53 protein-coding genes (2 of these 53 cut by a window edge) are annotated in these 57,004 nt (G+C 60.7%); 25 read left to right on the top strand and 28 right to left on the bottom strand.

Features of this window, described 5'->3' with window-relative positions; translation table 11 throughout:
* The 11 genes from AC6CR5_RS19515 to AC6CR5_RS19465 all read left to right on the top strand — a co-directional run.
* Nucleotides 1-1,778, top strand: the 3' portion of a protein-coding gene (locus AC6CR5_RS19515; RefSeq protein ID WP_006389683.1) for a StlD/DarB family beta-ketosynthase. The gene continues 154 nt to the left of window position 1, outside the view; the window shows 1,778 of its 1,932 coding nt (coding positions 155-1,932); the start codon falls outside the window, past its left edge; it ends in the stop codon at nt 1,776-1,778.
* Nucleotides 1,775-2,671: a DUF6999 family protein gene (locus tag AC6CR5_RS19510; protein ID WP_020925856.1), complete on the top strand. Its 897-nt coding sequence runs from the start codon at nt 1,775-1,777 to the stop codon at nt 2,669-2,671. Before AC6CR5_RS19515 ends, AC6CR5_RS19510 begins: the two co-directional genes overlap by 4 nt.
* Before the next feature lie 127 nt (nt 2,672-2,798).
* Entirely contained in the window at nt 2,799-4,082 is a 1,284-nt protein-coding gene (locus tag AC6CR5_RS19505; protein ID WP_006389685.1) for a putative Na+/H+ antiporter, read from the top strand.
* Nucleotides 4,083-4,329: 247 nt separating this feature from the next.
* The gene (locus tag AC6CR5_RS19500; protein ID WP_173000127.1) at nt 4,330-4,650 is read left to right on the top strand and encodes an FmdB family zinc ribbon protein; all 321 of its coding nucleotides are present in this window, start codon (nt 4,330-4,332) and stop codon (nt 4,648-4,650) included.
* Between the two features lie 17 nt (nt 4,651-4,667).
* Nucleotides 4,668-5,330, top strand: a complete 663-nt coding sequence (locus AC6CR5_RS19495; protein ID WP_020925858.1) for a DUF502 domain-containing protein — start codon at nt 4,668-4,670, stop codon at nt 5,328-5,330.
* 40 nt (nt 5,331-5,370) lie between these two features.
* Nucleotides 5,371-7,158 (top strand): aspartate--tRNA ligase, encoded by a 1,788-nt coding sequence (gene aspS, locus AC6CR5_RS19490; protein ID WP_054485548.1) that lies wholly within the window; start codon nt 5,371-5,373, stop codon nt 7,156-7,158.
* Between the two features lie 356 nt (nt 7,159-7,514).
* Nucleotides 7,515-8,381 carry an endonuclease/exonuclease/phosphatase family protein gene (locus AC6CR5_RS19485; RefSeq protein ID WP_006389688.1) on the top strand — a complete coding sequence of 289 codons (867 nt, stop codon included), beginning with the start codon at nt 7,515-7,517 and terminating at the stop codon, nt 8,379-8,381.
* Entirely contained in the window at nt 8,378-9,589 is a 1,212-nt protein-coding gene (gene clsB, locus AC6CR5_RS19480; RefSeq protein WP_053496950.1) for a cardiolipin synthase ClsB, read from the top strand. The genes AC6CR5_RS19485 and clsB overlap by 4 nt, the downstream gene beginning before the upstream one ends.
* Before the next feature lie 95 nt (nt 9,590-9,684).
* On the top strand, nt 9,685-10,404 hold the full coding sequence (locus tag AC6CR5_RS19475) for a WbqC family protein (protein WP_498084851.1): 720 nt from the start codon (nt 9,685-9,687) through the stop codon (nt 10,402-10,404).
* A 47-nt stretch (nt 10,405-10,451) separates the two neighbouring features.
* Nucleotides 10,452-11,072 (top strand): methyltransferase, encoded by a 621-nt coding sequence (locus AC6CR5_RS19470; protein ID WP_498084850.1) that lies wholly within the window; start codon nt 10,452-10,454, stop codon nt 11,070-11,072.
* 1 nt (nt 11,073) lies between these two features.
* Complete coding sequence (locus tag AC6CR5_RS19465) at nt 11,074-11,736, top strand: acetyltransferase (protein ID WP_498084849.1); 663 nt, start codon at nt 11,074-11,076, stop codon at nt 11,734-11,736.
* A gap of 10 nt (nt 11,737-11,746) precedes the next feature.
* Here the strand turns inward: AC6CR5_RS19465 and AC6CR5_RS19460 are convergent, their stop codons facing one another.
* The 8 genes from AC6CR5_RS19460 to rfbA form a co-directional block, all read right to left on the bottom strand.
* Nucleotides 11,747-12,529: a class I SAM-dependent methyltransferase gene (locus tag AC6CR5_RS19460; protein WP_498084848.1), complete on the bottom strand. Its 783-nt coding sequence runs from the start codon at nt 12,527-12,529 to the stop codon at nt 11,747-11,749.
* 136 nt (nt 12,530-12,665) lie between these two features.
* The gene (locus tag AC6CR5_RS19455) at nt 12,666-13,610 is read right to left on the bottom strand and encodes a glycoside hydrolase family protein (protein WP_498084847.1); all 945 of its coding nucleotides are present in this window, start codon (nt 13,608-13,610) and stop codon (nt 12,666-12,668) included.
* A gap of 23 nt (nt 13,611-13,633) precedes the next feature.
* Nucleotides 13,634-14,602: a class I SAM-dependent methyltransferase gene (locus AC6CR5_RS19450; RefSeq protein ID WP_498084846.1), complete on the bottom strand. Its 969-nt coding sequence runs from the start codon at nt 14,600-14,602 to the stop codon at nt 13,634-13,636.
* Nucleotides 14,603-14,616: 14 nt separating this feature from the next.
* Complete coding sequence (locus AC6CR5_RS19445) at nt 14,617-15,438, bottom strand: phytanoyl-CoA dioxygenase family protein (protein ID WP_498084845.1); 822 nt, start codon at nt 15,436-15,438, stop codon at nt 14,617-14,619.
* Nucleotides 15,439-15,471: 33 nt separating this feature from the next.
* Complete coding sequence (locus tag AC6CR5_RS19440) at nt 15,472-16,458, bottom strand: glycosyltransferase family 2 protein (RefSeq protein ID WP_498084844.1); 987 nt, start codon at nt 16,456-16,458, stop codon at nt 15,472-15,474.
* A 74-nt stretch (nt 16,459-16,532) separates the two neighbouring features.
* A complete protein-coding gene (gene rffA / locus AC6CR5_RS19435) occupies nt 16,533-17,663 on the bottom strand; it encodes a dTDP-4-amino-4,6-dideoxygalactose transaminase (RefSeq protein WP_498084843.1) in 1,131 nt (376 codons plus the stop codon).
* A gap of 1 nt (nt 17,664) precedes the next feature.
* The gene (locus AC6CR5_RS19430) at nt 17,665-18,042 is read right to left on the bottom strand and encodes an EamA family transporter (RefSeq protein ID WP_498084842.1); all 378 of its coding nucleotides are present in this window, start codon (nt 18,040-18,042) and stop codon (nt 17,665-17,667) included.
* Nucleotides 18,039-18,914, bottom strand: coding sequence for a glucose-1-phosphate thymidylyltransferase RfbA (gene rfbA / locus AC6CR5_RS19425; RefSeq protein ID WP_498084841.1), 876 nt, complete (start codon nt 18,912-18,914; stop codon nt 18,039-18,041). The genes AC6CR5_RS19430 and rfbA overlap by 4 nt, the downstream gene beginning before the upstream one ends.
* A 240-nt stretch (nt 18,915-19,154) precedes the next feature.
* Here rfbA and rfbB point away from each other — a divergent pair, with 240 nt between their 5' ends.
* From rfbB to AC6CR5_RS19410, 3 genes are all read left to right on the top strand, one after another.
* Nucleotides 19,155-20,219, top strand: coding sequence for a dTDP-glucose 4,6-dehydratase (gene rfbB, locus AC6CR5_RS19420; RefSeq protein ID WP_498084840.1), 1,065 nt, complete (start codon nt 19,155-19,157; stop codon nt 20,217-20,219).
* Nucleotides 20,220-20,272: 53 nt separating this feature from the next.
* Complete coding sequence (gene rfbC / locus AC6CR5_RS19415) at nt 20,273-20,818, top strand: dTDP-4-dehydrorhamnose 3,5-epimerase (protein ID WP_498084839.1); 546 nt, start codon at nt 20,273-20,275, stop codon at nt 20,816-20,818.
* A 126-nt stretch (nt 20,819-20,944) separates the two neighbouring features.
* The gene (locus AC6CR5_RS19410; protein WP_498084838.1) at nt 20,945-22,663 is read left to right on the top strand and encodes a hypothetical protein; all 1,719 of its coding nucleotides are present in this window, start codon (nt 20,945-20,947) and stop codon (nt 22,661-22,663) included.
* A 19-nt stretch (nt 22,664-22,682) separates the two neighbouring features.
* On the opposite strand, the gene AC6CR5_RS19405 is transcribed toward AC6CR5_RS19410, so the two are convergent.
* From AC6CR5_RS19405 to AC6CR5_RS19395, 3 genes are all read right to left on the bottom strand, one after another.
* Nucleotides 22,683-23,567 carry a DMT family transporter gene (locus tag AC6CR5_RS19405; protein ID WP_498084837.1) on the bottom strand — a complete coding sequence of 295 codons (885 nt, stop codon included), beginning with the start codon at nt 23,565-23,567 and terminating at the stop codon, nt 22,683-22,685.
* Nucleotides 23,568-23,580: 13 nt separating this feature from the next.
* On the bottom strand, nt 23,581-24,939 hold the full coding sequence (locus AC6CR5_RS19400) for an MFS transporter (RefSeq protein ID WP_498085751.1): 1,359 nt from the start codon (nt 24,937-24,939) through the stop codon (nt 23,581-23,583).
* A 96-nt stretch (nt 24,940-25,035) separates the two neighbouring features.
* On the bottom strand, nt 25,036-25,605 hold the full coding sequence (locus AC6CR5_RS19395; protein ID WP_498084836.1) for an SRPBCC family protein: 570 nt from the start codon (nt 25,603-25,605) through the stop codon (nt 25,036-25,038).
* Nucleotides 25,606-26,249: 644 nt separating this feature from the next.
* Here AC6CR5_RS19395 and AC6CR5_RS19390 point away from each other — a divergent pair.
* Genes AC6CR5_RS19390 through asnB (AC6CR5_RS19360) form a run of 7 tightly spaced genes read left to right on the top strand, consistent with a single transcriptional unit; the run spans nt 26,250 to nt 33,958 of the window.
* Entirely contained in the window at nt 26,250-27,029 is a 780-nt protein-coding gene (locus AC6CR5_RS19390; protein WP_498084835.1) for an ABC transporter permease, read from the top strand.
* 1 nt (nt 27,030) lies between these two features.
* Entirely contained in the window at nt 27,031-27,783 is a 753-nt protein-coding gene (locus AC6CR5_RS19385) for an ABC transporter ATP-binding protein (protein ID WP_498084834.1), read from the top strand.
* A 5-nt stretch (nt 27,784-27,788) separates the two neighbouring features.
* Nucleotides 27,789-28,859: a non-hydrolyzing UDP-N-acetylglucosamine 2-epimerase gene (wecB, locus tag AC6CR5_RS19380; protein WP_498084833.1), complete on the top strand. Its 1,071-nt coding sequence runs from the start codon at nt 27,789-27,791 to the stop codon at nt 28,857-28,859.
* Between the two features lie 20 nt (nt 28,860-28,879).
* Nucleotides 28,880-29,671 (top strand): N-acetyltransferase, encoded by a 792-nt coding sequence (locus AC6CR5_RS19375; protein ID WP_498084832.1) that lies wholly within the window; start codon nt 28,880-28,882, stop codon nt 29,669-29,671.
* 9 nt (nt 29,672-29,680) lie between these two features.
* Nucleotides 29,681-31,264 carry a glycosyltransferase family 4 protein gene (locus tag AC6CR5_RS19370; protein WP_498084831.1) on the top strand — a complete coding sequence of 528 codons (1,584 nt, stop codon included), beginning with the start codon at nt 29,681-29,683 and terminating at the stop codon, nt 31,262-31,264.
* Entirely contained in the window at nt 31,264-32,043 is a 780-nt protein-coding gene (locus AC6CR5_RS19365; RefSeq protein ID WP_498084830.1) for a polysaccharide deacetylase WbmS family protein, read from the top strand. The genes AC6CR5_RS19370 and AC6CR5_RS19365 overlap by 1 nt, the downstream gene beginning before the upstream one ends.
* Before the next feature lies 1 nt (nt 32,044).
* Entirely contained in the window at nt 32,045-33,958 is a 1,914-nt protein-coding gene (gene asnB / locus AC6CR5_RS19360) for an asparagine synthase (glutamine-hydrolyzing) (protein ID WP_498084829.1), read from the top strand.
* 80 nt (nt 33,959-34,038) lie between these two features.
* Here the strand turns inward: asnB (AC6CR5_RS19360) and AC6CR5_RS19355 are convergent, their stop codons facing one another.
* The 14 genes from AC6CR5_RS19355 to AC6CR5_RS19290 form a co-directional block, all read right to left on the bottom strand.
* Entirely contained in the window at nt 34,039-35,199 is a 1,161-nt protein-coding gene (locus tag AC6CR5_RS19355; protein WP_498084828.1) for a glycosyltransferase family 4 protein, read from the bottom strand.
* A gap of 14 nt (nt 35,200-35,213) precedes the next feature.
* The gene (gene asnB / locus AC6CR5_RS19350) at nt 35,214-37,109 is read right to left on the bottom strand and encodes an asparagine synthase (glutamine-hydrolyzing) (RefSeq protein ID WP_498084827.1); all 1,896 of its coding nucleotides are present in this window, start codon (nt 37,107-37,109) and stop codon (nt 35,214-35,216) included.
* Nucleotides 37,110-37,114: 5 nt separating this feature from the next.
* A complete protein-coding gene (wecB, locus tag AC6CR5_RS19345) occupies nt 37,115-38,200 on the bottom strand; it encodes a non-hydrolyzing UDP-N-acetylglucosamine 2-epimerase (protein WP_498084826.1) in 1,086 nt (361 codons plus the stop codon).
* Between the two features lie 162 nt (nt 38,201-38,362).
* Nucleotides 38,363-39,412 (bottom strand): glycosyltransferase, encoded by a 1,050-nt coding sequence (locus AC6CR5_RS19340; RefSeq protein ID WP_498084825.1) that lies wholly within the window; start codon nt 39,410-39,412, stop codon nt 38,363-38,365.
* Nucleotides 39,413-39,489: 77 nt separating this feature from the next.
* Entirely contained in the window at nt 39,490-41,394 is a 1,905-nt protein-coding gene (locus tag AC6CR5_RS19335) for a polysaccharide biosynthesis protein (RefSeq protein ID WP_498084824.1), read from the bottom strand.
* 116 nt (nt 41,395-41,510) lie between these two features.
* A complete protein-coding gene (locus AC6CR5_RS19330; protein ID WP_498084823.1) occupies nt 41,511-42,857 on the bottom strand; it encodes a hypothetical protein in 1,347 nt (448 codons plus the stop codon).
* Between the two features lie 31 nt (nt 42,858-42,888).
* On the bottom strand, nt 42,889-43,590 hold the full coding sequence (locus tag AC6CR5_RS19325) for a lipid II flippase family protein (protein WP_498084822.1): 702 nt from the start codon (nt 43,588-43,590) through the stop codon (nt 42,889-42,891).
* Nucleotides 43,587-44,762 (bottom strand): glycosyltransferase family 4 protein, encoded by a 1,176-nt coding sequence (locus tag AC6CR5_RS19320; RefSeq protein ID WP_498084821.1) that lies wholly within the window; start codon nt 44,760-44,762, stop codon nt 43,587-43,589. Before AC6CR5_RS19320 ends, AC6CR5_RS19325 begins: the two co-directional genes overlap by 4 nt.
* Before the next feature lie 147 nt (nt 44,763-44,909).
* Nucleotides 44,910-45,503 (bottom strand): sugar transferase, encoded by a 594-nt coding sequence (locus AC6CR5_RS19315; RefSeq protein ID WP_006389725.1) that lies wholly within the window; start codon nt 45,501-45,503, stop codon nt 44,910-44,912.
* Nucleotides 45,500-46,678 (bottom strand): DegT/DnrJ/EryC1/StrS family aminotransferase, encoded by a 1,179-nt coding sequence (locus AC6CR5_RS19310; RefSeq protein ID WP_150101109.1) that lies wholly within the window; start codon nt 46,676-46,678, stop codon nt 45,500-45,502. The genes AC6CR5_RS19315 and AC6CR5_RS19310 overlap by 4 nt, the downstream gene beginning before the upstream one ends.
* Before the next feature lie 16 nt (nt 46,679-46,694).
* A complete protein-coding gene (locus AC6CR5_RS19305) occupies nt 46,695-47,954 on the bottom strand; it encodes a glycosyltransferase family 4 protein (protein WP_150101110.1) in 1,260 nt (419 codons plus the stop codon).
* Nucleotides 47,955-48,036: 82 nt separating this feature from the next.
* Nucleotides 48,037-49,137: a DegT/DnrJ/EryC1/StrS family aminotransferase gene (locus AC6CR5_RS19300; RefSeq protein WP_006389728.1), complete on the bottom strand. Its 1,101-nt coding sequence runs from the start codon at nt 49,135-49,137 to the stop codon at nt 48,037-48,039.
* Nucleotides 49,138-49,143: 6 nt separating this feature from the next.
* The gene (locus AC6CR5_RS19295; RefSeq protein WP_006389729.1) at nt 49,144-49,713 is read right to left on the bottom strand and encodes an acyltransferase; all 570 of its coding nucleotides are present in this window, start codon (nt 49,711-49,713) and stop codon (nt 49,144-49,146) included.
* A gap of 5 nt (nt 49,714-49,718) precedes the next feature.
* Nucleotides 49,719-50,771, bottom strand: coding sequence for a Gfo/Idh/MocA family protein (locus tag AC6CR5_RS19290; RefSeq protein ID WP_054497993.1), 1,053 nt, complete (start codon nt 50,769-50,771; stop codon nt 49,719-49,721).
* Nucleotides 50,772-50,894: 123 nt separating this feature from the next.
* Here AC6CR5_RS19290 and waaC point away from each other — a divergent pair, with 123 nt between their 5' ends.
* Both waaC and AC6CR5_RS19280 read left to right on the top strand, forming a co-directional pair.
* Entirely contained in the window at nt 50,895-51,941 is a 1,047-nt protein-coding gene (gene waaC, locus AC6CR5_RS19285) for a lipopolysaccharide heptosyltransferase I (RefSeq protein ID WP_035184361.1), read from the top strand.
* Nucleotides 51,941-53,209 carry a 3-deoxy-D-manno-octulosonic acid transferase gene (locus AC6CR5_RS19280; RefSeq protein WP_150101111.1) on the top strand — a complete coding sequence of 423 codons (1,269 nt, stop codon included), beginning with the start codon at nt 51,941-51,943 and terminating at the stop codon, nt 53,207-53,209. The genes waaC and AC6CR5_RS19280 overlap by 1 nt, the downstream gene beginning before the upstream one ends.
* Before the next feature lie 11 nt (nt 53,210-53,220).
* Here AC6CR5_RS19280 and AC6CR5_RS19275 read toward each other — a convergent pair whose 3' ends face one another.
* The 3 genes from AC6CR5_RS19275 to AC6CR5_RS19265 are packed head-to-tail and all read right to left on the bottom strand — an operon-like array spanning nt 53,221 to nt 55,058.
* The gene (locus tag AC6CR5_RS19275) at nt 53,221-53,385 is read right to left on the bottom strand and encodes a hypothetical protein (protein ID WP_006389733.1); all 165 of its coding nucleotides are present in this window, start codon (nt 53,383-53,385) and stop codon (nt 53,221-53,223) included.
* 15 nt (nt 53,386-53,400) lie between these two features.
* Nucleotides 53,401-54,207: a type III pantothenate kinase gene (locus tag AC6CR5_RS19270; RefSeq protein WP_006389734.1), complete on the bottom strand. Its 807-nt coding sequence runs from the start codon at nt 54,205-54,207 to the stop codon at nt 53,401-53,403.
* Entirely contained in the window at nt 54,204-55,058 is an 855-nt protein-coding gene (locus AC6CR5_RS19265; RefSeq protein ID WP_395500558.1) for a biotin--[acetyl-CoA-carboxylase] ligase, read from the bottom strand. Before AC6CR5_RS19265 ends, AC6CR5_RS19270 begins: the two co-directional genes overlap by 4 nt.
* A gap of 94 nt (nt 55,059-55,152) precedes the next feature.
* Between AC6CR5_RS19265 and AC6CR5_RS19260 the strand changes: the two genes are divergently transcribed.
* Both AC6CR5_RS19260 and AC6CR5_RS19255 read left to right on the top strand, forming a co-directional pair.
* Nucleotides 55,153-56,286 (top strand): MlaE family ABC transporter permease, encoded by a 1,134-nt coding sequence (locus AC6CR5_RS19260; RefSeq protein WP_026382053.1) that lies wholly within the window; start codon nt 55,153-55,155, stop codon nt 56,284-56,286.
* A protein-coding gene (locus AC6CR5_RS19255) for an ABC transporter ATP-binding protein (RefSeq protein WP_020925885.1) crosses the window boundary here: on the top strand, nt 56,286-57,004 show its 5' portion. 121 nt of this gene lie beyond the right edge of the window; the window shows 719 of its 840 coding nt (coding positions 1-719); its start codon is at nt 56,286-56,288; its stop codon lies beyond the right edge, outside the window. The genes AC6CR5_RS19260 and AC6CR5_RS19255 overlap by 1 nt, the downstream gene beginning before the upstream one ends.

Below are 57,004 nucleotides of genomic sequence, written 5' to 3'. Positions count from 1 at the left end.
AGCAGCGCTACTACGCGATCGATGCCGAGGGCGCCACCGTCTTCACCAACGCGCAGCTGGCCGCCAACGCCATCCGCGATTGCCTGCGACGCAATGATGGCGACCTGGCGGACGTGTCGCTGCTGACCAGCGGGTCGTCCGGGGGCGACGCGCTGATGCCGGGCTTTGCCAACATGATCCAGGGCGAGCTGGCCGCGCATCCGATGGAGACGCTGTCGGTGCACGGCATCTGCGCCGCGGGCGTGTCGGCGATCCAGGTGGCGGCGCAGGGTGTCGAGATGGGCGGCCATGCCAGCGCGCTGGCGGTCGCGGCCGAGCTGCCGTCGCGCCTGTTCAAGCGTTCGCGCTTTGCCGCGCGCGGCTACGACGCCGACTTCGACGCGCATTTCCTGCGCTGGATGCTGTCCGATGGCGCCGGCGCGTTGCTGCTGGGACGCGGCGGCCGGCCGCTGCCCGGCGCGTCCAAGGGCGTGCGGCTGCGCCTGAAGTGGGTGCACCAGCGTTCGTTCTCGGGCGACTATCCGGTGTGCATGCAGCTGGGCCTGTCGGCCGACCGGCAGAAGGGCCACTTGGACTATCCGTCTTGGAACGAGGCCGAGGCCGACGGCGCGCTGTCGCTGCGCCAGGACATCCGCCTGCTGCCGCACCTGTTCGACATCGGCATCCACGAGTACGCCAAGCTGGTGCGCGACGGCTGGCTGGATCCGGACCAGGTCGATCATTTCCTGTGCCATTACTCCTCCGAGAAATTCATTCCGGTGGTCGAGGACCTGATGGAGAAGGCCGGCCTGGTGATTCCGCGCGAGCGCTGGTTCAGCAACCTGGCCTGGCGCGGCAACACCGGCGCGGCGTCGATCCTGATCATGCTGGCCGAGTTCCTCGAAACCCGTGAGATCAAGCCGGGCGAGCAGATCTTCTGCTACATCCCCGAGTCGGGCCGGTTCATGGCGGCCTACATGCTGCTGGAGGCCGAGGCCGCGCATGACGCCGCGCCCTCGGTGGCCGTGGGCGCCACGCCGGCCGCGGCCGGGCGCGAGGACGCCCACAGCGCCGATGCCGACGCCATCGCGCCGCCGCACGATCCGGACATGGCGCCGCAGGGGCTGGGCCAGTTGCTGACCGAACTGGCGGCGATCTGGCACGACTACCGCTCGCGCGTCTGGCGCACGCCGGTGGTGCGGCGCCTGCGCAACCGCCGCTTCCAGACCGCCGACTACCTGAACTGGATGGAGAACTGGATTCCGCAGGTGCGCGAGGGCAGCAAGTGGATGCGCGAAGGCGCGGCTTCGCTGACCGAGCAATACCAGCCGCTGGCCGCGCTGATCGACATGCACGCCGGCGAGGAGCAGAACGACTTCCAGATCCTGTTCCAGGACTACCGCACGGCCGGCGGCAGCATCGACAACATCGATGCGCTGCGCCGCAATCCCGGCGGCGAGGCGCTCAACGCCTATCTGCACAGCCTGGCCGCCACGCGCGATCCGATCGGCCTCCTGGGCGCCATCTACATCATCGAGGGCACGGGCCAGCGCATCGTGCCGGCCCTGCTGCCGCTGCTCAAGGCCAGCCTGAAGCTGCCACCGGACGCCTTCCGCTTCCTGGAATACCATGGCCACAACGACGAGAACCACCTGGCGCGCTGGCTGACCGCGGTGGAACTGGCGCTGGACTGCGACGAAGACGGCCGCGCCGAGCGGCGCATCGTCGACACCGCGCGCCGCACCGCCGCGCTGTACCTGATGCAGTTTCATCATGTGATGGAGGACGAGGCCGCATGAACAGGGAACCCGAATTCCTTGCCAAGGGGCACGATCCCGCCGATCCGAGCCCGTGGCTGGCGCTGTACCTGGATCGCAGCACGCCCCTGCCGGACAAGGTCAAGAAGGCCTGGCTGACCGATTCGAGCTGCGGCTCGCGCCAGTACCTGCTGCCGTTCCTGCGGCCGCTGGCGCGCGCCTGCATCATCCTGATCCAGGTCATCAAGACCTTCCTGCCGCGCCGCTGGTCGCATTCGCGGCTGCTGCATCGCATCCTGGCGTGGGGCCTGAAGCGCTTCGTGTCGCCCGAGGCCAACTGGCTGATCCTGCGGCATTTCCATCTGGGCGCGCAGATCCTGGCGTTCATCGCCGCCAATTCGCCCGTGCGCGTGGCCACCACGCCGCTCGAGCCGATGGAGATCGACGATCTCAAGGACGAGCTGTTCGTCAAGCACGACCTGAACCTGTTCAACTTCGTGATCCGGCTGAACCAGGCGTTGCGCGACGCGGGCGTCGAGATGCATGCGCCCGAGCGCGTCGACTTCTCGATGATCCGCGATCCTGATCTGAAGCTTGAGGATATGCCGCAGGGCAAACTGAATTTCCTCGACCTGCAAAGCGCCATCGAGCTATTCACGCCGCTGTATCAATTGATGCTGACCGACAACGACTTCTGGCGCGCAGCCAATTCGCTGCAGCTGGACGAGACCATCGGCATCTACGCGGCCAAGCTGCTGGGCGCGCCGCAGCACCTGATCCTGGTCAACAACAGCCATCCGCTGGTGCCGATGTCGACCCTGCGCGCCGGCTATCGCCTGGTGCTGCACGGCCTGTCGACCGAGATGCTGCACAGCCTGCTGATGGAGATGCGCGACGCGCAGCAGGGCGGCGAGCCGCCCGCGCCGATCGCCTGAAAAGTGGGCGAATCCTAGCGTTGTCCCTGTAGGGCGGGGCGGGTTCGCTACGCTATAGTGCGACCCTTGTCCGCCGATTCCGGGTCGCGTGCGCGCGGCCCGGGCCTTCATACCGGAAGCGCTTCAGATGCCTCAGCCCATAGAACTCATCGCCACCGTCCTGTTCGGCGTGGCGGTGCTGCATACCTTCTCCGTTCCCATGTTCGCCCGCCTGGCCCATCGCGGCGGGCCCCATGCCGGTTTCTGGCACCTGCTGGCCGAGGTCGAGGCGGTGTTCGGCGTGTGGGCGTTTGCCCTGATCGTGGCGATGGCGGCGCTGACCGGGCCGTCATCGGCCATCGGCTACATGGACACGCGCAATTTCACCGAGCCGCTGTTCGTCTTCACCATCATGGTGGTGGCGGCCAGCCGGCCGATCCTGGAACTGGTGGGACTGCTGGTGCGCGCCACGGCGCGCGTGTTGCCGCTGCCGCGTGAACTGGCCACGTTCTTCGTGGTGATGTCGCTGGTGCCGCTCGGCGGTTCGTTCATCACCGAGCCGGCGGCCATGACGCTGGCGGCGATCCTGCTGCGCGATGCCTATTTCCGCAGCAGCGGCCGCGCCGGCTTCAAGTACCTGACGCTGGGCGTGCTGTTCGTCAACGTGTCGATCGGCGGCGTGTTGACCTCCTACGCGGCGCCGCCGGTATTGATGGTGGCGTCCACCTTCGGCTGGGATTCGACTTTCATGGCGCAGCATTTCGGCTGGCGCGCGGCGGTGGCGGTGTGCCTGAACGCGGGCCTCTTGACCTTCATCTGCCGCAAGGCGCTGCTGGAACGTTCGGTGGGCACGGGCGGCGGCGTCGATGCGCCGGAAGGCAAGGACAACCGCCCGCCGGTGCCGGCGCTGGTGATGCTGATCCACCTGGTGTTCCTGGTGGCGGTGGTGCTGAGCGCGCACCACCCGGCGATCTTCCTGGGCCTGTTGATGATGTTCATCGGCTTTGCCGAGGCCTACAAGCGCCACCAGAACCGCCTGCTGATCAAGGAGGGGCTGATGGTGGGCTTCTTCCTGGCGGGCCTGGTGGTGCTGGGCGGGCTGCAGAAGTGGTGGCTGCAGGACCTGCTGGGCGGGCTGGAGCCGTTCGTGCTGTTCTGGGGCGCCACCGCGCTGACGGCCATCACCGACAACGCCGCGCTGACCTACCTCGGTTCGCTGGTGGAAGGCACCAGCGAAGCCTGGCGCTACATGCTGGTGGCGGGCGCCGTGACCGGAGGCGGCCTGACCGTGATCGCCAACGCGCCGAACCCGGCCGGTTTCGCCATCCTGAAGAACCATTTCCCCGATGGCAGCATTTCGTCCGGGCGGCTGTTTTTGTCTGCCCTGGGGCCGACGGCGGTGGCTGCCCTGATGTTCCTGCTGCCTGTCTGACGGAGCAGGGCGCGCACCTCTGACGGAGCCCCCGGGCGCCCCGCCGTGAGGGTGCCGCCGGCCTTTCACGAAAAACCGCTAAAATTCAAGACTTTCCCGTATTTTTCCGGCCGTGCCCGGCCGTTGTCCGGTCCAGCGCCAGCTCCGGCCCCGGGGCCTCCTCTTGGAGGACTCCTCGCGCCCCTGGTTTTGCGCCACGTCCGGCCGACGGTCACTGATACACCGGGCCCGCGCCTGGGAGCCCTCGATGCCCATCTACGCCTACAAGTGCAGCGCCTGTGGCCATGCCAAAGACGTTCTGCAGAAGATTTCCGACGCGCCGCTTTCGGTTTGCCCCGAATGCGGCCAGAGCACGTTTTCCAAGCAAGTGACCGCGGCTGGCTTCCAGCTCAAGGGCTCGGGCTGGTACGTCACCGATTTCCGCGGCAACGGCAACGGCAGCGGCGGCCAGCAGGCCACCGGCGCCAGCGCCCCGTCGGCGCCCGCTGACAGCGCCGCGCCGGCCGCCAGCGCACCGGCTCCGGCCGCTGCCCCCGCGCCCGCCGCGGGACCGGCCAGCGCCTCCTGAGTACCCGCGCGATGCGTATGCGCGTCATCAAGAAGTACTTCATCACCGGCCTGCTGATCTGGGTTCCCCTGGTCATCACGGTGTGGGTGCTGGGTCTGCTGGTCGCCACCCTCGAAGGGTTCGTGCCTGGCTTCCTGTCGTCCGAATCGCTGTTCGGCGTCGACATCCCCGGCTTCCGCTTCGTCCTGGTCATCGTGGTGGTGCTGCTGACGGGCATTTTCGCGGCCAACCTGATCGGCCGTACCATGGTGGACCAGTGGGAAAACCTGCTGGGCCGCATTCCCCTGGTGCGCTCGATCTACAACTCGGTCAAGCAGGTCAGCGATACCGTGCTGGCGCCCAACGGCCAGGCGTTTCGCCGCGCCGTGCTGGTGCAGTATCCGCGCGCCGGCAGCTGGACCATCGCGTTCGTCACCGGCACGCCCAGCGGCGAAGTGGCCGAACGGCTGCCCGGCGACCACATCAGCGTGTACGTGCCGACCACGCCGAATCCCACGTCCGGCTTCTTCCTGATGGTGCCCCGTGCCGACACGGTGGACCTGCAGATGAGCGTGGACGCGGCCTTGAAGTACATCGTTTCCATGGGCGTCGTCGCCCCGGGTCCGGCCGCGCCGGGCGCCCGGCCGGCGCCGTCCTCCCCGACGCCGGACGCGCAGCGCGCGCCGGGCGTCGACCTGTAACCCTTTACGCTACTACCAAGCACACAACGGAGTTATCCCGATGCGTACCTGCTACACCGGCCAGGTTTGCCGCGACCATCTCGGCCAGACCGTCACCCTGTATGGCTGGGTGAACCGCCGCCGCGACCACGGCGGGGTCATCTTCATCGACTTGCGCGACCGCGCGGGCCTGGCGCAGATCGTGTTCGATCCGGATAACGCCGCCTTCGCCACCGCCGAGCGCCTGCGCAACGAGTTCTGCGTCCGCGTAACCGGCCTGGTCCGCGAGCGTCCGGCGGGCACCGCCAATGCCGAGCTGGCCTCGGGCGAAATCGAAGTGCTGTGCAAGGAAGTCGAGATCCTGAACGCGTCGGTCACGCCGCCGTTCCAGCTGGACGACGACAACCTGTCGGAAACCACCCGCCTGACGCACCGCGTGCTGGACCTGCGCCGCCCGCAGATGCAGCGCAACCTGATGCTGCGCTACCGCGTCTCGATCGAAACCCGCAAGTTCCTGGACCAGCTGGGCTTCATCGACATCGAAACCCCGATGCTGGCCAAGAGCACGCCCGAAGGCGCACGCGACTACCTGGTGCCCTCGCGCGTCAACGCCGGCCACTTCTTCGCGCTGCCGCAGTCGCCGCAGCTGTTCAAGCAGATGCTGATGGTGTCGGGCTTTGACCGCTACTACCAGATCACCAAGTGCTTCCGCGACGAAGACCTGCGCGCCGACCGCCAGCCTGAATTCACCCAGATCGACTGCGAAACCTCGTTCCTGAACGAGCTCGAGATCCGCGAGATCTTCGAGAACATGATCCGCCACGTGTTCAAGGTGGTGCAGGGGGTCGACCTGGCCGAGCCGTTCCCCATCATGACCTGGACCGAAGCGATGCGTCGCTACGGTTCGGACAAGCCCGACCTGCGCGTGCAGCTCGAATTCACCGACATGACCGACGTCATGCGCGACGTGGACTTCAAGGTGTTCGCCGCCGCCGCCACGGCGCCCGGCAGCCGCGTGGTCGCCCTGCGCGTGCCCGGCGGCGCCGAGATGTCGCGCAGCGAGATCGACGCCTACACCCAGTTCGTCGGCATCTACGGCGCCAAGGGCCTGGCCTACATCAAGGTCAACGAAGTGGCCAAGGGCCGCGACGGCCTGCAATCGCCGATCGTCAAGAACCTGCATGACGCCGCCCTGGCCGAACTGGTCAAGCGCACCGGCGCGCAGGACGGCGACATCATCTTCTTCGGCGCCGACCGCGAGAAGGTCGTCAACGACGCCATCGGCGCGCTGCGCGTGAAGATCGGCCACAGCGAATTCGGCAAGAAGACCGGCCTGTTCACCGCGGGCTGGATGCCCCTGTGGGTGGTCGACTTCCCGATGTTCGAATACGACGAGGAAGATGGCCGCTACACCGCCGCGCATCACCCCTTCACCAGCCCCAAGGACGGCCACGAGGACTTCCTCGAGACCGATCCCAGCAAGGCGTTCGCCAAGGCCTACGACATGGTCCTGAACGGCTGGGAAATCGGCGGCGGCTCGGTCCGTATCCACCGCGAGGAAGTGCAGAGCAAGGTGTTCCGCGCGCTCAAGATCGGCGCCGAGGAAGCCCGCGAGAAGTTCGGCTACCTGCTGGACGCGCTGCAGTACGGCGCGCCTCCGCACGGCGGCATCGCCTTCGGCCTGGACCGCATCGTCACGATGATGACCGGCGCCGAATCGATTCGCGACGTGATCGCCTTCCCGAAGACCCAGCGCGCCCAGGACCTGCTGACCCAGGCGCCGTCGGAAGTCGATGAGAAGCAACTGCGCGAGCTGCACATCCGCCTGCGCAACGCTGAGCCGAAGTGAACCCACCCCCGAGCGCCTGCGGCGCTCCCCCTCAAGGGGGCGCCGCGCGGGACCGGCGGAGCCGGATCCCGGCGGCCTGGCTTGGTGGGGTATCTCGGGTTTGGGGCTTTTTTCCCTGCATGGTGTGTGTACGGCGGGGGAGGCATCCCGAGTGTGGGGCTTTGGTAGAACTGATGCGCCTCTGAGCCGCCGTTGGGCCCCGGTCACTGCCGTTTCAGGGTGTCTCCGAGGTGGGAAGGGTTCATGGAATTGGAGTAATCTGGCAAACGCCGCCTGGGTTGGCGGTGCTTGCCGGGGCTCTTTTTTTGTGGGTCGCGGTGAGCGGTTTCACTGTCTTGAGAGGCGCCATTCCTTCCATGTCGCTCATCCGTGTCGTCAGCTACAACATCCATAAAGGTCGCTCGGCGTTGGGCCGCCGCGACTCGTTGAACGAACTGCGCCTGGGCCTTTACGGCCTGCGCCCCGACCTGGTCTTCCTGCAGGAAGTGCAGGGCCGCAACGAGCAGAAATCGCTGCTCGACGCCCAGCATGAATCGCTGGCCGCCGCGCTCAAGCTGGACGTGGCCTATGGCCGCAATGCGATTCGCCACGAAACCGACCACGGCAACGCGCTGTTGTCGCGCTTTCCCATCCTCGACCATGAAAACCAGGATATCTCCGACCATCGCCTGGAGCAGCGCGGCCTGCTGCACGCGACCATCGAACTCGACGGGCGCTCGGTGCACTGCTTCGTGGTGCACCTGGGCCTGTTCGCCGGCAGCCGCAGCCGCCAGATCCTGGCGCTGACCGAGCGCATCCGGCGCATGGTGCCCGACGGCGAACCGATACTGATCGCCGGTGATTTCAACGATTGGGGCGACCGCCTGGCGCCGCTGTTCGTGCAGCAGCTGGGCCTGTACGAGGTGTTCTCGCACGCGCCGCGCAGCCATGGCGGCGAACTGCCGCGCCTGCGCGATTCGGTCAAGCGCCTGAGCAACGCCCTGCGTGGCCTGCCCAACAGCGGCGTTTCGGTGCTGGAACGCACCAACCAGCTTGGCATGGATGGCAGCTCGCGCCTGCTGCTGCCGCCCCCGCGCACCTTTCCGGCCGTGTTTCCCTGGTTCCGCCTGGACCGCATCTACCAGCGCGGCTTCGCCGTGCGCAGCGCGCGCGTGCTGCGCGGCCGCGAATGGGCGCGGCTGTCCGATCATTCCCCCTTGCTGGCCGAGCTGGAACTCCCGTGAAGGCCGAGCAGGTCAGGCTGGAGTGGACCGACGGCAACGACATCCGGCTGCTGCAGAACGGCACCGACTTCTTTCCGGCGCTGTGCCAGGCGATCGACGCGGCGCAATCCAGCGTGCATCTGGAAACCTATATCTTCATGCTGGACCGCACCGGCGTGAAGGTGCTGGATTGCCTGATGGCGGCGGCCGCGCGCGGCGTCAAGGTGCGCGTGGTGCTCGATGGCTTCGGCGCGGCCGAGACCGCCGAGACCCTGCGCGAACGCCTGACCGGCGCCGGCGCGCAATGCCGCATCTTCCGCCCCGAGCCGCGCTGGTTCGCGAAGTTCATTCCCTCGCGTAGCCGCCTGCGGCGCCTGCACCGCAAGGTCACCATCGTTGATGGCAACGTCGCCTTCATCGGCGGCATCAACATCATCGACGACTACGACGATCTCGATCCCACCGATGGCATTTCGGCGCCGCGCTTCGATTTCGCGGTGCAGGTGCGCGGACCGTTGGTGACCGAGGCGGCCTACGCGCAGGATCTGTTGTGGGTGCGCCTGAACTGGGCCCGCCTGCGGCGCCATCCGCGCGATTGGAGCCGCATGCGGCTGACCAAGCCCAGCCATGCGCCCGTGGCACCCTGTGGCGAGTTGCGCGCCGCGCTGGTGCTGCGCGACAACCTGCGTTTCCGCCAGACCTTCGAACGCGCCTATCTCTACGGCATCACGCAGGCGCGCCGCGACATCCTCATCGCCAACGCCTATTTTTTCCCCGGCCGCCAGTTCCGCCGCGCCCTGGCCAAGGCCGCCGCGCGCGGCGTGCGCGTGCGCCTGCTGTTGCAGGGCAAGGTCGAATACCGCATGCAGTACCACGCTACCCGCTCGCTCTACGACCAGCTGCTGCGCGACGGCATCGAGATCTACGAATACATGCCGAGCTACCTGCACGCCAAGGTGGCGGTGATCGACAATGTCGCCACGGTGGGTTCGTCCAACCTGGATCCCTTCAGCCTGCTGCTGGCGCGGGAGGCCAACGTGGTGATCGATGACCAGCCGTTCGCCTGGGACCTGCAGGAGCGCCTGGAGACGGCGATCCAGGAAGGCGGGCGTTTCATCCGGCCCCTGGATTACCAGCGGCGTGGATGGGTGCGGCGCTGGGTGGACGCGGTGTCTTATACGTTGTTGCGGATCGGGGTGGCGCTGACGGGGACGTCGGATAAGTACTGAACCGTTGGGGCCTGGCAGCTTCAAACGCGGTGGTACAGTCTTGCCTCCATGCAATCGCGCGGTAAGCTGCGTTCATTCTGACGGTAGGTTTGTCTATGACAAAAAGAGGAAAGAGAGTCGCCATAGTGCAGTCGAGCTATATTCCTTGGAAAGGATATTTCGAGATGATGCATTCTGTGGATGCATTCGTTTTCCTCGACGATGTGCAGTCTACACGCCGCGATTGGCGCACCCGCAATCGCATCAGAACCGCCAATGGCGACGCGTGGCTGACAATACCGGTGCATCACAGCCGCGATTTACGCATATGTGAAGTGGATGTCGCTGAGCAGGACTGGGCCGATAGGCACTGGAGGACACTACAGCTTGCCTACGCTCGGGCGCCATTCATGGGCGAGTTGAAACCTTGGTTGGAACGCCTATATGAGAATGCTGGCCAAGAAACCAAGTTGTCAGTAATAAATCGGATATTCATTGAGGGAATCAATGAATATCTTGGCGTCAGTACTCCACTGTATGCCTCCTATGATTTTCTGTCTTTCGAACAGTTGGATGCTTTAAGTCCAACGGACCGTTTGATTGAGTTATGCACCCGGTTGAAGGCAGATATTTATCTTTCTGGCCCAGCCGCGAAATCTTATCTGGACACTGCCTTATTCAATAGCAAGGGAATTGGCGTGGAGTGGATGTCGTATTTGAATTATCCTGAATATCCGCAATTGCACGGTGGCTTCAGGCATGATGTGACGATATTGGATCTTATATTGATGAAAGGCCCTGAGGCGCGTGATTATTTCATTCAAGGTGGCTCCTAACATTCTGCGTGGGGCGGCAGTGGACGAGCTGGGCAAGGAGAGACTTTATGAATGAAAATAATGACGTCCTGTTGAGTGAGGTCGCTGATTACTACGCGACAAAATTGAGAGAATATGGGGCAACTCCGCTTGGAGTAGATTGGAATGGGGAAGAAGGGCAGACTCTCAGGTTTGCTCAATTGGCGAAAATCTTGCCTCGGGAGGAATTTTCGGTTGCAGATATCGGTTGCGGTTATGGCGCCTTGCTGCACTATCTAGGCCAGAATTTCGAGAATTTTGAATATATAGGCTGCGATATAAGCGCTGAAATGATTGCGGCGGCAAAGGTGGGTGCCCCTGCCAATGCCCGATTCATGCAAGGAGTGCAACCGGATCAAATTTCAGATTATTGCGTTGCCAGCGGGATATTTAATGTGAAGCTCAATCGCTCCGACGCTGATTGGCGGGAGTACGTAGAAATATGTGTCGATAGTCTGGCTGCTTCAAGTCGGCGCGGTTTCGCATTCAACTGTTTGACGTCATATGCAGACGAAGATAAGAAGCGCGAAGATTTATACTATGCGGACCCTTGCTATTGGTTCGATCGATGCAAGCGAATTTATTCGAAGAATGTCGCGTTATTGCACGATTATGGTCTGTACGAATTCACCATCATCGTGAGGAAATGATATGAAGCCAATTGTGATTTTCGGCACTGGAGATATCGCCGAGTTGGCTCATTTCTATTTTTCGGACGATACTAAAAGACAGGTCGTCGCGTTCACCGTGGACCGCGAGTACCTCGGAGATGGGAGGTTCTGTGGTCTGCCTGTCATCGCATTCGATGAGATCACGCGGGCCTACCCGCCTGATTCGTACGAAATTTTCGTTGCTTTGAGCTATTCTGGCCTCAATCAATTGCGCAAGGCCAAGTTTCTGGCCGCACAAGGCCTTGGCTACACTCTGGCGAGCTACGTGAGCTCCCGTTGCACGTATCTTTCAAAGCAGCCGCCCGGGCAGAACTGCTTCATCCTGGAGGACAATACGATCCAGCCGTTTGTAGTCATTGGCGACAACGTTACGCTTTGGAGCGGCAACCACATTGGTCACCACTCCTCAGTTGGTTCGCATTGTTTTCTTGCGTCGCACGTGGTGGTCTCGGGAGGGGTCAATATCGGCGAACGCTGTTTCATCGGTGTGAATGCAACGCTACGCGATCACATTACTATTGGGGAAAACTGCGTGATCGGGGCCGCAGTGACATTGTTGGCCGACGCTGCTCCCGAAGGTGTTTATGCAGCCGCTACCGCTGAGCGGTCACGTGTGCCAAGTTCGCGCTTGAAGCGCATCTGACGTCGAGCCCCTAATGACTTGTTTTTCGCGCGACCAGCAACCGTGAGCCACCCACGGGCAGCGAAAGTTTCGCCCTGACCAACGCAAGCTCTACCCGCAGCGTAGTTTCAAAAACCTTGTCTAACCACTTGGGCAATCGTAGTTCCTTCTGGGGATCGAATTCGGCGGGGCTGCGTGCGTTGCGCCGCGCCGCCAGCATGGCAGGCAGCAGGAGCGAGACGAAGGAGGTGCTACGGACAATCTCGAAGCCCGCCTGGGTGACTTTCTTGTGAAGCTCGCCGGCGGTGTAGCGTCGAACATGGCATGCATATGCATCCGCCTCACTCCATAGCCAAGGGTGCTGCGGTACCGTGAGTATCAGCCCACCGCCGGGTACGAGTGCCCGGTGCATTTCAGTAAGTACTTGCTCGTCTTCGGGGATGTGCTCGAGAACGTCGTACGCGCCGATGACATCAAATTCATCGGTGAACGGCATGTTGCGGGCGTCCATCTGCATGAAACGAGCGCCAGGTACGCGACGCTGAGCGAATTCAAGTCCAGCACAGAATATCTCGCTGCCGCAAAGTCTTGCTGCGGGAAATGCTTGAGCGACACCCGATAAGACGAAACCGGTGCCGCACCCAATTTCCATGTAGCGGGTCATGTTCGGAAAATATACGTTCAATGCATGCACGATGAACGCATTGCGGCCTCGGAACCAAAAATTATTCGCTTCGAGTTGAGCCAGTGTTTCGAAATATTCGGCCTTGAATCCACCGCCTTCATTCATGAAGTCAGGGGACCAGGTATCCATACCGGACATCTGCAAGGGTGCGAAGCCACAATTAGGGCAGATTCGTAGCTCTGAATCGTATGGCTGTTTACAGCTTCGGCAGTCGATCATCGGGTTTCCATCAAATTCGGCTTATCGGACACGCATGGCGTTGATGTCACGAATCATCGCGAATTGCGAGACCGAAACCAGATTTTCCATAGCCATTGCCACAGTAAAGCATGTAGGTCTGGCCTCTGTGCTGGAACACATAAGGATATTCAATCATTTCGTGATCCCAGCCGGTTGGAGACACTGTAATGCCAGCCGCATCCAGAGCCAGCTGCCACTTTTCTCCAGACTGGCTGGTGGCATAGCCGATGCGGTACTTCATGCCGATATCGTCCCGATAGGAGAACCACATCTCGTATCCATCACGGCGGTTGCCCAACACCGTCGGACGCGAGAATGCCTGTGCAACGCCGATTTCATAGGGCACGGAGACTCCGTTGCGGGTCCAATGGCTACCGTCGTGCGAAGTGGCGTAGTTCAGCGTATGCAGCATGCCACCAGTAGGAGTTTGCCAAGTCAGCGTAGAGCCGTACCACATGTGATACAGCCCGGATTCCTCCTGTACCCAAGGATAGGACAGGCTGATGGAGTCTTGTGAATTAAGCGGCATGAGCGGAGTTGCACAATCCAGCTCCAGCGAATAGTCCGGGGCTACGCGCAAGCGGCCGATTTCACCATACCAATGGCCTTCGGCAGGCATCCGCCAGCCCATGAATAGCATGTAGCGCTGACCGGCTACCTCATAGCAGTTGCCAATGCTGACGCCGTGAGAATAGAAACTCCCGTCCGGGCCGTGTGTGAAAACGGGCTCATCTGAGGCACGCAGTACCAACTGCCTGCAAATGTCGATATCGACAAACCCGACCGATGAACGATTTTCTGAATCGCGTCCGCTGAAATAAATCCGAAAGACGTCGTCTTTGATGAGAACGGGAAGGGGGTTGGCTGCATGGCTGGCCAGTTTCGGATGCAAGGCTGGCGCGTCGTAAATGCGGCCGAGCTTCTTCCACGGCCTGGGGGTCTTGGCCGATAAGTCGTTGGTGTTGGACATTTGTGATTGTACGATCCTGACCATCACTGCTGGGGCGGAACGTCGGCGAGCCTGCGCTCCAGCCACTCATGTACGCTGATACCTTCTCGTGCTGCGGCGTCAACTACCTTGCTACGCGTTTCTGGAGAAACTCCCTCCAACTGCCCGTAATAGCGCGTGCGCGCGGTGCCGCCTCGGCGTCCCTTGTGCGGTACGTCGATGTTCATTGTGGGGCCTTGCGCAGAGACGGCGAAATCAATCATGTAAAAGCAATTGCCCAGTACCCAAGCGCAGTGCACATCTTGACTTTGATGCGGAAGATGCTCCAACGGTAGCGGGCTTGCCCATAAGGGGATGTTGTTGATCGCAACCTTGGCGTATTCGGAAGTACGCAACCAAGGAGCGACGCCCTCGTCACCGAACGCGACCCTGCCTCCGACCCGGGTGACTCGTGCCATCTCCGAAATAGCCCCTGACATGTCGCCAAACAGATTGATGCCGCCGAAATGAAAAACTGCGTCAAATGTGCCGGCGGGAAATGGCAGGGACAACGCATCGCCTACGGAAAATTCCGGGATCAGGATGTCGCATTGCTTCGCGAAATTCGCACTGGCATGCAACACCATGGTCTTGGACAAATCCTGCGCGTACAGACGGCCGGACCGACCAATGGCCTGGGCGATTGGAAACAGGTCTTCGCCCAGTCCACAGCCGGTAACCAGTACGGTGTCGCCGCTCTTGAGCCGTAGGCGGGAAATCAGTTGCTTCCGAAATTCTTCTTCGTCCTGCCCAAAGCTGGCAAATAGCCAGTCCAGGAAATTGCGATAGATTTCCCCCGCATGGGCAGATTGGTACATCGCGTGCACGCTTTCATTGACGGTCGCCCTGGGGGCTCCAGCTATGAAGTCGACTATGTTGTTCTCAATCAGGGGGTATGTGCTGCCTGACGCTGTGCGTAGGCCTTCATGGCTCTTGGTGAGCGGCTCGTGCGTGATGGGACAGACATAGGTCATGGCAATATTCGCGCTCAATAGGTTTTCGAGCTGCGCGTGTCAAGGTACGCAGCTACGTTCTTTGGTGTGGCGTATTGCATTCCAAGGAAGTCCCGATCTTCTGGTGCAAGGGGAGCATCTCGTAACGCCTCGGCCAGATCGATTTGCTGACGGATCAATGGAATGGTGTAAAGGTGATTTACCGCTCGCCGCTTATGTGAGCTCTGGTTGAATCCCCCGCGATGAAAGCACATGCAATCGAGCACGATGAATGAACCCGCAGACGCCTGCACCTGAACTGCGTTGCTATTCACGAAAGCTTCTGACGGGAACGCCTCGCGTTTGTGACTGGCGGGCAAGACGTGCGTGGCGCCGTTCTCCAGAGTGAAATCATCCACACAGTAAAGGGCATTAATGGCAATCGGGCGGGAGGACACGAAATGCTGATATGGCAGATCGCGATGCCATGCGGCTTGATTGTATTTTTCCCCGGGAGGATTGATGATGCCGTTTTGCTGGTTCAAGATGAATTTTCCCTGGATCAGGCCGCGGATCGTGTTCAGAACGACGGGAGTTTGAGCCAGCTTCAGGAACTCCGCTTCAATGGCCAGGGGCAGCCGAATGCCGTGGAACTCATCCAGCTGACGCAAACGGTCTTCCCCGTGAATCGCCACATATCGGTTATGAGTGGCGTCAAAGACGCTGCGGAACTCGTCGATCTGCTCTTTGGAAAAACCGGAACCCAGTACGGCATAACCAAGGTGATCAATCTGCTCGACAGCAGACTGCACGGTATCAGCCGAAACGGCGCGCTCCAGGATGCCATAGGACGGGGAGGGTTCTTGGGATTTGTGCATAGCCGTCGGAAATGTAAGGTCGACTGGTGGGCCTCAAGACGCGTGGTCTGGGGCTCTGCGTTGGCTATCTTCACGGATCGCTTCTTGCGTCTCGGTATCGCCAGTTCGATAGATCTGCCGCACGATTGTATAGGGTCTGCGCTTGGTCTCGGAGTAGATCTTCGCCAGGTAGATGCCGATGACACCGATGAACGAGATGATCAGGCCACCTAATAGCCAAATTGAGGCCATGATTGACGTATATCCGCTTACGGGCTTGGACAGCAGCCAATAGTTCAGGACGAGGTATGCGGTATACGCGCTTGCAGCGGCGGAAATGGATGCGCCGATGTAGAAAATCCACACCAGCGGGGCATTGCTGAACGATGTGATTGCGTTGACGAAGTGCGAGATCTTACGCCGCAACGTATACGTCGTCTGGCTGGTTGAATACTTCGTAATAGGTTGCGCGTATTGCTTGAATCCGGTGATATGCCATAGACCTCCTATGTTCACCTCTCGCTCGCGATGCCGAAGCAGCGCTCGTGTGTATCTCCGGGTCATCAATCGCGCTGTCACGATGTTATCGGGCTGGCGAACTCCAGTCAGCACGCGGAACAGATGATAGAAAATCAGGCCGCTATATTTTTCTACCCAGCCGCCGCGTCTACGTTGTTGAACACCGAATACGACATCGGCATTTTCCGCATGCATTTTCGCCGCAAACTCAAGTAGGCATTCAGGTTCCTCTTCAAGGTCGCTGTCGATCAGGAATATGCGTTCACCGCGGGCATGGGCAAGGCCGGTCATCATCGCCTTGTGGTGGCCAAAATTCCTCGATAGATCGACCACCGTCGCATGGGAGTCGTCTCGAGTCAACGCAATCGCCAACTCCAGGCTATGGTCAGGAGACCCGTCGTTAACAAGAATGATTTCGTAGTCGTCGCCGACCAGCGATCTTGCTGCAGCCGAGGCGCGACGATGGAACTCTTGAAGGTGGGATGCAGATCGATAAAGAGTGGCGACAATGGATAATTTCATAAGGGTGCCTGGCACGGGCCGAAAGCGATTGAAATCACGCTGAGGCTGCGCGGTCATACGATGTTTACGCGGCTCTAGCAGCTATCTGCAATACCCTTGATCACTCGTTCCTGCTGCTCCCAGGTCAGGTCTGCGTACATTGGCAGGCGTAGGAGGGTTTTGACGGTCTGCCTGGTGACCGTCATATCACTGGCCACGCGTCCATGACGCTTGCCAGCGGGTGATTCGTGCAGCGAGACATAGTGGCTGCTCGATTGGATGCCGCAGTCGGCCAAGGCTTGATGGACACGTTGCTTGGCTGCTTCGTCAGGCAGCAGCACATAGTAGATGTGGCCATTGTGTACAGCATGTTCCGGCACGATAGGTCGACGAAGGCGACCGGCGGATTCGAGCGATTGCAGGCCCTCGTGATACCGGGTCCAGGCAGCGACGCGTCGTTCAGTGATCTTGTGAGAGTCTTCCAGTTGGGCGTATAGGAACGCGGCGATCAGTTCGCTGGGGAGATAAGACGACCCAAGTTCCTGCCACGTGTATTTGTCGACCTCGCCTCGGATGAATCTCGACCTATCGGTACCCTTTTCACGAATGATCTCGGCGCGTTCACCGCGTTCAGGCTCCCGTACTAGCAAAGCTCCGCCTTCACCCGAAACGATGTTCTTGGTACCGTGGAAGCTCAGTGCGCCGTAGTCGCCCAGGGTGCCAAGCGCTTTGCCGCGCCATGTGGATCCCAATCCTTGCGCGGCATCTTCCACTAATTTCAAGTTATGGCATCGGGCGATCGAGCCGATTGCGTCCATGTCGCAGGATATGCCCGCGTAATGAACCGGAACGATCGCTTTTGTCCGGTTTGTCAGTGCAGGCTCGATGAGCGATGCATCCAGATTCTGCGTGTCGGGATCGATATCGACAAAGACTGCCGTGGCGCCGCGCAAGGCAAATGCATTGGCCGTGCTCACGAAGGTAAACGAGGGCATGATCACTTCATCGCCGGGTTCGATCTCGCAAAGCAGGGCGGCCATTTCCAGCGACGCGGTGCAGGAATGGGTCAGGAGGGCCTTTGGCGACTGCAGATTCGATTCAAGCCACGCATGACAGCGTTTGGTAAATGCGCCGTCACCGGTGAGATGGCGGCTTTCGATGACGTGTTTGAGATATTCGATTTCAACGCCGGTAATGGGCGGACGATTGAACGGTATTGGATTCATGTCAGGCTCCCAAATTGCTCACGGCGAGGCCGATCATGATTATCAGGGTTCCGGCTATGCGGTAGTGGCCTAGCGGTTCGCCGAATAGGAAATGGGAGCCGATAAGTACCAGGGGATATATCAAGCTGGTCAAGGGGTAGGCTACCGACAGAGGCAGTTTGGTGCTGGCCAATGTCCAGAAGACGAAGGCAACGCCAAAACTCGCCATCGCTGCAACCGCCAATGGTGTCAGCAGCGCCTGTACGACGAAAAGCAACTTGCCGATCAATTCGGCTGGGGGGGATCCCATTCGAGTGATCTGCAGCCTGAAGACCAAGACAGACAGGGCAGACAACACAATCATGCCTGCCAGCATGGCGTAGGCGGAGACTTTGGTCATTTCACTTCCTGGGAAAGGCGGTGCAGATACTCGGCATAGCTATTTTTTCCATAGCGATCAGCCAGATCCAGGAGATCAGTCGTGGTAATCCACCGCTGCCGCCAAGCGACTTCCTCCAGACAGGCGATTTTCATGCCCTGACGCCGCTCGACAGTGGCGACCAAGTTGGCGGCGTCCAGTAAGCCGTCGGCTGTACCGGTATCGAGCCAAGCGAAGCCGCGCCCCAGGCGTTCAACGTGAAGTTGTTGTTGTTGCAGGTACACACGGTTCAGATCGGTGACCTCGATTTCTCCACGTGCCGAGGGCTTAAGCTTGCGTGCATATTCGACGACGCTGTTGTCGTAAAAGTACAGGCCGGTCACTGCATGGTTGGAGCGAGGGGTCTGGGGCTTTTCCTCGATGTTGATTGCCTTGCCGTTCTGATCGAATTCAACAACACCAAAGGCGCGTGGATCCAGAACTTCGTAGCTGAAAATGGTGGCGCCCTGTTCGCGCTTGGTGGCACGTTCCAGCGAGGTGGATAGACCCACGCCATAGAAAATATTGTCGCCGAGTATGAGTGAGACTGGGTCGTCGTCGATGAACTTTTCGCCTATCAGGAACGCATCAGCCAGGCCTCGCGGTTGATCCTGTTCCGCATAAGACAGCCGGATTCCCAGTGGCGAGCCATCGCCCAGCAGGTCTTGGAAACGGGAGAGGTCTTCGGGTGTGGAGATGATCAGGATGTCCCGAATACCCGCCAGCATGAGAACCGAGAGCGGATAGTAGATCATCGGCTTGTCAAAGACAGGCAGCAGCTGTTTGCTGATGCTGCGAGTCATCGGATACAGTCGCGTGCCTCTGCCACCCGCCAGAATGATGCCTTTCCACACAACAAATGCTCCTAAACGGGAAACGTGTACCCGGCGGAGAACGATTGAGCGCCGGAAAAACTGCGGACTTGGCCGCTGCGCGATTCTACCTTTTTGACTTGCTCCCTAAAAGTTGTTTCGACGTCACCTTGAGCTCCGCATGACACGCCCGATGCTGGCTGAGCGGTTCTTCATCGAGGGAGTAAAATCAATAGCTACCTTGCCGCTCTCCCCGGGTGGCATTTAATAGGCAAATTTGGCATGACCATTCTCGTAACTGGAGGGGCGGGGTTCATTGGGTCGAACTTCGTTCTGGATTGGCTTGAGCTTCATGACGAGGCGGTCGTGACGTTGGATAAGCTCACCTATGCTGGCAATCCGCGCAATCTGGCCAAGCTTGAAAACGATGACCGCCATGAATTGATAGTGGGCGACATCGCCGACAGCAATCTGGCTGCAGAATTACTGGCTCGCTTTAACCCACGTGCGGTGCTTCATCTGGCGGCGGAGTCTCACGTGGATCGTTCAATTCACGGCCCGGGCGAGTTCATCCAGACGAATATCGTAGGCACGTTCCATCTCTTGCAGGCTGTCCTTAGCTACTGGAACAGCCTCACCGGCACGTCCCGTGAGGCGTTCCGGTTCCTGCATGTGTCGACGGATGAAGTGTATGGCTCGCTGGATGCTGGCGTTGCGGCTTTCTCCGAGCTTAACCAGTACCAGCCGAACAGTCCTTATGCGGCGAGCAAAGCAGCCAGCGATCATCTGGTTCGGGCCTATCATCACACTTACGGGCTGCCGGTATTGACTACCAATTGCTCGAATAACTATGGACCTTTCCAATTTCCCGAGAAGCTCATTCCGTTGATCATTCACAACGCGTTGGCTGGTCGTCCGCTACCTCTGTACGGCGACGGGCAACAGATCCGTGATTGGCTTTACGTGGGAGATCACTGCAGCGGGCTGCGTCAGGTCTTGGAGCACGGGAGGGTCGGCGAAACCTACAACATCGGTGGTTGCAACGAACAGACCAACATTGATGTCGTACGTCAGATCTGCATACTTCTGGATGAGTTGTGCCCAAAGAAAGATGGCGCGTCCTACCAGGCCCAAATGACGTTTGTTCCGGACCGCCCGGGGCATGACCGTCGGTATGCGATCGACGCTGGCAAGCTTGCTCGTGAATTAGGCTGGCACCCGGTAGAGACTTTTGAAACAGGGCTGCGCAAGACTGTGAATTGGTATATCGCCAACTCGGCATGGGTGTCGGAGATTGTTGACGGGTCCTATCACAAGTCTTGGGTGAAAAAGCAGTACGGGCGTTAGCCCGCACGTTGCCCTATGCCTGATGATGTATTGCCTCGATTGAGTCCACAGCCATGAAGATTACGCCGCTGTCCATTCCCGATGTACTGCTGATCGAGCCGGAGGTGTTCGTCGATGCCAGGGGGGCGTTCATGGAAAGCTATCAGCAACAGCGGTACGAGGACGCCATTGGTCGGCCGCTTCGATTTGTGCAGGACAACGTGTCAAGATCTCGGTGTAATGTGCTCAGAGGTCTGCACTATCAACTGTTGAAACCCCAGGGCAAGCTGGTCAGCGTTATCGAGGGCGTGGTGTTTGATGTGGCAGTGGATCTCAGGCGCAGCTCATCCACGTTTGGCAAATGGGTCGGCGCGACCCTCTCTGCTGATAATCATCGGCAATTGTGGGTGCCTGAAGGCTTTGCGCACGGATTTCTGGTGCTCTCGGAATCCGCGTGCTCGCTGTACAAATCCACGGAGTACTATGCGCCTTCGTGCGAGCGTTGCATGCGTTGGGACGACTCCACGCTGAACATAGCTTGGCCGCTGGACTCCGTGCCCATCCTGTCGGATAAAGATCGCGCGGGTTTGTCGATGGATCAGGCGGAAACCTTCGCGTAGGCCCCCTCTTGCTGGCTCGTGACCAATTCGGACAAAATGCCTCTTATCTCGCGAATTTCCATTGGCGCTGGTGTATGCGGCTCGCTAATTCTGTTGGCCTTTGCCGTCTGCTATGCAGGTTTCGGCTTGGATATCACCGACGAGAGCTTTTATCTAATATGGACCGGCGCCCCTTATGAGTACGTTGCGTCTGTATCGCAATTCGGATTTGCCTATCATCCGCTGGACTTGTTGCTTGGTGGGAACATTGCCGAGTTGCGTATTGCGAACATCATCCTGACTTTCGGTTTGGCGTGGGTGGCTGGCAGCATCTATTTGCGGGAGGCGTACGCGGAACCCCCGACGCTTGGGCAAGCATGGGCTCTGGGCGGTGTATTCGCCAGCAGTAGCCTAGCCATATTTCAGGTATGGCTGCCCACGCCCAACTACAACACGCTCGCCTTTCAGTCGTGTCTGCTTGCCGTCATCGGGCTGTGCCTGATACCGCGAAAACCCGCATCGGGCGTGGTGGGTTGGTTGATCCTTGCGTTCGGTGGTTGGCTGGCATTCCTGGCGAAGCCAACCACTGCGTTTGCGTTGGGTGTCCTCTCGGTGCCATACCTCCTGCTTGCTGGAAAGTTGCGTATGCGCGGTATTCTGGTGGGTCTCGCTTTTCTTGTCGGACTCGCGCTTGCTACTGCGTTCAGCATCGATGGATCGGTGTTGGGGTTCTTGCAACGCATCCGGCTTGGCCTGGATGCAACTGCCCTCATGGGTGCTGGGCACGGTTTGGTGCAGATGTTGCGGCTGGACCCGTGGGCACCCTCGCCGTTGCTCATAAATGCCTTTGCGGTGCTGGCTTTCTTTATCGCATTCTCGGCCGCACTACTCGCCGGCGGAAGCTTCGTTGCGCGCGCGGCTGGGGCTCTGCTGATTGTTGTCAGTACGGTAGTGGTCTTGCTGGTCGTCTTGCGCATCGTGGAAGTGCCGTCATTTGGTGACTTGGGAGGCATGTTGTTGTTTGCCACCGTGCCAGGCACTATCGCGGCATGCCTTTGGATGAGGGCGCGCTTGGCATCGGAGCGGGTTCCTGCGCGTAGCGGTGCAGTTGTCAATGTGCTGATCTGCCTGCTTGTGCCGGTAGCCTATGTATTTGGCACCAATAACAATTATTGGAGCACCATGCCGGGCGCGGCTTATTTTTGGGTGCTCGCGGCAGCGGGTTTGGGGGCGTGGTCCAGGACCTGCCGGCCAACCTGGACATACGTGATGTCTGCGGGCGTCGCGGCTCAAATAGTGACCGCGATGTTGCTTCACAATGCTATGGCCACTCCTTACCGTCAGGCGCCACCCCTATGGTCCTACTCGCACAGCGTAACTGTCGGTGCCGCAGGATCGCGCTTGCTGATGTCCGAACAGGCCGCGACCTACATCAAGGAGCTGCAGGGTGCCGCGAGGCTTGCGGGATTTACCGCGGGACAGCCGTTGATTGACCTGTCCGGGCGTTCGCCAGGTTCGCTGTATATCCTGGGCGCCAATGCGGTTGGACTTCCCTGGTTGATTGGGGGGTATCCTGGCAGCACCGCATTTGTTCAACGAGCGTTGGATGCCGTATCTTGCGATGTACTGGCGCGAGCCTGGTTGTTGATCGAGCCTGGTACTCCTTATTCGATGCCAGACTCAATGGTGGGACATTTCGGCGCTGTCCAAACATCGGATTATGCTGCTACGAGCGAGATCACTGTGCCGCCGGGTTTCGGTGCGCGCGGCAGCGCAAGCCGTCAGTGGCTGCTTAAGCCTTTGAGAGCGCCAGCGAGCGCCGCGGCCGCTTGCCAGGCGCAGCGGCAGCTACGGCTGGCGGATTGACCGCGGACGATTTGGTCTGTCAGCCGGCCGTGGCGCCGCGCTTGCCGCCAACCAGGCCGAGCGCCAGCGCCGTCCCCACCAGGATGATGCCAGCGCCAATCAGGATGGACGCGGTGATCGCCTCGTCCAGAAACCAGGCGCCCCAGACCACGCCGAAGACCGGCACCAGGAAAGTGACGCTGACCGCGCCGGTCGGCCCCACATTGGCGATCAGCCGGAAGAAGATGATGTACGCCGCGCCGGTGCAGACAACGGCCAGCAGGATGGTGGCGCCCCACGCTCCGGCTGAAACTGGCACCTGCGGCCAAGTGGCCAGCGCCAGCGGCAGCAGCACCAGGCTGGCGGCGAGCATGCTGCCGGTGGCGTTGGACAGCGCGTCCACCCCGGTCAGGAAACGCTTGGTCCAGTTGGCCGCGATGCCGTAGAAGATCGGCGCCGATACCGCCGCCACTACGGCGAGGCCGGTGCCGCCGGCCTGGAAGTCGAGCTTGTCCCACACCAGCACCACGATGCCCAGCAGACCGATCGCCAGGCCCAGCGAGCGCGACCATGGCAGTCGATCCTTCAGCCACAACCGGCCGACCGCCGCGCCCCATACCGGCGTGACCGCATTGGCCACGGACAGGAACCCCGCGCCGAGCGATTGGGCGGCATAAGCGTAGAGCAGGAACGGCAGCGCGGCATTGAAGATGCCCACCACCAGAATAGCTTTCCAGTGCCTGCCGATGATCGGCAGCTTGCCGCGCCACAGCGCGGCCGGCAGCAGGAACAGGGCCGCCAAGCCGACGCGGAGTTCGATCAGCGCGACCGGCCCGAATTCACCCACGGCCAGGCGCATGAACAGGAAAGAGCCGCCCCAGACGGCAGCGAGGAGCAGAAGGTCCAGCAGGTCGCGACGACGCATGATCGGTAGAGAATCAGGATTGAGCCCGGGTGGTGGCCAGGTTTTTCATCTTGACCCGATGCGCGAGTACCGCACAGGTCAGGCACAGGACGATACACAGCGCCAGCCCCGTGCGCACTCCGTTTAGTATCGTGCCGTGCGAAATCAGGATGCCCACCACCGCGGTGCCCAGTGCGCTGCCGATGGCGCGGGTGGTCTGCACCAGGGCGGAGGCCACGCCCACGTCACGGCGCTCGCTCAGCATCTGCATGAACAGCGTCAGGTTGGGCAGCAGGAAGCCCAGCGCACAGCCGTTGACGAAGAACGCGGCCAGGATCCACCAGGCCGAGGTGCCCGGCGAAATCAGCAGCACCATCAGCGTGCCCACTGCCAGTAGGCCGGCGCCGAACACCATCAGGCGCTGCGGTTCCGTCTGCCGGGGAAACAGGCGGCCATTGATGATGCTGCCCACCGAGATCGCAGCCACCAGCGGGGTCAGCAGCAGGCCGGCCTCGCTCGGGGTATAGCCCAGCACCTGCTGCAACAGCAGGGGGCTGTAGAAGATCAGCACGAACATCACGGCGCCGACGGTCATGGCGGCCAGGTTCAGCAGCTGCGGTTCGCGACTGGCCAGCACGCGCAGGGGAAAAATCGGCGAGGCGACGCGGCGCTCGATCGGGATCAGCAGGGCGATGGCGCCGAGGCCAATCACTGCCAGCGCCAAGCCCATGATCGGATGTGCATGCTCGCCCCGGGCGAAGCCCAGTTCCAGCGCCGCGAGCGGCGCGCCCACAGCCAGCACCAACAGGATGGCACCAATCCAGTCGATGCGCCGTTCCCCCGTGTGCACCGGCTTAATGCGCGGGAAATACTTGGCCAGCAGGAACAGGGCGACCGCGGCCGCGATGGGCGAAATGAAAAATGCGGCGCGCCAGCCCAGCGCCTGGGTAGCGGTGCCGCCGAGCACCGGGCCGATGCCGCTCGCCATGGCAAAGGCGGCCGAGACCAGCGCCATCCACTTCACCCGTTGTTTGGCATCCGGGAACAGGTCGGCCGGGGCCGCGAAGGCAGTGGCGATCATCATGCCGCCGCCGATGCCTTGTAATGTGCGAAAGAGGATCAGTTGCCCCATGGTCTGGGACAAGCCGCAGGCGATCGAACCCAGCGCGATGATCAGCACGGAAACCAGCATCAGTGGCTTGCGGCCGAACATGTCGCCCAGGCGGCCGAAGATCATGATGGATGCGGCGGTGGCAAGCAGGTAGCCCGTGCCGACCCAGGCATACAGGGCCATGCCGTTCAGGGCCTCGGCCACGCGTGGCAGGGTGGTGCTGATGATGGTGGAGTCGAAGGCCGCCAGCACGACGGTGGCGGCCACCCCGGCCATGCCCATCAGCAGGTCGCGGCGGGAGTGGGCGGGCTCCGAAGTGGGCGTTGGGGGGAGCGGGGCGGTCATGCCGCCTAGGATATCACCGGCGCCCCTGGGTTTTTACTTATAGAACGCGTGGTAGCTCCAGAACACGGCGATCACCAGCACGACCAGCGCCCAGGACCAGCGGGAGTTGGACAGGCCGCGCGGTTCGGGCTCGGGCGGTGGCGGGGGCGGCGCCAGCCGCGGCTGGGCTGCCATGTGATCGATGAAGGCGGTAAAGAACTTCTCGATGATTTTTTCGCCTGCCTTCAGCACCAGCCCTTCGCCGCATTCGGCGAGCTTGCCGCCAGTCATCCCGGCCACCGTGTACGCGATCCGAGTGCCCTGGTCCTTGGTCGACAGATTGACCTGGGCGGTGCCGATAGCCAGGCAGGCGGCGCGGCCCTTGCCTTCGAACACCAGGGTGCAACTGTTGGGGGGATCGACGTCCGAAAGCAGGATCTCGCCCTCGTAGTCAGTGTCCAGCCCGGCGATCTTGGCTCGCAGCGTGACGGCGTACTCGGTGGGGCTACGCTGCGTGACGTTGACGCAACCGGGGATGCAACGTTGCAGCACCGCCGGATCGGTCAATGCATCCCAAGTCTGGTGCTGGATTGAAGGAATCCACTGAGCATCGGCTATGCGCATGGTTGTCTCCTTGTCAGGCGTCGTTATGGATTCATTGTGGACTCAAACCGAGGAAACGCCAAGGTGTCAACGCAGGCAGCACTGCCTTAAATCGCAAGGTTGATGATTTTTCCCTGCATTTCTTCCGTTCGTGAAAAACAGCTTGATCTAATAATCTTCTGCGACCTTTTCAAGTAAAGGCGTCAAAAATGGCAATACTAGCGAAGGGGGAAATATTTGGAGATAATGGAAATGATTATTTTCGTGCCCCCGATTTTTGTGGTCGGCATTTTCTCACGCCTGGTGCAGCGCATGAGAAAGCGTCGCATTTGCGTGGTTGTGCTGTGTGCGCGTGTGTCTGCCGGGAAACGGGAGACGCTGCGGGTGGACGGCAGGCTGGACGCCGTTGGAGGCAATCACAGCTGGCTATCACCGCAATTCCTTGATGATGCCAGTAGATGTTGATGTGCTAGCGGGGTACACTATGCCCCGCTCGCCGACCGCCGCATTTCCATTCGCAGGCAAGGCCATTAGCAGGTAAGGGCGAGTCGCGTTAATTATGCTATGCGCTGCTTGCTCCAATTCGAAGAACGCCGAATGGAAGCACGCGTGGGCCTCTCTATCGGGTCGTCACGCCTCTTTATTAGTACTCAGGGCACAGATTAATGAATGGTTTGTATAGTGATATAGCGAGTAGTTTATCGAGAACCGAGGTGTGGATACGCTTGGGATTTTCGGATACTGCCTCCAAGTACCGTCGAAGTATCCTTGGTCCGCTTTGGATAACGCTCGGAATGGCTATAACCATTACCGGCCTCGGTGTGTTTTGGTCGTTGATTTGGAAAGTAGATCTTTCGGTATTCTTTCCTTATCTGACTGCCGGTATCTTGATATGGAACTTCCTTGTTTCGACTATGGTTGAGGGGGCGGTCTGTTTTGTGCAACAGGCGCCGGTTATCCGCGCAGCTCCGTTGCCTTTGTTTATTCACCCATTGCGCTTGGCGGTGAAGCTGGTTATTACGTTAGCTCATAATAGCTTGGTGTATGTCGGTGTTGCGCTTATATTCAAGACGCCGGTTGATCTTGCTACGTTTCTAGTGTTGCCAGGGCTCGCGCTGCTGTTTCTGTTTGCGGTGGCTACTGCCCTGCTCCTGGGGATTATCGGGGCGCGCTTCCGGGATTTCACTCCGATTGTTGAGGCAGTCATGCCTTTGATCTTTTTCCTGACGCCGGTGCTGTGGTTCCAATCGACCCTCGGGCCTCGTGCGTTCATTGCCGAGCTAAACCCATTTACACACTTTATCGCCGTGGTGCGCGAGCCTTTGCTTGGGCACATGCCGACCGTCGTGAATTATTCGGTCGTTATCGGGTTGACCTCGTTTGTATGGGTGGTGGCATTGGTTATCTTTTCCCGCTGCCGCAAGAAAATATCTCTGTGGATATGAAATGGCGTCTATTTCTCTTCAGAACGTATCGTTGGAGTTTCCTATATTCTCAGCCCGAGCCACGTCGCTGAGGCATCAAATCTTGCGGCTGGGAACCGGCGGTTTGATTGGCGCGAATACCAGTGGTCATCGAGTTGTTTCTGCGCTGACGGACATTAGCCTTTCGATCACCGATGGGGCAAGAATAGGCCTGATTGGGCACAATGGCTCAGGTAAAAGTACTCTTATGCGCCTTATTTCGGGGATTTATCACCCGACGCGAGGGACATCGAGTATCGAGGGCCGAGTGTCCACCATCTTTGAGCTTGGCGTGGGTGCTGACCCCGATCTGTCCGGAATGGAAAATATCTACCGAATCGGGGCGATGATGGGAATGTCGCAGGAACATATTCGCGACTTGGTGCCTCAAGTAACCGAATTTACGGAATTGGGCGACTTTATCGATTTGCCGGTAAGAACTTATTCTGCTGGTATGTCCATGCGCTTGTACTTCGCAATGGCTTTGTTTTCCGATCCTGAAGTTCTACTGATCGATGAAGTATTTGGTGCAGGGGATGCTGCTTTTCAATCTCGGGCAGAAGCAAGGTTGGAAAAGCAGATATTCGATTCACATATTTTCATGTTTGCATCCCATTCCCCGGATTTGGTTAAGCGGTTTTGTGATAAATGTGTTCTTATGTCGCACGGGAAGATGGTTTTCTTTGGCGATACGGCAGATGCTTTGATTGAATATCAACGTCTTCAGGTGGCGTAAGAATTATGAAAATACTTAGAGTCGTTGGCGCCCGGCCTCAGTTCATGCAGGTTCCCGTTTTGAGGCACGCGTTGCTAGCCCGTGGCCATCAACATGTACTTTTACATACCGGCCAACATTACGATGAAGGTATGAGTACGGTATTTTTCCGTGAATTAGGTATTCCCGAGCCCGACATAAATCTGGCCGTGGCCGGTCTATCGCATGCAGCGATGACTGGCCGCATGATGGAAGGCATCGAGCGGGCGATATTGACGGAACGACCAGACGTTGTGCTAGTGGATGGCGATACCAACTCCACGATGGCTGCCGCTTTGGCCGCGTCGAAGGTGCACGTGCCCGTGGTACACGTTGAGGCAGGATTGCGGGATTTTGATCGTCGACGGCCGGAAGAGATCAATCGTATAGTGACCGACCACATTGCGGTACTGAATTGCGCCCCTATCCCCAGAGCTCTGGAGAATCTGGAGCGCGAGGGTCTTGTGGGCCGGTCGCGGTTGGTAGGCGATGTCCTGCTTGATTGTTACGTCCGCAATTGGCCTCAGCGTAGTAAGCGGATCCGGGATAAGCTGGGTCTGCAACCGGGGCAGTACCATGTGTCGACTCTTCATCGTCCAGAGAACACCGATCCGGAGAACGCCGACCGTTTTGCCGACATCATCTCTTGCATGGCCGCGCTGGACAAACCCGTGATTCTCCCTGTCCATCCGCGTACGCGAGCCGTTTTGCGCGCCTATCAGGACGGCGGCGGCACGCTGGGTAACATACAGTGCATCGACCCGATCACTTATTTCGAGATGCTGGGATTGCTCGAACAGGCGGATATGGTTATTACCGATTCGGGCGGTTTGCCACGTGAAGCTGTATGGAGCGGATGTCGCTGTGTGATGCTCTTCCGGCAAGATACTTGGCATGATTTGCTGGAACGCGAATGGGCCACCATCGGTAAAACCGATAAAGCTTCGATAGAAGCGGCTTTTCACAATGCGACGCGACCGCCAGTCGATGCTGTAAGAGAGTTCTTTGGAGGTGGTATGGCGGCAGTGCGAATCGTAGAGGCCATTGATAAACTTTAAGATAAAGGACCGCTATTGTGATGATTTCCGAGAAGGCGAAAATTGGCAAAAATGTCGCGTTTGGCGCAAATGTCCGCGTTTACGATAATGTCGTGATCGGTGATAACGCAGTAATTGGTGATTTTTGCATTTTGGGGCACCCGGCCGGAGGTGATTACAAAGGTAAAGCACTGATCCTCGGTGAAGGGGCGATTATTCGTTCCCATTCGATCCTGTACGAGGGTAGTGAGTTTGGGCCCGATTTACGGGTGGGGCACTCCACCTTGATCCGCGAAGGCCTAGTGGCTGGTTGCAATCTGCAGGTTGGCAGCTTTAACGACTTAGAGGGTGAAGCAAGAATCGGTGATTGGGTTCGATTCCACAGTAACGTACATATTGGTCGCGGCGCGGACATCGGCGATTTGGTCTGGATTTTTCCATATGTCGTGTTGACAAACGATCCGATCCCTCCCTCGGGCCTTAAGGAAGGCGTCACGCTTGGTGCAGGGTCGGTGGTATGTACCAGCGCAGTGGTCTTGCCAGGGGCAAATGTTGGGGCAGGCGCGTTTGTCGCCGCGATGGCAAGAGCTCGCGGCGACATACCGGCAGGAGCGCTCGTCGTTGGTGGAGAGGGGAAGGTAATCGGCAGCATTAAGAAGCTAAAACACCGTCCCTCCGGCAAACAGCATCCTTGGATGAATCACTTCGCTGCGGCTTATCCGGAAGAGGCGCAGGCACGCATCAAAGCGCTGCATCAGGAGGTAGAGGCGGCAATTTTGGTGCTGGAAGATAGCTTGGCCCAAGCCGAGTCGACTAAACTTCGACCCGCATGAGTATGTGAGATGAATTCCAAAGAAAAGAAAATCATGATGATCGACCGAAATTTTATGGTCGATCGACGTATTGTGCTCGAAGCCAAGCTTTTGCGTAAGACGGGGCAAAAAGTTGCTTTGTTGGCGACATATAACACGCACGGCTCCAACGAACGAAATATTGATGGCTTGCCCATACTGCGGTTTCCCGAACTAGACGTAGATCTGACCGCGGCGATCCCCGATGTCCGCGTCTTCGACGATATTGAGACATGGATGCCACCGTTACCTCAAGGGGTGACGGAAACAGAAGCTACGACTCGTGATCGCCTTGCTCGTGAAAAAGCTGCATCCAGCGAGGCGAGATTCAGAAGGGTATTTCCCGTTCTACGCCGATATTTTGGTCGAGCTATCGGTGGGGGGCTGGCAGCGTTATCGGCACCGAATTTCTCGATGGGCGTTGTGGCGCGCTCCAAGTTGCCAGCGCTGATCAGACGCCCGGCAGTTGCCCTGCTCGCATTATTAGCGGGGAAATTCTCGACTGCCTCACAGTTAGTGACTCCTGTCCGAGAACTTCCTGATCAGACAGCTCTCATTGCCCCACTGAATTCGACTTTGAAGGAGTACTTTTCCGCTGAGCCATTGGACATGTGGGAGCACTTCGTCATTCAATTTGCGTTAGCAATTGATGTTATTGACGTGGTTCACGTGCATGATCTGCCGGCACTCAGAGTGGGAGTGGTTGTGGCGCAGACCAGGAAGATACCTCTTATATATGATGCTCACGAGCTCTATAGTTATCAACCTGGGGTCGAAGGCGAAAGAAAAGATCGACTGTTTAATACAGAGCACCGCCTGATAGGGTATTGCGATGAGGTGGTGGTCATCAATTCGGACCAGGCAGCAGTCATGGCGAAGGATCATGACTACCACCGTTTCACTCCGCTAACCAATGCGACCGAACAGCCGGAAGGATTTGATATCACTCGGCGGTATTCTAAGGTACGGGATAAAATAGCATTGCCGGATGATGCCAAAGTCATGCTGTTTATGGGTGGTATAAACCGGGGTCGAAAAATTCACTTTTTGCTCGAAGGCATTGCCAAAGCAAAGAATCCGGTGCACATCGTTTTTCTCACGTGGGGTATGGAAATTCCGGAGTTTGAGGAAATGGCAAAAGAGTTGGGGATAGGCGATCGAGTCCACTTTCTCCCTCCGATTCCCTGGAATGAAATCGTCTATTGGGCAGCTTCGGTCGATATCGGTGTGATGCCCTACCAAGCGGAAGATCTCAATACGACAATTTCGTCGCCCAATAAAATGTACGAATTCATCGCTGCGGGTACTGCAATGATCGGTTCGAGCGAATTGACAAACGTGGAACGAGTGGTGGGCAAAGAGGGGTTCGGCGTGTTAGTACCGTTTCATGTTGCAGAGGATTATGCACGTGCGATCGATATCGCACTTGACCCCCAGCTTGGGGGAGTAGAACGATTCCGCCCCGCATTGATAAAAAATGCTCACAAGTACCTCTGGGATGCAGAGGCTCAGGCCTTCGCGGCCATGTATAACCGCGTACTCAGTGCGCGACGGGATATTTCCACGGTGAAATAATGGAAAATTTGAACGAATACTTTAAAAATGATCCCTTTTCGCCGTACTACAATCTGAATGGACTAGAGACGGTAATTCTAACGACGGACATTGATTGGGCACCGGATTATGCAACTGCGGCGGTGCTTGAGTTGGTTGCAGAGGCGGGCTTCAACATTACGGCGTTTGCCACGCACGATAGTCCGCTTCTTAAGGCGTCGAGCGAGTTTGTCGAAATCGGTCTGCATCCGGATAATACCCGCCCTCATCCGGAATTCCGGTTCTCTCGAAAAATACTTGAGCTGAAAGAAATTTTTCCTGATTCGGTAGGTTTGCGCTGCCACCGGAATTTCTTTGGGCAAAATATAAGTGACCTTGCGAAAACGGCAGGTCTTTCTTACGATATCAGTACGTTTCTTTGGGGGCAGCCATTCGCGCAATGCTATTACGACTACAATGGCCTGGTTCGTATGGCATACGTCTGGGAGGACGGTATCCACGTTGATATAAACAAACCACTGGAACTCGAGCATGTCAAGTTGGATCAACCAGGTTTGAAAATCCTGAATGTTCATCCCATGCTCATATATTTGAATGCTCCCAATGATAAATTGCGTCGTGATTTGACTCGCGGGGTCGCGGACCTCACTTCTGTACCTGAAAGTCACTTCTCCCACGCAATTTACAGCGGTTATGGCCTCAAGAGCTTTTATCGGGATCTTCTGGCCGAGTTGAAACGTCGAGGCGTTCAGACCTTGATGGCGAAGGATGTCGCGGCCTTGAAGAAAATGGGGGCATGATATGTGCGGAGTATTTGGATTCATTTCGCACGCGCCGGTTGGCGACGCCGAGAGCATACTAAGTCGTGGAATTGCGATGCAGCGGCATCGTGGCCCTGACGGTGAGGGTGCCTGGATCTCTCAAGATCGACGAGTTGGGCTGGCGCATGTCCGGTTGTCCATTATCGATCTGTCTACTGAGGCGGCACAGCCGATGACAGATCCCGATTCCGGTATGGTAATCACCTACAACGGGGAAATATATAACTACATCGAACTCAGAAAAGAGTTGGGTGGAGACTTCCGCACGACTTCGGATACTGAGGTGGTGTTGCGTGCTTATTTGCGCTGGGGGGCAGACTGCGTTAAGAAATTGCGTGGTATGTTTGCTTTCGTGATTTGGGATCCGAAATGCAACGCGGCTTTTTTTGCGCGAGATCGTTTTGGTATAAAGCCGCTGTATTGGACGAAGCAAGGTGAGCGAGTGTATTTTGCTTCGGAAATGAAAGCACTCACACCATTTATGGCTACTCGAACAGTATGTGCGTCGGCGCTGTCGGAATATTTTTCATTTCAATTTACCTTAAGTGGCGCAACGCTGCTTGAGGGCGTGCATGAGGTCCCCGCTGCTCATTGTGGCTGGATGCCGCAAGACGGTAGCCTGCAGATTGAACGGTATTGGGAGGTGCATTACGAGCTCGATGCCTATCATACTGAAGCATATTTTGTTGAGCGGCTGAGAGAATTGATGGCAGAATCTATCGATTTACATATGCGGGCCGACGTGGAGGTCGGGGCTTATGTGAGCGGTGGAATTGACTCTAGCCTGTTAGCGATCCTCGGACGTGAGGCGCGCCCCACAGGGCCATTCAAAATATTCAACGGACGCTTCTCTGAAAATCAGGCCTTTGACGAGTCTAGGTATGCACAGATCGTGGCTGATGAAAATAGCATGAACTGCTATTTTCAGGATATGACGCAAGATGATTTTGTCGATAATATCCAGGATGTTATTTATCACCTGGATGGGCCTGTCGCCGGACCAGGGTCTTTTCCGCAATACATGGTATCGCGTTTGGCTGCGTCTAAGGTAAAGGTGGTTTTGGGGGGGCAGGGTGGGGATGAGATTTTTGGGGGCTATGCACGCTACCTAGTAGCGTACTTTGAACAGTGCATCAAAGGGGCGATTGACGGGACACTTAATAACGGAAAGTATGTGGTTACTTATGAGTCTATCATTCCTAATTTGGTTACACTTAAAGAGTACAAGCCAATGCTCCAGGAGTTTTGGTCCGGCGGTCTGTTCAGCCCTCGTGATGAGCGCTACTTCAGATTAATCAATCGGGCGAACACATTGAATGGAGTGGTGGCCGCAGAAGCAATTGCAGCGGAACCGGTAATGCGCGCCTTCAAAGAAATTTTTTGGGGCGACAATGTCGGTGCGGAAGCTTATTTCGACCGTATGACTCACTTCGATTTCAAAACGCTATTGCCGGCCCTGCTCAGAGTCGAAGATCGAATGAGTATGGCGCATGGAGTGGAGTCGCGGGTTCCTTTCCTGGATCATCCGTTAGTGGAATTCGCTGCAACGATCCCGGCAAATATCAAGTTTGCAAGTGGCGAGCTTAAGCGCTTATTGCGCGTGGCCTTCTCACAGCGTCTTCCCAGTGCGGTGAGGGAACGTAAGGATAAGATGGGCTTTCCAGTGCCGTTGAATCACTGGATGAAGGCGGGTGGACGCACTACTGAATTCGTGTGCGATATGCTCGGATCTGCCAAAGCGCGTAGCCGAGACTACCTCACTCCGGGAGTGAACCTGATAGATCAAACTTCCAAGCAAGGCGCCTATAATCGAAATATGTGGGCGTTCCTATCGTTAGAGTTGTGGCACCAGCAATTTATTGATGCGTCCCCGGCTGATAGATTGGCCGCTTAATAACCGCCGCTCGCATATTTGCGGAGATGCGGGCGGTGTTGGCAAATTTTCGTACAGTTATTGCAATGCGTGGTGGTGGCTCAACGGATTAGAGAGTTCAGAATAGCGGCATTTAATTTTTCATATACTTGCAATAGCTTATTTTCTTGCTCGCCCCAGTGATATTGTTCGCGGCAACGGCGCATTGCTTGTTCGCAGGACGCTAGAGCCTGCCGATCAATATGCTGGAGTGCATTGTTGATGGCATTTTCTTGGTCGTCGGGAACTATCCAGCCTATGGCATGATCGGTGACCATTCGTCGCAGTTCAGGTAGATCGGAAACTACTACAGGCAGACTGGCCATTATGTATTCGAACAGCTTATTGGGCAGGCAATAGAAGTACGACAGGCAGAGATTTTCGATCAGGCACAGTCCGACATCTGCCGAGGCGGTATAGGAGGGCAGGTCATCCGGTGACACCGCCGGGTGATAATAAATGTTCGCGGACGCCGCCGCGGCCTGGGCGATAGAGCCCGCCAGGGGGCCGTAACCCATGAATACCACGACTCGCTTGTCGTCAGGCATCCTCTTGAATGCGTCGATGATAGGTTCGATACCGCGTCCGGGCGCCAGTCCCCCCTGATAGAGGAAAATAATGGCATCCTTGGCAATGCCTAGGGTCGAACGGAAAATATCTGCTTTGGGCGGGGGCGCGAGGGGCGGACAGTTCAGTACCAGCGCCGGTTTCGCAATCCCGTACATGCGAACGTATTCTTCGGCAATGGATTCGCTAACCGTCATGGTGGCGTCGGCATGCCGGATCCAGAAGCGCTCCATCATGCTCTTGACGCGTATCTTCCAGCGCGGTTCATTGGCGACGTCATTGATCTCGAATTCGTGCGCATCGTAAACGACACGTGTGCGCTTGCGGCCGAGCATGCGAGCGACGGCGCCGGCGGGCAACGTGGGCAGGTCATTGCAGTGGACGATGGCCGCCTTGCGAGCCAGCAGAAAGGCCCGCCACAGCCATTCGAAATACTTGAAGAGCTGCACCGGCAGCACTTTAGGCCAGCCGCGGCTCAACAGGCGCACGCGTCGGACGTCGATGCCATGCACGGTTTCACGCTCCGGCAGACCCAATTCATGCAGGGCAACCACAAATGGCTCGTAGCCGGCACGCTTGAGTGATTGTGCTTCCTTGAGCACGCGGCTATCGTTGGTGAAGGGGTTGAGCACCAACAGTGCGACGGTCTTGTTCATCAAATATACGGCGCTCACGCCCGAACATTCATGACGTGCATCCAGCGCTGGAAGTTGATCCAGCGCCAGGTCTGCCAGCCGAAGGGTTTGCGGCCAGCAATGACCGCATCGAATTCAGCGACCAACTGCGTCCTGTCTAGAAAGGTCGCGCCTGTATTCTCAGAGAGCCAGCCGCGGATCTGGGGAGCGAGCGCCCGCAGCCATTCGAGCTCGGGGGTTTCGAAGCCGATCTTGTCCTTGCGATCCAGAATGGCGTCCGGGACAATACCCCGCATGGCCGCGCGGAGAATGTGCTTGGTCTCTCCGCCGGCGGAAATAAGATGATTTTCTGGCAGCCCCAGCAGAAAATCAGCCATGTCGGTGGTCAGGAAAGGCACTCGGCTTTCGATCGAAAATCGCATCGAGTTCCGATCGCCGTGGCGTAGCAGCCAGCCTAGTCCGCGCCGCGTCAGGGACTGTGCCAGCTCACCCATGAGGCGGCGTCCGCGCGCTGGCGACGGCCAACCGTCCCGGGGAAACTGGGTGACGACACCGGCTTCGATGCACTGATCGACATCCAGCCAGGCAGGCGCCGATTTGCGGCCGCTGGCATTGCGCGCGCGATGATAGAGCGCATCGGGCAGCATGAGCGCGACGGTTTCCTGCAGGATGGCCCGGCTGGACGGCCGGCCGGGCCATTGCCGCTGACGGCCAAGGAATGCCCAGGCTTCGGTCAGCCGGCCTTCCTGCAACAGACTCACGATACGGTGTGCGGGATAGCCGTGGTAGCCTGCCAGGAGTTCATCCGCACCCTGGCCCTCCAGCGCCACGGTGATGCCGTTTTCCTTGGCGAGTTTGAAGACCCGGTATTGTGCGTAGATGCTGGTGCTGCCGAAGGGCTCACCCTGGGCACGGATCATATCGTCCAGATCCGCCGCCAGTTCGTTCGGTTCGACCACGACCTTGTGGCCGTGGGCGCCCACCTGGGCGTTGACGAGATCTACCCATTTCTCTTCAGATTTCTGCGATCCCCTGGCAATGAAACTGAAGGTGTGGATGGGCAGGTCCGGCTCGATGTGCCGCATGGCGCAGACGATGGCGGAGGAATCCACACCGCCCGACAGCGCCGCTCCCAATGGAACATCGCTGCGCAGGTGCAGCCGTACGTTCTGCAGGAAGCGTTCGCGCAGCTGGACGGCGGCGTCGGCCACGCTGATCTTCTCGCGGGTCTGGATGGACGGAGTCCACCAGACGGCAGGTGCCGACAGCGCCCCCGTCTGGGGAGACAGGGTCAGGATGCTGCCGGCTGGAACATGTCTGATACCATCGACGAAGGTGCGCGCGCCATGGTCGTAGCGGCCGTGCACGAGATAGTCATAGGCGGACTGCCAATCAAGCCGCGGTTCCTCGGGCGTCAACGCCAGAATGGCGGGAAGCTCCGATCCGAAGACCAGTTGGCCATCCGTATAGCGGTAGAAAAGCGGCTTGATGCCAAATGCATCACGGACCAGGCTGAGCGACCCATCCTTCGTGTCCAGGATCGCGAATGCGAACATGCCTTTGAAGCGGGTCAGGCAGCACGGGCCCCAGTGTATCCAGGCGGTCAGCAGGACTTCGGTATCGCTGTCCGATTGGAAGTGGTGACCCGCCTGGCGCAACTCCTGGCGCAGTTCATTGTAGTTGTAGATCTCGCCGTTGTAGACCAATATATAGCGGCCATCGGACGAGCGCATGGGCTGATGTCCGCCGGCGCTGAGATCGATGATGGAAAGCCGCGTCTGGCCCAATGCGGTTTCCCCCCACCGCGCATGCGCGGATTCCACGCCATGGTCATTCGGCCCACGGTGCTTGAGAGCGAGGATGCCCCGCTCGATCCGCGAAGGCAGATCGGGCAATGGCGTTCGCCACCAGCCGCCGAGAATGCCGCACATGGTGTCTAGCCTGCGAGGTGGGTGGCAATAATGCGGGCGGCGTCACCGGAGCCGTAGGGTTGAATCTCGGCGGGTCGAATGGTCAGCGCGTGCTGGCAGGCCGCAGCGATGGCGTCGGCGGATTGAGGCGGCGTCAGCAGATTCCAGCCGGCGTCCACAAGCTCGATCCATTCGGTCTCGTCGCGGAGAGTGACGCAAGGTACGCGGTGGAAGAAGGCTTCTTTTTGCACACCGCCGGAATCCGTGGCGATAAGCGCAGCGTATTTCTCCAGTTGCACCATGTCCAGGTAGCCCACGGGGTCCGTGATGACGAAACGGTTGCGCAGGTTTTCCAGCAAGCCCAGGCGAGCCAACGTGGCTCGTGTGCGGGGGTGGATCGGCCAGACCACGGTTTTCGTCGCCGCGACTTGTTCCAAGCCCTGCATGATGGCGCGAAGGCGTTGGGGGTCGTCCGTATTTTCGGCGCGATGCACAGTGATGAGGACATACTCGCGCGGCATCAGGCCGAGGCGTGCGAAGGCGCCCCCTTGTTCGGTGACGCGGGCGCCATGCCGCAGGGCCACGTCGAACATCACGTCGCCAACCTGCGTGATCGCGCTCTCGGCCATGCCTTCTTTGATGAGGTTGTCGCTTGCGCTGCGCGTAGGCGTGAACAACCAGCGAGATACGCGATCGGTCAGGACGCGGTTGATTTCCTCGGGCATGCGCATGTTGAACGAGCGCAAGCCCGCTTCGATGTGTGCAACCGGAATATGCAGCTTGGCCGCCGCCAGGGCGCCCGCCAGCGTGGAGTTGGTGTCGCCATAGACCATGACGATGTCGGGACGCTCGGCCAGTAGTACCTGTTCGACCGCTCCGAGCATACGCCCCGTCATCTCACCGTGGCCGCCACCGTGGATGTCCAACTGATGCTTTGGCTTGTCCATGCCAAGCTCGTCGAAGAATACATCCGACATATTGCTATCGAAGTGTTGCCCCGTATGAACCACGATTTCCTGCAGACGCGTATCCGCCGCGATCGCGGCGGATACGACGCTGGCCTTGATGAATTGGGGGCGAGCGCCGAGAACGGTGAGAATCTTCGTGGTCATATTGGACAATCGGTCTGGCTGGAGCCGTACGCGGTGCGGCGGTGATTTGTCTGGTGGGTCGCGGGCGCATTTGCCGCGTGCGCTGGTGTGTCGCAACCCCGCTTTAAGCAGAGCGTAATGATACTTGAATACCCCTTTGACACCCTCGGGAATCGACTTGGACTAGGGCCGGGCAATAGCCGCATATGCGGCGACCAATTTGGCCTCTTCGTTTTTCCAGTTGTAGGTGCTGCGTATGGCGGCACGGCTGGCGTTGCGCATTAGCTGCCTTTGGTCGTCGGGAAGGTTCAGCATCATTTCGATGGCCTGCGCGATGCCGTCGGTATCCATGGGGTCGACGCAGATGCCTGCGCCCGCGGAATCGAGTATTCCTCGCCATAGCGGGAAGTCCGATGCCAGCACGGGAAGGCCTGCGGCCATATATTCGAACATCTTGACCGGCAAGGCATCGAGATAATTGGGGGCGGGATGCAGCAGGACGAGACCCAGCTGGGATTCGTGCAATACGTCGCGGACGGCGCTCCGGTCAAGGACTCCGCGGTAGTCAACCTGTTTCCATGCCGGCATGGCGGCCAATTCGGCGTGCAGTGCCTCGCTTTCCATGGGGCCGGCCAGAATCATTTTGGCACCAGTTTTTTCCAAGGCTTTGAGCATCTCGATTGCGCCGCGCATACGCGTGATGCCACCAATGTAGCAAACGGTGCGCGGGGTGCCGGCGGGGGAAACGGGTAGATCAGTTTGCTCGGAGGTTTCGCCGAGTTCACCTGGAATAGGATAATTGTTGACGTCGATGCTATGTATGCCCTGCGCGGTGTAGCGCCTGGCGATATAGGGGGTGGCACCGACGACGACAGCGCAGCGGCGGGCGATGAAGTTCTCCAGACGTTCGAATGGCCACGCGATAGCATACCGAACCCAAGGATTGATCCAAGGTTTGCTCAGGAGTTGGCGTGGCACATCTTCATGGGCGTCGTAAATGACCTGGCGGCCCATGCACTTGAACGCGAGTGCAATTGGAAGCAATTCGGGGTCATGGATGTGGATGATGCGTGCATCCGTTTTGCGCACGGCGTTCCAGACAACCCAGGTCTTGCCCAGCATACGGTGGACACGGCCGTTCGGACGGCCAACGTCAATTATGGACACGCCGTCGCACTGCGCATCGCCCTGCCCGTCGGCAACATATAGATCCACGTCGTAGCCCTGGTTCACGAGGCTACAGCATTCCTTGTGGAAGATCCTGACGTCGAAGCGCGGATGCGCCGTGGTGAGATGCGCTACCCGAACCATTATTGCGAGGCGTTGGCAATGCAGCGGGAGGGAAAGTCCTCCGCTTGAGGGGTGAATTCGGCGACCAATGTCTTCAGGGTTGCCACGATTTCGTCACGGTTCCAGGAGGCCAACGATTGCTCCATGCGGTCCAGTCCGGCTTTCAATTGTTCATAGGGAAGATCATTTTCTCGCGCCTGCATGATGCGAGGATGCAGAGTGGATCTGACGTCACCACCGATCAAAAGCTCTTCGTAGAGTTTTTCGCCAGGACGCAGCCCGACTACACGCAGTTCGATATCGCCGTCCGGGTCCGATGCGTCACGCACAGTCAGACCGCACAGTCTTACCATGCGTTCCGCCAGATCGCGGATGCGCACCGGTTCGCCCATGTCCAGGACAAAGACGGACCCCGATTCTCCCATGGCTCCCGCCTGTAGCACGAGCTGCGCGGCTTCAGGAATCGTCATGAAATAGCGGGTTATGTCCTCATGTGTCAGCGTAACCGGGCCGCCCGCCAGGATCTGTCGATGGAATAGGGGCACGACGCTGCCGGAGCTACCCAGTACATTACCGAACCGCACCATGGAAAACCGGGTCACGCTTTGGCGTTGGGACAATGATTGCAGGATCAGCTCCGCCAGCCGCTTGGATGCGCCCATTACGTTGGTGGGCCGGACGGCCTTGTCCGTGGAAATGAGTACGAAATCGCTGACCTTCGCGGCGATGGCTGCCTCGGCCAGCGACAGCGTACCCAGCGCGTTGGTGGCAACGCCCTCTGAGACGTTTTGTTCCACCATCGGCACATGCTTGTATGCGGCCGCGTGGTAGATCGTCCGCACCTGATACTGTTCAATACGATGTAGGCTATGAGCATAGTCGCGTACCGAGCCGAGTACAGCCACCAGCTCGATGGGACGCTGTCCGATCAGCTGAACCAGTTCCTGTTCGATTGCATAGAGGGCGGGCTCGGAGATCTCGTAAAGGACGAGCCGTGTCGGATTCAGAGCAACGATCTGGCGGCAAAGTTCCGACCCGATGGAGCCCCCCGCGCCGGTCACCATGACGCTGCGGGCGGTGACACAGCGGCCTAGCAGATCCGTTATGGGAGCCACCGGATCACGGCCGAGCAAGTCTTCGACCTGGACGTCGCGCAAGCGCAAACCGTTGGAATCTACCAATTCGCGCAGGCTGGGGACCAAGCGGATGCGTAAGCGGTATTGCTCGGCGGAATCGACAATTTCGCGCAAACGGGCACGGCCAGCCGTCGGCATTGCGATCAGGAGTTGCCTTACGCCGTGCCGTTCTACCAGCGAGGGCAAATGCTCTGGAGAGTGTATCCGCAGTCCCGCGACCATCAGACCGTGCTTGCGTCGGTCGTCGTCCAGCATGGCCACAGGGTGATAGTGGGGGCCGGCGCGCAGGGCGGTGGCCAGTTGGGAGCCGGCTCCGCCCGCGCCATAGATGATGACGGGAATACGAAGATCGCTGACATCTTTGGTATCGGTGAACAGCGCGCGACGGGCTATCCAGCGTGTGGCGACCAGCCCGGCAATGGCGAGCGAGCCGTAGATCACAAGAACGGCCCGCGACAATCCCACCAAGTGCAGAAAGGTGTTGGCGGCGGTGACGACCATGACGGAGACGGCAATCCCCCCGGTGATCCCGAGAATCACCCGCTCGTTCATGTAGCGCAGGATGTAGTTATAGACACCGAATCCGGCCATAGCGAGTACACCACCGGCACAAGCAAGCAATGACAGGGCAAAATAAGAATTATTCAGGAAAAATAACTCAAAACGCAGCCACAGTGCCAGATAGAACGAGATCAGCAGGATGGTCGCGTCAAGCAGAACCGCGAGTGCCTGCTTGGCGGGCCGGGGTAAGTCCACAAAAAGACGCCGGATGGCTAGGGGAAGAATCATGGGGGCGTCGATACCGTATGTGCCTTGTTATCTGTGCGCGAAATTTTACAGTTGTTCGCGCCGATCGCGGATCATCCTGGCCAAACCCTGTCGGTCGCGATCGAAGAAACGGGCAGTCAATGTTCAGCGTGCTTTTTCTTGCTCGGAAGATTTCCAGCAAGCACACCCAGGAATATCCAGAACGGCTGGAAATAGACCATGGAACTGGGGGCGAGACCGGCGATGCCGGCGACCAGCAGGCTGATCCGGCCTCGCCAATCCAGCCGCCACATCAGCCAGCCCAGCAACAGGAACCAGCCCAGCCCGACATGAAAGAACATTTCCAGCCAGAAGAAATGAGGCGACGCCCACGGCGCCTTGTTGCCGGGCCAGATAAGGTTCAATTGTCCGGCGCCCAGGCCGGTGAACCATTGCCACCAGGGCATTGCCCGCCATTCCGCCACCATGTCCATGGTGAGCCTGGCGCGGAAGGCGGAGGATTCATCTCCATCCTGCGCCTTGATGCTGACGTTCGCAGTGGGCGCCGGCGGTGGTTCATGGTGGGTCTCGGGCAGCGGCACCGGAGCGACATGAGTGCCGGCGCCCGGCGGGGGCGCCATCGTCGGGGCCGGGGGCTGGGTTTGTCCTATGCCGGAGGCAGGCGCCGGTGGCGTCCCCGTCATGGCGGGCTGCGCCGCCATGACGGGGGGAGCAACATGGGTTGGCGGGATTTCGCCGGGGGACGGGACGGCAGGCGGGGCCGTCGCGTGGATGGTCGGCAGGGAGACCAGATGCAGGGGTTCGCTCTGCAGCGGGAGCGCGGCAAGCGTCGCCAGCGCACAGGTGGCAAGGAATTTCAGGCGTTCACGCAGCCGGTCGCTGTCCACGAGCCACACCAGGTACATGATGCCCAGCACCAGGCAGGCGGCCATGTCCGCCCGTCGATTGAGCAACAGTGCGTAGAACCAGCACGCGCCGAACAGCAGTAACGAAAGGCGGCGGCGACAGAGCAACCAGATGAGGTTGGCGAATACCAGCGCGGTGGCCATGTCGTTGATGTTGTTCCATACGCCGCCGGTCAGCAGGTAGCGCGGCCGGAACCGCTGCGCTTCGGTCCAGGTGTCGAAGGCGGGAAAGTAGGCGGTGATGAACCAGTAAGCCAACAACCCGGGGAACAGGAACAGAAACGGTTTGGGACGGCGTGCGATCGTTTCGCCCAGTATGGCGGAAGCCGCGCCAATCAGGAGGTAGATGGTGTACCGGGTGTAGCGGTCGTCCGCCATGACCCAAAGGGATTGAAGTGCCAGGAGAAGCACGAGAATGAGCACCGGCAGCTTCAGGCGGGTATTCCACGCCGCAATGCGCCAGGATGGAGCGATGGCCAGGGCCACGACGAAAAACGCCAACCCCCAATGGAAGGGGCGCAGTGGATAGGGCACATAGATCGACGAGCCGGCCAGGCACAACGCGAAGGCGGCCAGCATGAGCCGGTCCGCCAAAAGAGTTGTCCTGGTGTCAGCCGAGCGCATTGCCCAGGCTCCAGAACAGCGTTGGCGCCAGGATGCCGACTGCCAGCAGGCGGCCCGTCAGCATGGCCTGTACCGCATGGTAGACGTCGTGGGTGGGATGGTCGTCCACGATCGTGGCGATGCGGGGCTCGAGCACGAACGTGAGCAGCACGGTGGCGAATCCGTTCACGATGCCGGAGAGTTGCGAAATGGTGCTGCGGTAGTCGTGGAACACCAGGGCAAAGTAGTACGACACGAGCACGCCAACCGCATAGCAGAGGAACACTGCCGCCGCCAGTACGATGATGCGCGTGCGAGGGAACCTGGAGGGCGTTTCCAGCTGCTTGCGCACGTCGGCGGTGCGCAGCTTCGGTTTGCCGCTGCGCCGCTGGATGAAATTCGCCAGCAGGGTGATCCAGTGGAAACGGATGAAGAATGCGAGCAGCGAGAGTACCGTGGCGCCGGCCAGCGCGCCCAGTCCCATCATCTGGTAGGTGACAACCGGGATCTGCTTGTCGATCAGGAATCCCAGCAGGGGCATCAGCGCCAGATAGAAGAAGCGCGTGATCGTGGTCGTGGCGTTCTGAACGGCGTACCCCGTGACCGGCTTGCCCGCGAGCCGGCCGGCGATGCGGGCGTAATAGCTGAGGTACTCGAGCAGGTGAATGGTCGAGAAACTCAGGATGACGAGGGCGATCAGCAGCGTCATGACGCGCCGTGCGCCGTGGGGCCGTGGTGGATGCGCAAGGTTTCCCGGTAGGCCAACTGCATCAGGTCGAGGCTGTGATCCCAGCTGTAGCGGTCGCGCACGCGTTCGCGGCCGGCCGCGCCCACCCGGGCGCGCAGCGGCGCATCCAGGACCAGGGTTTCGAGCTTGCGGGCGGCGGCATCGGCATCTTCGATCGGCACGACGAAGCCCGTCACGCCATCGAGCACGACCTCGGCGGGGCCATCCGCATCGGACACGACGACGGGTAGCCCGCTCGAGCAGGCTTCCAGGATTGCCACCCCAAAACTGTCGCGGCGGCTCAACGCCACATAGATGTCCAGCTGGCCCAGCGCGGATGGTACGTCGGCATGCGGAATCTGCCCCTTGAGTTCGACGCAATCCGTGAGCCCGAGGCTTTCGGCCATCGATGCAAGCATGTGGAACTGGCTGCCGCCGCCATAGATCCGCAGCATCAGCCGATCAGCCAGAGCGGGGTGCGTCATGGCAAGCCGGCCCTTGAGCTTTGCGAACGCCTGGATCAAGGTGTCGATCCCATAAATCGCCTCCAGTGTTTTCACCGTGCCGATGACAATGTGGTCTGACGGATTCCTTACAAGCCTGGGTGTGAATTGGTGCTCGTCGATGCCGAAGGGCGTGACAAAAATGGGGGTGCTGGACAACTCACGCATTTTAATCGCCATGGCGTGGCTGGTCGCACCGAGCGCCGTTGCGCGGTCCAGGGTCTTGCCCAGTGCGGCATGGTGCCAGCGGCTCTTGTTCGGGAAGTCGTAGATATCGCTGCCCCAGGCCGACAGCAGGTTCGGCAGGAAGCCCGACAGTCGCGCCAGCAGGCCGTAGCCGGTCGCGTAGTGGGTGTTGAGCAGGTCGGGCTTGATCCGGGAGAGCAGTTGACGCAGCTTGAAAACAGCCAGGAAGTATCCCCAGGGGGCGCCACAGGGCAATTTGTATTGATGGACTGCTGCCGCGATGTCCGAGGAAGGATCGTCAAGCGACAGCAGATGCACGTCGTAGCCGCGTTCGCTCAGGCCATTGGCCCATCGTACGGTATGTATGCTTCGCGTCGCGCCCAGAAGCGCGACTCTCAGTGATGATGCGGTGCCGGTCTGGAATGCGGAATCTGCCGCTGACGAGGGTTCGGAATGGGTAGTCAATCTGATGCCGGATTTTTTATATATTGAGTCAGACGGCAGTCTAGCAACAGCCTAACACAGCCGATATTTCGGTCACGTTTCTCGGACTGAATCAATATGTATCAATGAGTCCGATTTCGTGATTGGCACACGTATTCGGACACATATTTACCGCCTGAAAATGGCGGCGAAAGTCGCGACAAGGATTTTCATGTCGCCGATGAAGGAGCGCGTGCGCACATATTCACTCTGGAGCCGCAGTTTTTCGGGCAGGATCTGTTCGCGGTAGGCCTGTTCCGGATCGCTGGCGCGCGCCAGCAGCTCGTTCTCATGCCGGAACTGGATGGATGCCAAGTCGGTAATGCCTGGTTTCACTGACAGCACGACGCGTCGTTGCGCGTCGGGATAGAGCGCGACATACCGGGGCACTTCAGGACGTGGACCCACCACGCTCATGCTGCCGGCCAGTACGTCGATGAGCTGAGGCAGTTCATCCAGCTTCCAGTGGCGGATCCAGGCTCCCGTGCGCGTGATGCGGGCGTCACCGCCAACGGTGATCTCTTTCGAATTGCCAGCGGTGCTGACCGTCATGCTGCGGAACTTGTGGATCCGGAAGGTCCGGCCGTCCTTGCCTACACGCACCTGGCGGAAAAACACCGGGCCGGGCGAGTCGCGCTTGATGGCCACCGCGATGACCAGGAACAGTGGTGACAGGACGATCAGGCCCAGCAAGGAAACGACAAAGTCGAACAACCGTTTCATCGGCGGCGAAGCAGCGTCTCGACGGCACTGATGACACGCGCGACTTCATCATCGGTCATGCGTGAATAGATCGGCAGGCTCACCATGCATTCGTAGGCCCGTTGCGAATGCGGGAACATACCGGGCTGAAGGCCGTAGCGGTCACGCCAATAGGGCTGCAGATGCAACGGTACGTAGTGCACGCTGCAACCGACCCCGGCTTCCGTCATGCGCACGATGAAATCATCCCGGCCGATCGGCGCGTCCGCGGACAGGCGCAATACATACAGGTGCCATGCGTGTGTGTCGCTGACGTCGTAGCCGCGAGCGGCCAGCCGTTCGGGACTTGGCGGCAAGGTGAGCGGCAGATCGGCGAATGCGTTGTCGTAGCATGTGGCGATGGCGGCGCGGCGGTCGCGCATTTCTCGCACCCGCGCCAGCTGTATGCGGCCCATCGCCGCGGCGGTGTCCGGCAGGTTGTACTTGAATCCGGGAGCCACGATTTCGTAGTACCACGCCGGCTTTTTCGACGTGAAGCGATCAAAGGCATCGCGGTCGATGCCATGCAGCCGCATGACGCGGCAACGCTTGGCCAGTGCCGGATCGCGCGTGACCACCATGCCGCCCTCGCCGGTGGCGAGGGTCTTGGTGGCGTAGAAGCTATAGACCGTGATGTCGCTGGCCAGGCCGCCGATCAGTTCGCCTTTCCAGGTGCAGGGCAGGGCGTGCGCCGCGTCTTCGATGACGCGCAGTCCGTGGCGGCGGGCGATGTCGAGGATGGCGGTCATGTCACAGGACAGGCCACCGTAGTGCACCGGGATGATTGCCTTGGTGCGCGGGGTGATGGCACGCTCCACGGCCTCGGGGCTGACACAAAAGGTATCAGGATCGATGTCCACCAGCACGGGTTCGGCCCCAAGGTAGCGGGCAACTTCGGCGCTGGCGGTGAAGGTGTGAGTGGTGGTGATGACTTCGTCGCCCTCGCCCACGCCGATGGCTTCCAGGGCCAGGTGCAGGCCGGCGGTTGCCGAGTTCACCGCCACGGCTTCCACGCCACTGCCGATGAAGGCCGCGAATTCCTGCTCGAACGCTCGGGCGTTGGGCCCCGTAGTGAGCCACCCCGACTTCATGGCTTCAGTGACGGCCGTGATTTCGGCGTCGCCAATGTCAGGTAGTGCGAAGGGAATGAAAGACATGTTCGTGGCCTGGCGGCTAAGGACGTTGCGAAACCGGGATTGTAGTGGAGCCATGCACGGCATCGCCAAGCGACTCGAGGAATTGGCGAGCCAGGAAGGGGTAGCTGTGGCGTTGCTGCACAAAGGCCTTTCCACGTGCCCCCAATGCTTGACGTTCAGTTTTTGGTAAGTTGGCCAGGTCGCTGATTGCGCCGGCGATGGCCGGCACGTCATCCGCGGGGACGCTGATACCGCAATCCGCGTCGCTCACCAGGTCGTAAGGGGAACTCGTGGCGTGAACGACGGGCAGTCCCGCCAGCATGTAGTCGAACAATTTGTTGGGGCTGGTCCCGAACTGGTAGAGCGGGCTGTCGTGCCAACCGATGTAGGCAATGTCAGCGAGGGACAGCAGGGTCGGGATCGTGGGTTTTTCCACCGGATCCAGGAACAGGATGTTCTTCAGGCCCAATGATTGAGCCCGCTGCATCAAGCGTGCCTTCTCTACGCCTTTGCCGACCAGCAGGTATCCCACGTCCGCGGATTCCGGTCTTGCCGCGGCCTCGATCATCGGACCCAGCGCATTCGATACCGCGTGGCCGCCGGCATAGACGCAGGTGGCCTTGAACTGGCGCGTGAATTCGGTGATGCGCGCTTCGACGGGGGGAGGCAGCGCACGAGCGGTTTCGGCGGGATCGAATCCGTTGGGGATGTAGCCGAACTTGTCCGGGGCCATGCCGCGGCCTTGCAGATGCGGCGCGGTGCCAGGCAACAGGGAGATGACCTTGTCGGCATGCCGGCAGGCGTAGTCTTCCGCCAGCTGCATGGAGAAGATCATGGGATGCCGTTCGGAAAAACCGCCCAGCAGCCGCGGCGTCAATGGCCAGAGGTCATGGACTTCGTAGACGAGTTTGGCCCCGGCGATGCGGGCGATTTTCGCGGCGGGCCAGATGTCATAAGGATAGGTCGACGAGGCGATGACGACATCGGGAAGGTCCGCGGCCAGTTCGCGAGCCATGCCGCGGACCTTTGCCGTGAACTGCAGCATATTGAGCAGGCGCTTGGCGCCATTGCCGGCGTAGGGGCGGGTGCGCAACCAGAGATAATCGACGCCGTCGATCTGTTCACGTGTGACGGGGGATGAAACGGCGGGATTCTGCTGGCGCAGGTGCGAGACGCTGCTGGCGACGATGGTGACGCGATGGCCTTGTCGCACCCATTCGCGGGCCAGATAATACGGCCGGAATTCCATTCCGTGCCGGGGCGAACCGGCGTAATGGTTGATAAGCAGGATATTCATGCCGACATCGTAGCGTGTCGCCGCCAGGGGTGTGGCGGTGTGTCTGGCACGGCGCCGCGGTGGGCACCGTGCCAGCAGGACATCAGCCCAGTGCTGCGCGCAGCGCGGCGACGATCTGATCCTGGGTCGCTTCATCCAGGTCCGGGTGCATCGGCAGGCTCATGACGGTGGCGGCGAGGGTGTCGGACACCGGCGTGGCGCCTTCGGCCGCGGCGAATGCGGCATAGGCCGGTTGAGCGTGGATGGGCCGCGGGTAGTGGATTGCCGTCGGGATGCCGGCTTCCTTCAGGTGCGCGATCACGGCTTCGCGATTGGGCACCATGACCGTGAACTGGGCCCAGACACTGTCGCGATCCGGACGCACCGTGACCGTGCGGGCACCGCCCGGCAGGTCGGCCAGCAACTGCTGGTAGCGCGCGCCGATCTTGATGCGCTGTTCCACTTCCCATTCGAAGCGCTCCAGCTTGCCCAGCACCACGGCGCATTGCAGCGTGTCCATGCGGCCACCCACCCCGATGCGGGTGTGGTAATAGCGGGCCGATTGGCCATGCACGCGGATTTCACGCATGGCCTGGGCCAGCTCGTCGTCGTTGGTGAACAGCGCACCCCCGTCGCCGTAGCAGCCCAGGGGCTTGCTCGGGAAGAAACTGGTGCAGCCGATCTTGGACAGGTTGCAGCTCTTCTTGCCTTTGTAGGTGGCGCCGAAGCTCTGCGCGGCGTCTTCGATGACGGTGATGCCGTGCTTGTCGGCGATGGCATTGACCTCGTCCATGTCGCCGCACTGGCCGTACAGCGACACCGGGATGATGGCCTTGGTGCGAGGCGTGATCTTGGCCTCGATTTCCGAAACCTTGATGTTGCAGGTATCAGGCTCGACATCCACGAACACCGGCACGGCGCCCAGCAGCACGATGACTTCCGCCGTCGCCACGAACGTGAACGAGGTGGTGATGACTTCGTCGCCGGCCTTCACCCCCAGGGCCATCAGCGCGATCAGCAGCGCTTCGGTGCCGGAGGCGACCGTAATGCAGTGCTTGGCGCCCGTATAGGCGCACAGCGCGGCTTCCAGCTCCTTGACCTCGGGACCCATGATGTACTGGCCATGATCCAGCACGGCCTGGATACGTGCATTGATCGGGTCGCGCAGGACTTGGTACTGCTTCTTCAGGTCAATGAATTGCATGTTGTCTCACACCAGTTGGCAGACGCCGTCTTTGAGTACGTATTGGTCACCGGTTGCCGGGCAGGTGGTCTGCCCGCTGCCGGTCAGCGGCAGGTCCAGCTGTTCGCCATGGCGGCTCATCCAGCCGATCTGGCGGGCGGGCACGCCTACCACCAGGGCGAAATCGGGCACGTCGCGGTTGACCACGGCGCCGGCGCCGACAAAGGCGTAGCGGCCCACGGTCGAGCCGCACACGATGGTGCAGTTGGCGCCCAGCGTGGCGCCCTGGCGCACGACCGTATCGCGGTATTCATTCTTGCGTTCGATGGCCGCGCGCGGGTTGTACACATTGGTGAACACCATGCTGGGGCCGCAGAACACGTCATCCTCGAGCGTCACGTTGTCGTAGACGGAGACGTTGTTCTGGATCTTGACGCGATTGCCGATCTTGACGCGATTGCCGACGTAGACGTTCTGGCCCAGCGAACAGGCCTCGCCGATGACGGCGCCGCCCGAAACGTGGACCCAGTGCCAGACGCGGGTGCCGGCGCCAATCTGCGCGCCGTCGTCGACGATAGCGGTGGAATGGATGCTCATAATGCTCAGTCCAGCGGCAGCGGTACGCGCAGGCCGTCGCGCGCGGAGCGGTAGATGGCGGTCAGCAGGGCCAGCGACTGCAGGCCTTCGCGTCCGTCGGTCTCGGGTTCGCATTCACCACGCAGCACGCGGATGACGTTGTCGTAATAGAGCGGATGGCCAAAGCCGTAGACCGACGTGGTCTCGTAGTTGGCTTCACGGATCTTGGCGTCGTCGGGATGCTCGTCGGCGAATTTCCATTCGTCGATGCGGTTGACGGCGACCCCGCCCACGCGCACGGTGCCCTTTTCGCCCAGGATGGTGATGGAGCCTTCCAGGTTCTGCGGGTAGGTCAGCATGGTGACGTTGATCGAGCCCATGGCGCCATGGCGCCAGCGGATCGCGGCCACGCCGGTGTCTTCGGCTTCGATGCGGCGAGCCAGCGTGGCGGTGTAGGCGTACACGCTTTCCACGGGACCCACCAGCCAATCGAGCAGGTCGACGTAATGGCTCGCCTGGTTCATGAAGGCGCCGCCATCCCACTCCCACTTGCCGCGCCAGCGGGCGGCATCGTAATAGTCTTGGGGACGGGTCCAGAAAACGTTGACCGTCACCATATAGATACGGCCGAAGCGGCCGCTGTCGATGGCCTTCTTGAGCAGCTGCAGCGTTGCGTTGCGGCGGTTCTGCTTGACGACGAACAGGCGCACGTTTGCGTCGTCGCACGCCTTCACCATGCGCTTGGCATCTTCCCAGCGGGTGGCCATGGGTTTTTCGCTGACCACATGGCGGCCGGATTGCGCGACTTCAATGGCCTGCCAGGGGTGTAGACCCGATGGCGTGGCCAGAATGACCGCGTCGGCCGTAGTATGGGCCAGCATTTCTGCCAGGGACGAAAAGGGACGCGCACCGGTGGCTTCCGCGGCGGCTTTCAGCGCGGCGGGATTGGTGTCACAGACATCCACCAGCTCCGCACGGTCGCTGTGCTGAGCAATGGCTCCGATGTGGTTCTTGGAAATACGCCCACACCCTACCAGGGCGAAACGAACCTTGCGGTCGGTAACTGGATTAGCGGTCATCGGGAGAATAGGTTGTTTTGTTGTAAATTGCCGGGATAATTCGACAGCCCCTCCCGGAATAGAGCGTAATAATACTTGAAGACCGGGCTGCGTTACGAGCGCACAACCCGCCTTTTCCAATCGATGCCAACTCGCATTCTCATTGTCCGTACGTCGTCATTAGGCGATCTGGTGCACATGCTGCCCGCCATTTCCGACATCGCCCGCCACGTGCCGGACGCTGAAATCGACTGGATCGCCGAAGAAGCCTTCGCTGAAATCCCCGCGTGGCACCCCGCTGTCAACGAGGTCATCAAGGTGGCCCACCGACGGTGGCGCAAGGCCTGGTGGTCGAGCCAGGTGCGGGCCGAACGCCAGGCGCTGAAAGAGCGCCTGCGCTCGAAGCGGTACGACATCGTGCTGGATATGCAAGCTTTGCTGAAATCCGCCTGGCTGGTGCGCCAGGCGCAAGGCGTGCGCCATGGCCTGGATTGGCGTTCCGCGCGGGAACCGCTGGCATCGCTGTTCTACAACGTCCGCCATCGGGTGGAGTTCTGGCAGCCCGCGGTCATTCGTCAGCGCAAACTGGCGTCGCTGACCTTTGGATACCAATATGGTGGTCAACCCGATTTCGGGCTGCAGGCGTTTTCCCGCGCGTCCGGCCAGGGGCGCGACAACGCCGACGCCGTCCACGAAATCTCCAGCGAAGGTCTGGATGCGACGGAATTGCCACGCCTGCACCATCTGGATACCGACCGCGGCTACGCGGTGATCATGCCGTCGGCCAGCCGCGACGACAAACTGTGGCCCGAGGATGATTGGCGCGCCGTCTTCCGCCGGCTGCGCGACGCCGGCTGTGCGCTCAAGTTGCTGGCGGGCAACGAGCAGGAGGCCGAGCGCGCGCGTCTGCTGGTGGCTGGCATGGAAGACGTCGAGGTGATGCCACGCATGGACCTGACGTCGGTGGCCCGGCTGCTGGCCGGTTCACGCCTGATGGTCGGGCTGGACAGCGGACTGACACACTTGTCGGCCGCGCTTGGGCGCCCCACTATCGGCATCTACCGGGCTTCCACGCCGGTGCGCACGCCGTTGGTCGGCTCGAACTACACGGCCAGCCTGGGCGACCGCGGCGCGTCGCCATCGCGCGAGGCCGTGATGGCATCGGTCGAGCAGGCGCTGGCCGCTCACTGATGAACCGGGCCGTCTATACCCTTGGGTTGCGGGCGCTCGCGCCCCTGGTCTGGCTATGGATGGCGCGCCGCGCCAAACGCGCGGGAGGCGAATGGGAAATCTTCTCGCCAGAGCGGTTCGGCAAGGTCCGGTCGGCCCGCGTCGCCGATGCGCCGGTCTGGGTGCATGCCGTCAGCCTGGGCGAGACGCGCGCCGCGCAGCCGTTGCTGCAAGCGCTGCTGGACCGCGGCCTGCCAGTGCTGCTGACTCATATCACCGCAACCGGCCGGGCCGAAGGTGCGCGTCTGTTCGCGGATGCGATCGCCCGGGGCCAATTGCGGCAGGCCTGGCTGCCCTATGATTTTCCGGGCGCGACGCGGCGTTTCATGGCCGCCACGGCGCCCCGTTGCGGCATTCTCGTGGAACGCGAAATCTGGCCCAACCTTTTGGCCGCGGCGCGGCGCGCGGCGGTGCCGATGGCGTTGGTCAGCGCCCGCTTTTCGGCGTCTTCGCTACGCCAGTCCGGCCGGATGGGCGGCGTCATGCGCGAGGCATTGGCGGGCCTGGACATGGTGCTGGCGCAGACCGCGGCGGACGCCGGGCGGCTGGCCCGGGCCGGCGTGTCCCGCCCTCGCGTATCCGGCAACCTGAAGTTCGATCTGTCGCTGCCCGAGGCGCAAGTGCGGGCGGGGCAGGCCTGGCGGGCCAGCTTGGGCCGGCCGGTGATCGCCCTGGCCAGCACCCGCGAAGGCGAGGATGCACCCTTCATCGATGCGATCAAGCATCGCGCCGGCCCGCCCGGTGGACCGCTGTTCCTGCTGATTCCGCGCCACCCGCAGCGGTTCGATGCCGCGGCGGCGCTGCTGGAGCAGGCCGGCGTGGCTTATGTCAGGCGGTCGTCCGGACAGATGCCTGGACCGGACACGGTCGTGGTATTGGGGGACACCCTTGGCGAAATGGCATTCCATTACGCCGCGGCCGACGTGGCCGTGGTCGCCGGCAGTTTTGCGCCGTTGGGCGGGCAGAACCTGATCGAGGCCTGCGCCGCCGGCGTGCCGGTGATCGTGGGACCGCACACTTTCAATTTCGAGCAGGCCGCCAGCGATGCCATCGAGGCTGGTGCCGCGCAGCGCCAGCCGGACCCCGACCAGGCCGTGGCGGCGGCGCTGGCGCTGCTGGAGGACCCCGCCGCGCGGCAGGCTGCCAGTCAGGCGGCGCGGACATGGTTCGCCAGCCATTCGGGCGCCACGGCGCGGACCATGGACGCATTGGCGCCCTGGCTGGGTTGACGCCGGGCGGGTCAGGCGGGGTTTCGTGGCACCAGCGTAACCGCGCCCGGGTTCAATTCCTGGCTGAAACGCCGCGTGTCGCGCCCTTCGTCTTCGGGCCGAGCGCCCAGCCACCCCTGGCCCAGCGCATAGACGCCGAGATTGGCCAGCAGGATCAGGATGAAGAGCACGCGCATGCCGTGGCCTTTGGATCAGGCGCCCGTGGCGGGGTTGGCGCGCGCCATGGCCGCCAATCCGTCGAGGACGGGATGGTTCAGGTAGGTCGGCACCGGCGCGGCGCCGAATGCGCCGCCGGCATCTGCCAGCAGGCGTTCGATTTCCTGGTGGACTTCCGGCCAACCGCCGCCCGCGGCGAAGATCTGCGGCACCTGTCCATAGCGTTGCCGGCCGGCGAGCCACTGGCGCACCACCGCGCCGGCCTGGGCGGCGGCGATGCCGGAGGCGATGGCTTCGTGGGTATCGGTGGGATAGGGCACGACCTGGCCTTCCGCGATCGGCAGGTTGGCGGTGCCGTGCGCCAACGCGTTGCGCATCATGGCCGGGCCCGGCAGGATCAGGCCGCCGGCAAAAACGTTGTCCGGCCCCACGGTGTCGATGGTGGTGGCGGTGCCGAAGCTGGCCAGCAGGAAGGGCGGATGGGCGCCGGGCAGATGCGACAGCACGCCCAACAGCGAAGCCCAGCGGTCCGCGCCCAGTTGCGACGGCGTCTTGTAGCGGTTGACCAATCCCAGCGTGGTTGCCTGCGACGTGGCCCAGGTGACCGGGCAGCCATGGCGTTGCAGCACGGCGGCGATGGCGGCGCCGCGTTCCGCACCCGCCACGTTCACGCCCAGCGCCCGTGACGGCCGTCGCGGCAGGGCGCCGAGCCAGCGGTCCAGCGCGTCCAGGTCCAGGCCATCGAAGGCGACCGCGGCCGGTTCGCGCGGCATGTCGGGGCTGCCGGGATCCAGCCAACCCACTTTGAGACGGCTGTTGCCTGAGTCGATGAGGATGATCATGCTTGGCGTCGAATCGAGATTTCACCGACCGAGATCGGCATGGCGCCCTGGGGCGTTTGCACCAGCAGGCGGCCCTGGCCGTCGACGCCACAGGCGGTGCCGCTGAGGATCACGTTGCCCTTGTCGAGCACGTTGATCGCGCGGCCGGCGAGCGCGTCGACCTTGTCGAAGCGCCGCGCGAAGGCGTCGAAGCCGTCGCGTTCGAGGGTGCGGACGGCTTCATGCCATGCCGTTGCCGCGGCGCAGACCAGGTCGGCGGCGGTGGCGGCGTGGCCGGGGGCGTGGCCCGTGACACAGGTCCAGTCGGCGACCTGGCGGCCCAGCGCCTGCGACAAGGCGTCGGCGTCGACCAGGTTCACGCCCATGCCGATGACGACGGTGTAGCCGGTTTCGCGGCTTCCGGGGTTGCGGGTGGTCTCGACCAGCACGCCGGCCAGCTTGGCGTCGTGCCACTGCACGTCGTTGGGCCATTTCATGCACAGGCCGTCGGCGCCGGGCCCGGCCACGGCGCGCAGCGCCTCGCAGGCGGCCAGGCCAGCCAGCGGCGACAGGGCCGGCAATTGCGCGGCCGGCAGGTGCACATCGAATGCGCACGAGAACATCAGCGCGGCGCCCACGCGATTCTGCCAGGGACGGCCGGCGCGGCCGCGCCCGGTTTCCTGCAGATGGGTGCCCAGCAGCCAGGGTTTGCCGGCGCCGGAACCCGTGCGGGCGCGCGCCAGCAGGTCGGCATTGGTCGAGCCGGTGCTGGCGGTCCAGGCGATGTCTTGGAAGGCGGGCAGGCGCGAACCCAGCATCCGGGCCAGATCGTCTGGCGCGGGCAGGTCGGTGGGGCGGACGTGAACGGGCATGGCGGCGATTGTAGGGCACGCGCGGGCCGCGCTCGCGGCCTGTCGTCCCCAGCGTATATGATTGTCGATACATTTTGCATCGGTATTCCGCTACATGCCCCATTCCGCCCCGTCCGCACCCCGCGCCGCGCCGCCCTTCCGCCAGGAAGCCGGCGTGTGCCATGTCGGGGGCGACTGGAGCGTGCTGGCGCTGGCCGAGCCGGGCGAAGTCGAGCGCCGCCGCGCGGCAATGGCGAAGGCCGCCGACGCCGGGGCGCGCTGGGACCTGCAGGGCATCAGCCGGCTCGACACCATCGGCGCGCTGCTGATCTGGCAGGCCTGGGGCGAGAAATTGCCCGAACGCGTGCGGTGGTCCGCCGGCCAGCAGGACGTGTTCACCGCCCTGGCGACGAACAAGGGCGGCAAGCAGGCGCCGCCGCGTCCCGAGCCGGCCTGGGGCTGGCTGCGCGCCCTGGGCGGCGCCGTGCTGCAGGCGGGCGAGAACGGCCGCGCCCTGCTGACCATGCTGGGGCAGCTGGTCCTGGATCTCTTTGGCATGTTGAGCCGGCCGTCGCGCGGGCCGTGGCGCGAGATCTCGGCCCAGGTCTACCGCACCGGCGCGCAGGCGCTGGGCATTACGGCGCTGGTGGGCTTTCTGATCGGCGTCGTGCTGTCGTACCTGTCCGCGCAGCAATTGCAGATGATCGGCGCCGACCGCTTCATCGTCCGGCTGCTGGGCGTGTCGATCGTGCGCGAGCTGGGGCCGGTGCTCGCCGCCATCCTGGTGGCCGGGCGCTCCGGGTCGGCCATCACTGCGCAGATCGGCGTCATGCGAGTCACGCAGGAACTGGATGCGATGTTGGTGATGGGTATCTCGCACGGCCAGCGGTTGATCCTGCCGCGGGTGGTGGCGCTGGCCGTGACCATGCCGCTGTTGGTGCTGTGGACCGACGCCATGGCGATCCTGGGCGGGATGCTGGCGGCGCAGGTGCAGCTGGGCGTATCGGCGCAGTGGTTCCTGCAGTCGCTGCCCGACGCCATTTCCCTGACCAATTACTGGATCGGCATCCTCAAGGGCGTGACCTTCGGCATCCTGATCGCGCTGATCGCCTGCCATTTCGGCCTGCGCATCCAGCCCAACACGGAGAGCCTGGGGCGCGGCACCACGACCTCCGTGGTCACCTCGATCACCGGCGTGATACTGCTGGACGCGCTGTACGCCGTCATTTTCAGTTCGGTGGGCATCTGATGGCCGGCGCCGAACAACATCGCCTGTTTACCGAGGAGAACATCACGGTCGCGCCCGTGATCACCGTGCGCGGGCTGCGCACGGCCTTCGGCGACCACGTGGTGCACGACAACCTGGACCTGACCGTCTTTCCCGGCGAGATCCTGGTGCTGGTAGGCGGCTCGGGCACGGGCAAGACAGTGCTGTTGCGGCAGATCATCGGGCTGGACCAGCCGGCCGCCGGTACCATCCAGGTGTTGGGCAATACCTTGTCCGAACTGACGCCAGGCGAGCGCCGGCGCCTGTCCTACCGCTGGGGCATGCTGTTCCAGGCGGGCGCGTTGTTCTCGGCGCTGTCGGTGTACGACAACGTCGCGTTGCCGCTGCGGGAGTTGCGCACGGTGCCGGAGGACCTGGTGCACGACGTGGTGATGTGCCGCCTGGCCATGGTCGGCCTGTCGGCGCAGGATGCCGGCAAGCGGCCGTCGGATCTTTCCGGCGGTATGGTCAAGCGCGTGGCGCTGGCGCGCGCGCTGTCGCTGGACCCGGAGCTGGTGTTCCTGGACGAACCCACGGCAGGGCTGGACCCGCTGCGTTCGGATGAATTCGTGGACCTGGTGCGCAGCCTGCACCGGCAGTTGGGATTTACCGTTGTCATGGTGACGCACGATCTGGACACGCTGCTTGCGCTGGCCACGCGTGTCGCCGTGCTGGCGGACAAGCGGGTGATCGTGTGCGA

Source organism: Achromobacter sp. EG18, from assembly GCF_059759395.1.
The sequence above is the reverse complement of the archived record's forward strand: the minus strand, read 5'-3'. Positions and strand labels throughout refer to the sequence as shown.

What these genes read in the sequence shown, in the direction of transcription:
- AC6CR5_RS19510 (WP_020925856.1), top strand. Translation starts at nt 1,775, where the DNA reads ATGAACAGGGAACCCGAATTCCTTGCCAAGGGGCACGATCCCGCCGAT.
- AC6CR5_RS19505 (WP_006389685.1), top strand. Translation starts at nt 2,799, where the DNA reads ATGCCTCAGCCCATAGAACTCATCGCCACCGTCCTGTTCGGCGTGGCG.
- AC6CR5_RS19500 (WP_173000127.1), top strand. Translation starts at nt 4,330, where the DNA reads ATGCCCATCTACGCCTACAAGTGCAGCGCCTGTGGCCATGCCAAAGAC.
- AC6CR5_RS19495 (WP_020925858.1), top strand. Translation starts at nt 4,668, where the DNA reads ATGCGCGTCATCAAGAAGTACTTCATCACCGGCCTGCTGATCTGGGTT.
- aspS (WP_054485548.1), top strand. Translation starts at nt 5,371, where the DNA reads ATGCGTACCTGCTACACCGGCCAGGTTTGCCGCGACCATCTCGGCCAG.
- AC6CR5_RS19485 (WP_006389688.1), top strand. Translation starts at nt 7,515, where the DNA reads ATGTCGCTCATCCGTGTCGTCAGCTACAACATCCATAAAGGTCGCTCG.
- AC6CR5_RS19475 (WP_498084851.1), top strand. Translation starts at nt 9,685, where the DNA reads ATGACAAAAAGAGGAAAGAGAGTCGCCATAGTGCAGTCGAGCTATATT.
- AC6CR5_RS19470 (WP_498084850.1), top strand. Translation starts at nt 10,452, where the DNA reads ATGAATGAAAATAATGACGTCCTGTTGAGTGAGGTCGCTGATTACTAC.
- AC6CR5_RS19465 (WP_498084849.1), top strand. Translation starts at nt 11,074, where the DNA reads ATGAAGCCAATTGTGATTTTCGGCACTGGAGATATCGCCGAGTTGGCT.
- AC6CR5_RS19460 (WP_498084848.1), bottom strand. Translation starts at nt 12,529, where the DNA reads ATGGATACCTGGTCCCCTGACTTCATGAATGAAGGCGGTGGATTCAAG.
- AC6CR5_RS19455 (WP_498084847.1), bottom strand. Translation starts at nt 13,610, where the DNA reads ATGTCCAACACCAACGACTTATCGGCCAAGACCCCCAGGCCGTGGAAG.
- AC6CR5_RS19450 (WP_498084846.1), bottom strand. Translation starts at nt 14,602, where the DNA reads ATGACCTATGTCTGTCCCATCACGCACGAGCCGCTCACCAAGAGCCAT.
- AC6CR5_RS19445 (WP_498084845.1), bottom strand. Translation starts at nt 15,438, where the DNA reads ATGCACAAATCCCAAGAACCCTCCCCGTCCTATGGCATCCTGGAGCGC.
- AC6CR5_RS19440 (WP_498084844.1), bottom strand. Translation starts at nt 16,458, where the DNA reads ATGAAATTATCCATTGTCGCCACTCTTTATCGATCTGCATCCCACCTT.
- rffA (WP_498084843.1), bottom strand. Translation starts at nt 17,663, where the DNA reads ATGAATCCAATACCGTTCAATCGTCCGCCCATTACCGGCGTTGAAATC.
- AC6CR5_RS19430 (WP_498084842.1), bottom strand. Translation starts at nt 18,042, where the DNA reads ATGACCAAAGTCTCCGCCTACGCCATGCTGGCAGGCATGATTGTGTTG.
- rfbB (WP_498084840.1), top strand. Translation starts at nt 19,155, where the DNA reads ATGACCATTCTCGTAACTGGAGGGGCGGGGTTCATTGGGTCGAACTTC.
- rfbC (WP_498084839.1), top strand. Translation starts at nt 20,273, where the DNA reads ATGAAGATTACGCCGCTGTCCATTCCCGATGTACTGCTGATCGAGCCG.
- AC6CR5_RS19405 (WP_498084837.1), bottom strand. Translation starts at nt 23,567, where the DNA reads ATGCGTCGTCGCGACCTGCTGGACCTTCTGCTCCTCGCTGCCGTCTGG.
- AC6CR5_RS19400 (WP_498085751.1), bottom strand. Translation starts at nt 24,939, where the DNA reads ATGGGCATGGCCGGGGTGGCCGCCACCGTCGTGCTGGCGGCCTTCGAC.
- AC6CR5_RS19395 (WP_498084836.1), bottom strand. Translation starts at nt 25,605, where the DNA reads ATGCGCATAGCCGATGCTCAGTGGATTCCTTCAATCCAGCACCAGACT.
- AC6CR5_RS19390 (WP_498084835.1), top strand. Translation starts at nt 26,250, where the DNA reads ATGAATGGTTTGTATAGTGATATAGCGAGTAGTTTATCGAGAACCGAG.
- AC6CR5_RS19385 (WP_498084834.1), top strand. Translation starts at nt 27,031, where the DNA reads ATGGCGTCTATTTCTCTTCAGAACGTATCGTTGGAGTTTCCTATATTC.
- wecB (WP_498084833.1), top strand. Translation starts at nt 27,789, where the DNA reads ATGAAAATACTTAGAGTCGTTGGCGCCCGGCCTCAGTTCATGCAGGTT.
- AC6CR5_RS19375 (WP_498084832.1), top strand. Translation starts at nt 28,880, where the DNA reads ATGATTTCCGAGAAGGCGAAAATTGGCAAAAATGTCGCGTTTGGCGCA.
- AC6CR5_RS19370 (WP_498084831.1), top strand. Translation starts at nt 29,681, where the DNA reads ATGAATTCCAAAGAAAAGAAAATCATGATGATCGACCGAAATTTTATG.
- AC6CR5_RS19365 (WP_498084830.1), top strand. Translation starts at nt 31,264, where the DNA reads ATGGAAAATTTGAACGAATACTTTAAAAATGATCCCTTTTCGCCGTAC.
- asnB (WP_498084829.1), top strand. Translation starts at nt 32,045, where the DNA reads ATGTGCGGAGTATTTGGATTCATTTCGCACGCGCCGGTTGGCGACGCC.
- AC6CR5_RS19355 (WP_498084828.1), bottom strand. Translation starts at nt 35,199, where the DNA reads ATGAACAAGACCGTCGCACTGTTGGTGCTCAACCCCTTCACCAACGAT.
- asnB (WP_498084827.1), bottom strand. Translation starts at nt 37,109, where the DNA reads ATGTGCGGCATTCTCGGCGGCTGGTGGCGAACGCCATTGCCCGATCTG.
- wecB (WP_498084826.1), bottom strand. Translation starts at nt 38,200, where the DNA reads ATGACCACGAAGATTCTCACCGTTCTCGGCGCTCGCCCCCAATTCATC.
- AC6CR5_RS19335 (WP_498084824.1), bottom strand. Translation starts at nt 41,394, where the DNA reads ATGATTCTTCCCCTAGCCATCCGGCGTCTTTTTGTGGACTTACCCCGG.
- AC6CR5_RS19330 (WP_498084823.1), bottom strand. Translation starts at nt 42,857, where the DNA reads ATGCTGGCCGCCTTCGCGTTGTGCCTGGCCGGCTCGTCGATCTATGTG.
- AC6CR5_RS19325 (WP_498084822.1), bottom strand. Translation starts at nt 43,590, where the DNA reads ATGACGCTGCTGATCGCCCTCGTCATCCTGAGTTTCTCGACCATTCAC.
- AC6CR5_RS19315 (WP_006389725.1), bottom strand. Translation starts at nt 45,503, where the DNA reads ATGAAACGGTTGTTCGACTTTGTCGTTTCCTTGCTGGGCCTGATCGTC.
- AC6CR5_RS19310 (WP_150101109.1), bottom strand. Translation starts at nt 46,678, where the DNA reads ATGTCTTTCATTCCCTTCGCACTACCTGACATTGGCGACGCCGAAATC.
- AC6CR5_RS19305 (WP_150101110.1), bottom strand. Translation starts at nt 47,954, where the DNA reads ATGAATATCCTGCTTATCAACCATTACGCCGGTTCGCCCCGGCACGGA.
- AC6CR5_RS19300 (WP_006389728.1), bottom strand. Translation starts at nt 49,137, where the DNA reads ATGCAATTCATTGACCTGAAGAAGCAGTACCAAGTCCTGCGCGACCCG.
- AC6CR5_RS19295 (WP_006389729.1), bottom strand. Translation starts at nt 49,713, where the DNA reads ATGAGCATCCATTCCACCGCTATCGTCGACGACGGCGCGCAGATTGGC.
- AC6CR5_RS19290 (WP_054497993.1), bottom strand. Translation starts at nt 50,771, where the DNA reads ATGACCGCTAATCCAGTTACCGACCGCAAGGTTCGTTTCGCCCTGGTA.
- waaC (WP_035184361.1), top strand. Translation starts at nt 50,895, where the DNA reads ATGCCAACTCGCATTCTCATTGTCCGTACGTCGTCATTAGGCGATCTG.
- AC6CR5_RS19280 (WP_150101111.1), top strand. Translation starts at nt 51,941, where the DNA reads ATGAACCGGGCCGTCTATACCCTTGGGTTGCGGGCGCTCGCGCCCCTG.
- AC6CR5_RS19275 (WP_006389733.1), bottom strand. Translation starts at nt 53,385, where the DNA reads ATGCGCGTGCTCTTCATCCTGATCCTGCTGGCCAATCTCGGCGTCTAT.
- AC6CR5_RS19270 (WP_006389734.1), bottom strand. Translation starts at nt 54,207, where the DNA reads ATGATCATCCTCATCGACTCAGGCAACAGCCGTCTCAAAGTGGGTTGG.
- AC6CR5_RS19265 (WP_395500558.1), bottom strand. Translation starts at nt 55,058, where the DNA reads ATGCCCGTTCACGTCCGCCCCACCGACCTGCCCGCGCCAGACGATCTG.
- AC6CR5_RS19260 (WP_026382053.1), top strand. Translation starts at nt 55,153, where the DNA reads ATGCCCCATTCCGCCCCGTCCGCACCCCGCGCCGCGCCGCCCTTCCGC.